Here is a 55425-nt window from a genome sequence, read left to right on the forward strand (position 1 = left end):
TTGCATAATGTTGAGCCCTGGCATAGATAGGATGACATCAACCAATCCATCCAGTGGAAAGCCCTCCATGTCCGAAGCCGACGCAACCGTGGGATCAGCCTGGCGATTTGACAGGCCGGAGGACAATCCGCCGAGCCTGCGCGAGGTGAATTCCACGATCGCGGTGCCGCAGACCGGCGTCTGGTTCCGCCGCCTGTTCGCCTTCATGGGACCGGGCTACATGGTTTCGGTCGGCTATATGGATCCGGGCAACTGGGCGACCGACCTCGCCGGCGGCGCGCAGTTCGGCTACACGCTTTTGTTCATCATCATGCTGTCCAACCTGATGGCGATCCTGCTGCAGGCGCTTGCCGCCCGACTTGGCATCGCCACCGGCCGTGACCTCGCCCAGGCCTGCCGCGCCTACTATCCCCGCCCGGTCAGTTTCGTGCTGTGGATCGCCTGCGAGCTCGCCATCATCGCCTGCGACCTCGCCGAGGTCATTGGCACGGCGATTGCGCTGCAGCTTCTGTTCGGCATTCCGCTGATCGGCGGCGCCATGCTGACGGCGCTCGACGCCTTCATCGTGCTGTTGTTGATGAACAAGGGCTTCCGCTATCTCGAAGCTTTCGTCATCGCGCTTCTGATCATCATCTTCGGCTGTTTCGCCATCCAGATCTTTGCCGCGGCGCCGCCGGTCGGCTCGATCCTGCATTCGATGTTCGTGCCGTCGACGGAGATCATCACCAACCCGGCCATGCTCTACATCGCCATCGGCATCATCGGCGCCACCGTGATGCCGCACAATCTCTACCTGCACTCCTCGATCGTGCAGACACGCGCCTACGAGCGGACCGAAAAGGGCAAGCGCGACGCCATCAAATGGGCGACGACCGACTCCACCATCGCGCTCATCCTGGCGTTGTTCGTCAACGCTTCCATCCTGATCGTCTCGGCTGTCGCCTTCCACGGCACCGGCCACCAGGACGTCGCCGAGATCGGCCAGGCCTTCGAACTCCTGTCGCCACTGCTTGGCCTCGGCATCGCCTCGATCCTGTTTGCAGTGGCGTTGCTCGCCTCCGGCCTCAACTCGACCGTCACCGCAACACTTGCCGGCCAGATCGTCATGGAAGGCTTTCTGCGCCTGCGCATTCCGCAATGGGCACGCCGGCTGCTGACGCGCGGCATCGCCATCGTCCCGGTGGTGATCGTCACCGCGCTCTATGGCGAAAAGGGCACCGGCCAGTTGCTGGTCTTCAGCCAGGTGATCCTGTCGATGCAGTTGCCCTTCGCGGTCATCCCGCTGGTGCAGTTCGTCTCCGACAAGAAGAAGATGGGCAACCTTGCCATTCCGCGCGGCGTCGCCGCGCTTGCCTGGGTGGTCGCGGCGATCATCCTGGTGCTCAACTTCAAGCTGCTCTACGACACCATCTTCGGCGTCGGTTGATTTTTCTGCTTCTTCCGAGCGAGACAAACCGGCGCTTCGCGCTATTTTGTAGCGCATCATGACAAGTGTCGAAGACGCAAGAAAATTCTATGCGCAGCTGATGGCGGCCAGTGCCGGCTCGGCCGATCCGCGCCTCGAAGAGGCTTTCGCCGCAGTGCCGCGCGAGGCCTTTCTTGGTCCCGGCCCGTGGACGGTGGTCGCCGGCCGGGCGCTCATCACCGGCAACGGCAAGATCATGACGCCGAGCGCCGATCCGGTTCACATCTATCAGGATGTGCTGGTGGCGCTCGATGCCGACAAAGGCATCAACAATGGCGAACCCTCCCTGCACGCCATGTGGATCGGCAGGATCGCCCCCAGACCGGGCGAGGCCGTCACCCATGTCGGCGCCGGCACCGGCTACTACACCGCCTTGCTGGCCCGGCTGGTTTCGCCTGGCGCGGTCACCGCCTTCGAACTGGAGGCCGACCTTGCCGCCAAAGCGACAAAGAACCTCGAAACCTATGACAATGTCATCGTCATTCACGGTGATGCCGTCACGAGCGATCTGCCGCCATCCGACATCATCTATGTCAACGCTGGCGTCGTCGCCCCACCGGTTAGATGGCTACGGGCGCTGAAGTCTGGCGGCCGTATGATCTTTCCCTGGCGCCCGGCCCAGAGCGTCGGCCTTGCGGTGATGGTGACCCGCACCGACAAGGGCTTTACCTGCGACCCGTTCATGCGCTCATGGTTCATCCCCTGCGTAGGCGCCTCGGTCGCCGGCTCAGCGGCTAAAATCCCCGACCTCCAGCAAGCGGCGCGAAGCCGCTCCATCTGGCTGACATCAGACAGGGCGCCGGACCGGACCGCCACTGCTGTCATCGGCGACGTCTGGTTTTCGTCGCAGGCGCTTGGCGGCAGGCGACAGCGGCAATAGGTATCGTTTTTTGCCGTTACCTGTCGGATGGCCGCTGACTTGTGCGTCCTTGGATCGAAGTCCGGCCCTGACGGCGCGGACCAAAGAGAAGGAAAAATCCAATGCGAAAGATCATCGCCGCCACCTTCGTCACCCTGGACGGCGTCATGCAAGCACCAGGTGGTCCCGAGGAAGATCCGGTCGGCGGCTTCGAGTTCGGCGGCTGGACCTTCCATTATTTTGACGAAGTGGCGGGTGTGGCGATGGATGAACTGTTCTCCAAACCTTTCGCCCTGCTGCTCGGCCGCAGAACCTACGACATCTTCGCGGCATACTGGCCTTACCAGAAAGATCCGATCGGAGATGCCTTCAATCCTGCGACCAAATATGTGGCGACGAATCGGCCTGACACACTCACCTGGGAGAACACGCAATGGCTTGGCGACGATATCGTCGCGGCGTTGCGCCGCCTCAAAAAGGAGGATGGACCTGACCTGCTCATCCAGGGTTCGGGCGAGCTTATCCAGACCTTGCTCGCCAACGGGCTGATCGACGAGATCCGGCTGATGATCTTCCCGCTGCTGCTGGGCAAGGGCAAGCGGCTGTTCGATGGTGGCGCGATGCCGGCCGCCTTCAAGCTCGTCAAGTCGCAGGCCACGACCACTGGCGTCATCATGGCGACCTACGAACGATCAGGCGAGGTCAAGGTTGGGTCGTTTGTCACGCAGGAGCCGTCCGACGCCGAGCTCGAGCGACGTAGGAACTGGAAGTAAGATCACCGATCATAGCGCCAAGCTGGAACACCCCTCATCCGACCTCGCTTCGCGAGGCCACCTTCTCCCACAGGGGGAGAAGGGGGAGCCTGGCGTATACGGCTCTGCCTATCTCCAGCATTTGCAATTAGTGGTAACCTGCGTGCGCCTTGCCTTCTCCCCTTGTGGGAGAAGGTGGATCGGCGCGTAGCGCCGAGACGGATGAGGGGTGCTCCAGCGAAGTGCGACGCCTAAGCCGCCACCGCCCGCCGCGCCAGTCCATCCCTGATATACCGCGCAAACTCCTGCGCCGCCGGGGCCGCGCCAAATCTCGGCAGATGCAAATTGATAGAGAAATTCGGCAGCGGCGGCAGGCCGGCATCGACAGGCAGGATGTCGAGGTCGGCCGGCACGGTGGAGGCGAGCCAGGTGGTGACGGCGAGGTCGGAGCGCACCGTGGCCGTCGTGGCATCGATGTTGCCGTTCTCGAACACGGTGCGCCATTCCAGCCCGTGTTCGTTGAGTGCGGCCAGCACCACCGGGCGGAAGGCGCAGGTGTCGGCGACGATCGACACCGGCAGCGGCCGTTTGGCGCGGGCAACGCCGCCCTTGGCCCCGACCCAGACCAGCCGGTCGATGGCAAGGCACTCGCCGGCCGTCGGGCCAACCCGTTCCTCAATGACGGCAAGATCGATCGTGCCGGCCGCAAGGGCAGCGGTAAGGTCCGGCGAGGCAGCGCAGAGCAGCGATATCTCGACCCGTGGATAGGCTTCCGAATAGGCCTTCAGCACCGGCGCCAGCAAGGTGCCGACGAGGTCGTAGGGCACGCCGAGCCGCACCTGGCCGGCAACCTCCGTGCCCGCCATCTCGGCCCAGATCTCGTCATTGAGGCCGAGCAGCCGCTTTGCCTTGCCGAACAGCCGCTCGCCAGGCCGCGTCAGCCGCAAGCCGCGCCGGTCGCGCTCGAACAGGCTGCAGCCGAGCGCCTCTTCAAGCCGCTTGACCTGCTGGCTGACGGCGCCTTGTGTCAGATGCAGCGCATTCGCCGCCGCCGTCATGCTGGCCTTGTCGGCGACGGTGACGAAGGTGCGGATCAGCGCCGTGTCGAGGTTTCGGATCATGGCTTGCATTATATCTGCTAATGCCAACCATCGCAAACATTGCATTTACTGAAGGTGGTACGCGGCTACGATGGGCAGCCCACCGAGGAAGCCCGTATGTTCGAGCCCATCATTCCCCTTGTCGTTTTCGCAATCATCGCAACCGGCACGCCTGGCATTGCGACCACGCTGTCGACGGCCTCCGGCGCGCAATTCGGCTTCCGTCGTTCCGTCCCGCTTATGACGGGCAGCGCCACCGGTCTTGCCACAGTAACGGGAGCCGCGGCCGCCGGGCTCGCCGGACTGCTGCTCGCCGTGCCATCGCTACAGCTGGCGATGAAACTTGTCGGCTCGCTCTATCTCGTCTGGCTGGCGATCAAGATCGGCCGCGCCGGGCCGCCCAATCTCGATGTCACGATGGCCAAGCCCACCAGTTTCCTCAGCGGCGCCGGCATCCAATGGTTGAACCCAAAGGGCTGGGCGATGGGTCTGGGCGCCGCGGCTTCGTTCGCAGCACTTGCCGACGGACCGGGACAACTCGCACTGCTGCTCGGCTCGACCTTTGGCCTGGCGGCCGCGGTGATGTTGTCCATCTGGTGCGTGGCCGGCATGGTGCTGGCACGGCTGCTCAGGACCGAATGGCAATGGCGCGCGCTCAACATCGTGCTGGCGCTGGTGCTGGCGGCGTCGATCATTCCGATGTGGCGGGGGGCTTAGACGCTCCAGTTCCTCGCCCCCACGAATGTGGGGGAGAGGTGGCTCGGCGAAGCCGAGACGGAGAGGGGGACTGGCGCGACGACGGCGGCCAGGCTCCCGCAAGACATCCGCCCTACGAAGGCCCCTCTCCGGCCGCTTCGCGGCCACCTCTCCCCCGCTTTGCGGGGCGAGGAACCCAAGTCCTGTCAGCTCAAGCCGCGTAGCGGGCAGCCGGCTTGTCGGCGTGCAGGCTGCCGTAGAAGGCCTGCCTTGCGCCAAGGAAGGTGTCGAGCTTCTCCGCATCGGCAAGCGCTGGCACGGTGACGGCTTCGCCCCGGGACAGACCAACGAGCGCGGCATCGACCATGTCGTCGGCGCTCATGATGATTTCCTTCGGCAGCTGGTCGATATCGCTGCCGGCAAGCTCCCAGAAATCGGTGCGGGTCGCACCCGGCAGCACTGCCTGCACCTTCACATTGGTGCCGGCAACTTCGCGGTGCAGCCCCTCGGTGAAGTTGACGACATAGGCCTTGGTGCCGCTGTAGATGCCGCCGAACGAGGTCTCATAGGCGAGCACCGAGGCGATGTTGATGATGGCGCCGCGGTTGCGCGCCAAAAGCCCCGGCAGCACAGCGCGGGTCAGGCGGGTCAAGGCAATGACGTTGACCTTGATCATGCGCTCGGCCTCGTCGGCGTCGGCGGTTGCCACCACGGCCTGGCCGCCGATGCCGGCATTGTTGACCAGCAGCGTCACGCTGTCGTCGGCTGCGATCGCCTGCTCGACGCGGCGCACATCATTGTCGTCGGCGAGATCGGCGGCAATCACGCTGACCTTGCGCTGGTAGGCATAACGAAGCTTTTCAGCCAGTTCCTCGAGCCGGTCGGCGCGCCGCGCCACCAGCACCAGATCGTAGCCCTGCCCTGCCAGCCGGTCGGCATAGACCGCGCCGATTCCCGCCGATGCGCCGGTGATGACTGCCGTGCCCTTGTTGTCCTGTCCACTCATTGTCCTGTTCCTTTTGGTGCTGCCCGGCGAGACGGAAATCTCTCATCCCGCCGCCTGATTTCCGATTAGTGGCATATACCACTATCGGGGAAATAGGCATATGCCACTATCTTGTCAACGGAGGCGACAGAAACTATTTCTGCGGCAGGCCGGCAGACGCTTTTGTCGGCGAGGAGCCGTGATGACCAAGACTGCGATGCCGGGATTCAGCCCTTGCAACAACGCCACGCTGCGGCGCGCGGCGCGCAAGCTCAGCCGCTTCTATGACGATGTGATCGCGCCTTCGGGCCTGAAGGGCACGCAATACGGCCTGCTCTACCAGATCTATGTCGGCAGCGAGCCGGCGATGGGCACCATTGCAGAAGAGATGGTCATGGATCTGTCGGCGCTCGGCCACACGCTGAAGCCGCTGATCCGCGACGGCTATATCGAGACCTTCGCCGACAAGGACGATCGCCGCATCAAGCGTGTGCGGTTGACAAGCCAGGGCCTCGCCAAGCTCGAAGAGGCGACGAAATTGTGGAGCCTTGCCCAGCAGCGTTTTGAGGACATGGTCGGCAAGGACCGGGCGGCAGAGCTGCGCGCCATGCTGGATGAAGTCGCGGCGCTGGATTACGAAATGCCGGCGGCCGCCCTTCAGGACTGAAAGAGCGGCCGCCAGTAAGGTTCTACAAGCAGGTTACTCCGCCGGCACGGCGACCGGGCGGGCCGCCCAGCGGCCAGCCAGCACCACGCCAAGCCCGATCAGCGGGAAGATTGCGGCGATGAGGCCGAGATCGGCCGGCACGCCGTAGCGCAGCACGGCACCGCCGACCACCGCGCCCAACGCAACGCCGAGATAGAGCGCCGAGGCGTTGAGCGACAGCACGATGGGTGCTGCGTCGGGCGCCAGCTTGATGATGCGGCTGGCCTGCGCCGGCGGGAACGCCCAGCCGACCATGCCCCACGGCACCATCATGGCCATCAGCACCGGCCCGGCGATGTGCTGCGGCAGGAAGGTCGGGATGACCGAGAGCATGACCAGCATCGCCGCACTCAGCGCCAGCGACCAGCCGACGGTGCGCGTCGCACCGAACCGGTCGGCAGCCTGACCGCCGGCAATGTTGCCGATGACGGCGCCGACACCGAAGGCGAGTAGCATGCCGGGCAGCGCCAGCGGGCTCAAACCGCCGCTCTGGATGGCCAGCGGTGCGATGTAGGAAAAGACCGAGAAGGCGCCGATCAGGGCCAGAGCCGTCGTCAGAAGGATCGGCATGACGCCGGGGCGCAGCGCCGCGGCCAGCCGGCGCCGCAGCGGCAGCCTGGTGCCGACGATGCCGTGCGGCAGCCGGTACCACAGGATTGCGCCAACCAGCGCGCCGAGCCCGGCAATGGCAAAGAAGGTACCGCGCCAGCCGGCAATCGTGGCGACCAGCGCACCGAGCGGCGCGCCGAGCGCAACCGCCACGGTGGTGCCGCCGACAACGACGGCAATGGCGCGCGCCCGGTGATGGTCATCGACCAGCGCCACCGCCGTGCCCTGCGCGGTCGCCGCAAACAGGCCCGACGACAGCGCCATGATGATACGGGCTATGAGCAGCAGTTCGAAGGAGGAGCTTAGTGCTGCCACCAGATTGCCGATGACAAAGAACACCAGCGTCCACAGGATGACGCGGCGCCGGTCCCATTCGCCGGTCAGCGTCGCCAGGATCGGCGTGCCGATCGCATAGGCGAGCGCGAAGGCGGTGATCAGCGTGCCGGCGAGCGGAATGGAGATGCCGGCGTCGCCGGCGATATCGGGCAAAAGGCTGGAAATGACGAAGCCTTCGGTCGAGATCGTGAACGATCCGAGCGCAAGCCAGAAGAGGCGCTTGTCCATTGGGGGTGTCCTTAGTTCAAAAGTTATTGAACAATTGGACATAACAGGGCATGATGTCAATGAAGCCAGGCGAAAATAGCTGAAGCCTGCTGACAGCCCTGTGTCAGGACAGCCATTGGGCCAATCGCGAAACGGAGAAACAGTGTGTACGGGCACCGAAAGAGCCACGCGTTGAAATCGCCACCGACTGTGCTTAGTTTCGGGCCATGACCTTGCCGCACCCCAACACAGACCAGATCAGCCTGCCGATCGTGCTCGCCGTGCTTGGCGACCCGACCCGGCTCGCCATTGTGCGCTATCTCGCCAGCAAGGAAGGCCTGGCGCTGAACTGCAGCCAGTTCCTCGACTTCGGCTCGAAGACCAACCTCAGCTATCACCTCGCCAAATTGCGCGAAGCCGGCGTCACACGCGCCGAAGTGGTCGGCACCAATCGGATGATTACGCTGCGCCGCACCGATCTCGACGCCCGCTTCCCCGGCCTGCTCGACAGCGTCATTGCCGCGGCCGGAGACGATCCCGCCCTGCCCGCGGTTGGCGGTCACGACATCGAACTGCCGGCCTAACCGGTTCCGAAGTCAAGTTCCTAGCGCTGCCAAAAACCGATATGCGGCGCGAGAAGTTCCTCGTCCATCTCGGGGAAGGGCCCGTGGACCTCGACCGGCTTCTGCCCGGAGGCGAGGACCGTGCGCGACGAGAGGTTCATCGTAGGATTCGCGGCGTGGTCGCCAGTCAGCGCGAGAAGCTTGGTCTCCTCGTAGCCATAAACCAGCCGGCCGATATTGGCCCAGTAGAGCGTTCCGGTGCACATCGCACAGGGCTCGCCGGTTGTGACCAGCGTGCACGACCAGAGGAATTCCGGCGGATAGGCGTCCGCGGCACGCCGGGAGAGCTCTGTTTCGGCGTGGCGCACGGTGTTGATGTTGCCTTGCCGCATCAGGATGCGATCGTCGGGGCCGACGAGCACACAGCCGAAAGGATGATGCCCGTGCGCGGCAGTCTCGCGCGCGACGTCATTGGCGGCGCGCAGGTGGGCAACCATCTGGTCGCGGGTCATCGCCTGGTCCCTCCAAGGCTGTCTTGAGCAGATCTTCCCCCAGATGAACTCTGGAACGGCGTGGACGCTAGCAGATGGAGTGCTTCCACAAAAGCCACGGGTCGTGGCTGCCGGCTGTCCCGAACAATCTCAAGGGCTTGATACCGAAGGCAGGGGCTTGATAACGAAGACTGCCGCAAAGCCTCTAACGCGGCTGCACCAGGGAGCCCGCCGCATGCGCATTGCCGTTCTCGCCGACATCCATGGCAATGTGCTGGCACTGGATGCCGTGCTCGCCGATCTCGAGCGGCGCGGCGGCGCCGATCTCACCATCAATCTCGGCGATTGCGTCTCCGGGCCGCTGTGGCCGCGTGAGACGTTTGAGCGGCTCGAAGCGCTCGACCTGCCGACCGTGCGCGGCAACCATGACCGACGCGTCGCCGTCGATCCGGCCGACGACACGATGTGGGCTTCCGACCGCTATGCACAGGAGCGGCTGACATCAGCGCAGCGCGAGGCGCTGTTCGCTTTGCCTTTCATGCTGGAGATCATTCCCGGCGTGGTCGCTTTCCATGCCCGGCCCGACCATGACGAGAACTATCTGCTCGATGCGATCGTCGGTGGCCAATTGGTGCGGGCGCCGCTTGCGGCTATTCAGCGACGGCTGGAGCCGCTCGACCCCACCTGCCGCATCGTGCTGTGCGGACACAGCCACCGCCCGGAGCTGATCCGCATTCCCGGCGGCCCCGTCCTATTCAACCCCGGCAGTGTCGGCGCCCCCGCCTATGACGACGACACCCCGCCGGCGCATGTTTCGGAGCAAGGCAGCCCGCATGCGCGCTACGGCTTCGTTACGCTTGGCGACGGACCGGACCGTTTCGAGACCATCGCCGTCGACTACGACCACGAAGCGGCGGCCAGGCAGGCCGAACAGGCGGGACGGCCGGAATGGGCGCATGCGCTGAGAACCGGCTTCATGCCGAAATCCTCCTGGCAAGGCTCCGTGTGACCGCGCAGCTGTGCCCTGCCTCCGCCTCCAGGCACCAAAGATCGGACGCATTTTCGGACTTACATGGCGCCGTATCGTCCCTTATAAACCGCCCTCGGCATGCAGCAGACATGTCGCGGCAAAGGTACAGAGTATCCGTGCACGGCCAATGATGAGGCGCATCGTTACGCTCCGAACAAGTTTGCATGCGCTGATTGCCGCTCCGCTGCTGACGGTGGCGTGGCCGGCAGTTGTCCCGGCCCATGCCGAAGAGGCGCCCTTCATCTCCATCGTCACCGGCCTTGCCCCCGACGACCTGCTCAACATCCGCGCCAAGCCATCGCCGATCGGCAAGACCGAGGCGCGGGTGGCTGCTGGCGCGAGCGTGCGCAACCTCGGCTGCAACGACATTGACGGACATCCCTGGTGCAAGGTTGTTTCAGACAATCCCAGCGCCACCGGCTGGGCGCCGGCGCGCTATCTCGTTCCGGTCAATCCGGCGACCGTGCCTGAATCCGACCAGCCGGCGGATGCGCCCACTGTCGCCACGGCCACCGATGCCAACCCGGACGCCACGACGCCTTCCCCACCGCCCGCACCTGCGCCGCCGCCTGACCTGACGCAGCGTCTCGGCGGCACGGATCCAGGCGCGCCAAAGTCCGCCGCCGAGATCGGCCAGACCGCGATGGACGATGCCTATGGCATGGCGTTCGCGGCGATCGAGCCCTCCCCTGCTCCGCCCGCGCCCGGCATCCCCTGCGCGCGCCATGTCGGCGAGCCGATGACCCAGTGCCAGATAAGCGTCGCCCATACCGGCGGCGACAGCGCCGTGACCGTGACCTGGCCGGACGGCGGCGCGCGCATCATCAGCTTCCATGGCGGCTTGCCAGCCAGCTCCGACTCTGCTGACGAACTCCGCTTCACCCGCGAAGGCAGCTTGAACATGATCCGCATCGGCATCTCCGAGCGCTTCGAGATCACCGATACGCTGGCGCTCGGGGATTAGGTGTTAGGCAGTAGGGAATAGGCAGTAGGCACTTCAACTTCGCCTAATCCCTACTGCCCAATCCCGACTGCCTTCCTTGCATTTTCGGGGTTACATCTCCCAAAACTCTTCCCTATAAGGCCCTCCTAGCCTGATACCAGAATCGCAAGCACAACCGGCCGGGTCTTCCCGTCCCGGTTTTTCGTGCAAGCCGCTCGCCGAACGGAACTCATAACGATGCCAAGACGCACCGACATCAAGTCGATCCTGATCATCGGGGCCGGCCCCATCGTCATCGGCCAGGCCTGCGAGTTCGACTATTCAGGCACCCAGGCCTGCAAGGCGCTCAAGGAGGAAGGCTTCAGGGTCATCCTGGTCAATTCCAACCCGGCCACCATCATGACCGACCCGGAATTGGCCGACGCCACCTATATCGAACCGATCACGCCGGAAGTGGTCGCCAAGATCATCGCCAAGGAGCGCCCCGACGCGCTGCTGCCGACCATGGGCGGCCAGACCGCACTCAACACCGCTCTGTCGCTGCGCCGCATGGGCGTGCTCGAACGCTACAATGTCGAGATGATCGGCGCCGACGCCACGGCAATCGACAAGGCCGAGGACCGAGCGCTGTTTCGCGAGGCGATGAAGAAGATCGGCCTGGAAACGCCAAAGTCGATGCTGGCCAACGCCACCGACGTCAAGAACACCGACCGCAAGATGCATGAGGCCGAGCGCGCCGCGCTCAAGGCCGAGGCGCCTGCCGATCTCGATGCCGCGCTCGACGCGCTGGAAACCCGCTGGAACCTCGGCGAAGGCGACCGCAAGCAGCGCTATATCAGCCACGGCATGGCGATCGCCGCCCAGGCGCTCGACCATGTCGGCCTGCCCGCCATCATCCGCCCGTCCTTCACCATGGGCGGCACCGGCGGCGGCATCGCCTACAACCGCGCTGAATTCTACGACATCGTCCAGTCCGGCCTCGACGCCTCGCCGACCACCGAAGTGCTGATCGAGGAGAGCGTGCTCGGCTGGAAGGAGTACGAGATGGAGGTTGTCCGCGACAAGGCGGACAATTGCATCATCGTCTGCTCGATCGAGAACATCGACCCGATGGGCGTGCATACCGGCGACTCCATCACCGTCGCCCCTGCCCTGACCTTGACCGACAAAGAATACCAGATGATGCGCAACGCCTCGATCGCGGTGCTGCGCGAGATCGGCGTCGAGACCGGCGGCTCCAACGTGCAGTTCGCCGTCAACCCGGCTGACGGCCGCCTCGTCGTCATCGAGATGAACCCACGCGTCTCGCGCTCGTCCGCCCTGGCCTCCAAAGCGACCGGCTTCCCCATCGCCAAGATCGCGGCCAAGCTCGCCGTCGGCTACACGCTGGACGAGCTGGAGAACGACATCACCGGCGGCGCGACGCCCGCCTCGTTCGAGCCGTCGATCGACTACGTCGTCACCAAGATCCCGCGCTTTGCCTTCGAGAAATTCCCCGGCGCTGAACCAGTGCTGACCACCGCCATGAAGTCAGTCGGCGAAGTGATGGCCATCGGTCGCACTTTCCAGGAGTCTTTGCAGAAGGCGCTGCGTGGTCTTGAGACTGGCCTGACCGGTCTCGACGAGATCGAAATCCCCGGCCTTGGTCATGGCACCGCGCCCGCCAGCCACGTCGACGACCGCAACGCCATCCGCGCTGCGCTCGGCACCCCGACCCCCGACCGGCTGCGCATGGTGGCGCAGGCGATCCGCATGGGCACCTCGCTCGAAGACGTGCACGCCATGTGCAAGATCGACCCGTGGTTCCTCGAACAGATCGCCGGCATTCTCGCCATGGAAGCCCGCATCCGCGAGCACGGCATTCCGCAAGACGCCGTCAATCTGCGCATGCTGAAGGCCATGGGCTTCTCCGACGCCCGCCTCGCGTCGCTGACGAAGACCGACACCGAAGTGATTCAGAAGATTCGTGAAAAGCTCGACGTTCATCCGGTTTATAAGCGCATCGACACCTGCGCTGCCGAGTTCGCCTCGCCGACCGCCTATATGTATTCGACCTACGAAGTGCCCTTCGCCGGCGCGCTCGCCAACGAGGCGCAGGTCTCATCGCGCAAGAAGGTTGTCATCCTCGGCGGCGGTCCCAACCGCATCGGCCAGGGCATCGAGTTCGACTATTGCTGCTGCCATGCCGCCTTCGCGCTGCGCGACGCCGGCTACGAAGCGATCATGATCAACTGCAACCCTGAGACCGTGTCGACCGACTACGACACCTCCGACCGGCTTTACTTCGAGCCGCTCACGGCGGAGGACGTGCTGGAGATCCTGCGCGCCGAACAGGCCTCGGGCGAACTGGTCGGCGTCATCGTCCAGTTCGGCGGCCAGACGCCGCTGAAGCTCGCCGATGCGCTGGAGAAGGCCGGCATCCCGATCCTCGGCACGTCACCCGACATGATCGATCTCGCCGAAGACCGCGACCGCTTCCAGAAGCTGCTGCACAAGCTCAACCTGACCCAGCCGAAGAACGGCATTGCCTATTCGGTCGAGCAGGCCCGCCTCGTCGCTGGCGAGCTCGGCTTCCCGCTGGTGGTGCGCCCGTCCTATGTGCTCGGCGGCCGCGCCATGCAGATCATCCATGACGAGGGCATGCTACAGTCCTATTTGCTCGACACCGTTCCCGGCCTGGTGCCGGAGGACATCAAGCAGAAATACCCCAACGACAAGACCGGCCAGATCAACACGCTGCTGGGCAAGAACCCGCTTTTGTTCGACACCTATCTCTCGGGTGCCATCGAGGTCGATGTCGACTGCCTCTGCGACGGCACGGCGACCTTCGTCTCAGGCATTCTGGAACACATCGAAGAGGCCGGCATCCATTCGGGCGACAGCGCCTGCTCGCTCCCTGTTCACTCGCTGCCTTCGGACCTCGTCGACGAGCTGGAGCGCCAGACGGCGGCTCTCGCCCGTGCGCTCAATGTCGGCGGGTTGATGAACGTGCAATATGCGATCAAGGACGGCACGGTCTATGTGCTGGAGGTCAACCCGCGCGCGTCCCGCACCGTGCCCTTCGTCGCCAAGACCATCGGCCGTCCCATCGCCAAGATCGCCGCCCGCATCATGGCCGGCGAAAAGCTGGAAGACGCCTTCGCCCACTACGGCGCCATGCCCGACCCCCGCAATCCCGGCCACATCGCGGTCAAGGAAGCTGTCTTCCCCTTCGCCCGCTTCCCCGGCGTCGACATATTGCTCGGCCCGGAAATGCGCTCGACCGGCGAGGTCATGGGCCTCGACCGCGATTTTGCGCTCGCCTTCGCCAAGAGCCAGTTAGGGGCCGGTGTCGACCTGCCACGCTCCGGCACGCTGTTCGTCTCGGTGCGCGACGAGGACAAGGCCGGCATTCTGCCGGCGGTGAAACGCCTTGCCGGCCAGGGCTTCAAAGTGCTCGCGACATCCGGCACCCAGCGCTTCCTCGCCGAAAACGGCGTCGACGCCCAGAAGATCAACAAGGTGCTCGAGGGACGCCCCCACATCGAAGACGCCATCCGCAACCGCCAGGTGCAGATCGTCTTCAACACCACGGACGGCCAGAAGGCGGTGTCGGACTCCAAGTCGCTGCGCCGCGCGACGCTGATGCAGAAGGTGCCGTATTACACGACGCTGTCGGGTGCTGCGGCGGTCGCCGAGGCGATTGCGGCGCTGAAGGCAGGGAGCCTCGAGGTCAGGCCGCTGCAGGAGTATTTTGCCTGAGGTGATTGGCTCCCTTGTCCCTGTTCTACGGGGAGAAGATGCTGGCAGGCAGATGAGGGGCAGCGATGCACCTGATATGTAGCTTTGCCGTAACCTGCTGGCATCCGTCAATTTGGAAGTTTCAATTTCCCTTGCTTCCAGAGGACCCGCAGTCGGTTTCTAATGTTCATAGCAACCTGACCAGCATTCAATTGATCGTATCTGGAACGAGTATCCATCAGTCCGTTGAGGCGAGCGATCTCATGAAGCGCTTCAATATCTGCCACGCCCTCAGATTGTTTGTAGTGAGGAGCAATCGTCGCTTCCCATTGACGATTCTCTGGTCGCTTTGACCATGCATCGCGTTGATCGGTTGTAATATCCATTGCCTACCCTCCCTATCGTTGGCTCAGATTAGGTTGAACAACAAGCTCTCGTCTGGCGCCATATGACCATCTCATATCGATTGGTCTCGATCCTCCTCCAAAAATTTAGCGTAGATGCCAGTCCCAAAACCTGGCTTACCATCCTTTGACTCAAGGGATTTCGACAAAAGAGCACAGACATGCTGCAGACAAATTATCGGGATTCTTGAAGTGTCATTCTCATCTCGCCAAATATGTGTTCCTCCATATATTGGGCGAACATCTTCTTTATCATCATAACAATATTCGATCGAGCCTCTATTCACTCCAAGTATCGGAAGAGTCCAAACTACCGCCACATCAATTTCTCTTGGGTTCTTCTTCTTACTTTCGAAATCGTCAATCAGAGAGGAGAATGCGTATTTGAATTCGAGTACCTTCCCAATACCGTCGACGGTATTTTCTGCATCTCTTCGTGAAAGGGGATCACTATAAAGATCAGTACCCTCGCCGTGATTGATGTCCAGCAAGCCATCGTATCGCGCCGACCCAGATAGCGCCCTAACCCGATAGCCTTTTAAAAACTGCTTAGCTATCATGGCGCCGAACAAATATATCACATCGTTTTCACTGTCAGGATCCACCTCTAGCGGAGATGGCGATTCAGCAAGTTTGAACAGGTGCCGTACAATGGACTGCTTAGACCGGGTCTCAACACTCGATAGCCATGCGGACAGGTCTGTCGCAATGTCTGGGCGGTCTTTTATCCGCATAGCCCATCGAAACTCACCTACGACAGTCATCATGCGAACTCCAATCTTTCTAACTACTTCAGCTACCGCTTCATTAGCCGGTATCTTTCTGCCGACATCGAGCTCCAATCTAGAGAACCCGATAACACAATGAGCCTGACGCCCTAGACCTTGATTGGACGTGAGGTCAAAATCCAGGGAACGTCCTTGTGGAACGCCATCCACTGAGAGCTTAATGCCATATCGGATAGGCGCGGCGCGGCAACCACTTCGATTATTTATTTCCTTCAGAACATCCGTCGAATAGGCAAAGAATATTTCGACAAAATCAAGGTGGTCTTCTATAAATTCCACCTCTTCGTCGGTAAAATCGATCTTCGGTTCGATGCTCAAAATTTGATCTTTTGTGAAAAATTCTCTTACGGCCTGATACTTTCGATTGTGGCGGGTTTTCGAATGATCCGGGGTATTTTCTATATCCTTGATTGAATGCGCGACCTTCAGAACTTTATGCGGAAACGGATATCCCAACTTCTTCTCTTGCGGACTCCACTCCCCCATCCGCCAAGTTGAGGATTGAACATCTCCATCTCCCCGATCCAGCACAAACTCAACTTCGATCTCGATCCCACCAACGGTTTGGGTACGCCCCAGAGAGGTACGGCAGCAAAGGAAGAAGGCCCAATGCTCAATTTCTAGATTTGCGTCATCCTCTTTCCGAACAACATAAGTTAGACTTGAAGGTTTCCATGCCGTGTCAAAATAGTAGACGACGGCAGTGCCATGTTCAGCTGAATTACGGTCGATGACAGCCTGAGGGGCGTCGAAACTTCCATTCACTATGGGCAACGGAGACGTGTCATTTAGGACCCACTGAAGCGAGCCTACAATACCAGCCGAGCTCACGATCCCCGTTGGATCTACGGTGCGGAAGCTTATTCGATTGGACGCAGCGAAGAAAAAGGATGCCCCAACTCCCTTGTAACCAACGGTCTTGCCCATCTTCTTCAAAGAAGAAAAGCCAGGAGCAGTGAATTTTGCTGCAGTCTCGGGACTCATCCCGATGCCATTGTCTTGGACGGCAAAATAGTGAGACTCGTTGCTTCTTCGGCCGAGAAATATCGTAAGCTTTGGAGATTTTCCTTGATAGAGGCCTGTATCAAAGGCAGTACGTATCGCGTCTAAGGCATTTTGAACTATTTCGGTGAAAACGTCAGCTTCGTCAGCGTACGAAGTAAGCAGGTTTCTAAGATCTCGTTTTTTAACAATCCTGTTCTCATCTGGGGTCATTTGAGAATTTAGACCAAAAACATCAAGATTCACTATCCACCCCCGTTTGCCTTACGGCTCCACATCTTCCCCAATCGACCATAGCGAGAGCGTCTGGCGATCGCAACGTCGGTGACAACCAACGAAGGGGTTTAGGCCACCCTTCACTCCACCGCCACACACTCAATCTCGATATCAAACTCCATCGGCCATGACGCCACGGGGACAAAACTGCGCGCCGGCGGATTGACGCTGAAGTACTTCGCATAGACCCGGTTGATGGCGTTGTAGAAGCCGGAATTGACGGCGTAGATACGCACCATCACCACGTTTTCCAGCGAGGTGCCGGCCGCTTCCAGGCAATGTTTCAGCGCCTTCAGCGACGCCTCTGTCTGGGTCTCGATGTCGCCGCGCACCATCTCGCCGGTCACCATGTCCACCGGCGGCGTCGCCGAGATGAACACGAAGCCGTTGGCCCTTACCGCCGTCGAGCACGGTAGCCCGAGCGCCCGCACCTTGGCCGACATGACGGGCACTTCGATGACTTCTTTCTTCACTGTGATCTCCCTTTGTTTGCAGGGAGCTTATCCCGGCGCGGGCGGAACGCCAGCGCCGAGCCATGGTCCAGAGCTCACCCCACCGCCACACACTCGATCTCGATATCGAACTCCATCGGCCATGACGCCACCGGCACGAAGGTCCGCGAGGGCGGGTTCTCTGGGAAGTGCCTGGCGTAGACGCGGTTGATGGCGTTGTAGAAGCCGGCATTGGCGGCGTAGATGCGCACCATCAGCACGTTTTCCAGCGAGCTTCCCGCTGCTTCCAGGCAGTGTTTCAGCGCCTTTAGCGATGCCTCCGTCTGCACCTCGATGTCGCCCTTGACCAGTTTGCCGGTCAAGAGATCGAGCGGCGGCGTGCCGGAGACGAAGACCAGCCCCGCCCCTTTGGTCACCAGCGACAGCGGCACGCCAAGCGCCCGCACTGCAGCCGACAGCACCGGCACTTCGATGATTTCCTTGGGCATGATGGATCTCCTTTGGTTGGGAGCGAGCCTATCGCGGCGGCGGAGGAACGCCAGCGGCGTTCTTCCCTTCTCCCTTGTGGGAGAAGGTGGATCGGCGCGATAGCGCCGAGACGGATGAGGGGTGTTCCAGGAAACACCAACGCCTCACTCCGCTGGAACACCCCTCATCCGTCGCCTTCGGCGACACCTTCTCCCACAAGGGGAGAAGGAAAGGCCGGCGCCTCGCTCACCCCTGCCCTGGATACGGCATGCCGTCCTTGTGCAGGAACCGCCCATCCGAACTCGGGCTCATCATGTCGATGTCAGAGCAGGTGATGACATCGTCGGGGTTCCGCGAGCCGACTTCGAGATAGCGCGCGGTCGTCGAGGAGCGGTTGATCATGTGATGGCCGTTGCCGCTGTTCTTGGCGAAGGTCGCGCAGTCGCCTGCCTTGAGCAGCGTCTCGCCGCCATCCTCGACCAGCACCAGTTCGCCTTCCAGCACATAGACGAGCTCGTCCTCATGGCTGTGCCAGTGGCGCTGGCTCGACCATCCACCGGGCGGGAGTGTCATCAGGTTGACGCCGAAATCGCCGAGGCCGCCCGCATCGCCCAGGCGCTGGCGCGTGCGGTTGGCGCATGGGGCGTCGAAGGGCGCGGGGTAGCCCGAGCCTTTGCGCACGGGCACGGTAGACAGGTCGATCTTGGGCATGGCTGCCTCCAAAGTTCTGCATCGCATTGTAAATTATAGCTGCCGCCGAAGCGCGCTTTACCTTCTCCCCCTGTGAGAGAAGGTGGCCTCGCGAAGCGAGGTCGGATGAGGGGTGTTCCAGCTTGGCGATACGCCCGTGTTACAACCGCCTCATCCGCACAGAGAAGGCGACAATCGCCACCGTCTCATTCCTTCCAGCACCCCTCATCCGTCTCGGCGCTGCGCGCCGATCCACCTTCTCCCACAAGGGGAGAAGGTGAAGCCGCCACCCTCAATGACAACACCCATATTGCAGCTGCTCGTGCCAATCCGGCCGCCCTTCCGGCGTGAAATCCATCAAATTCCACAGGATCTCGCAGGGACCGAGGGCGCGGGGGTCCTGGCCGGGATCCGTTGGCGCGAAGCCGAGCTCGGACGACCAGAAATGCCTGATGCCGTCTCCATCGCGGTGAAACACCGACATCAGCGGCAGCTGCGCACCGTCATCGGCCTCGGCGTGGTAGTCGCGCTTGAAGGTATTGCCGGCGGACGAAACGAACCGGATGTTCCTCCAGCCGCGGTCGCGGCCGAGCGCAACCATGTTTTCCAGCGCGGTCTTGGCCACCACGGCGAAATTGAAGCCTGCGCCTTCGAGATGGCCGATGGCGCCGTCGAGCTGGTCGAGCAGCGCCGTGCAGGACGGGCAAGGCTGGTCCTTCCTTGCCAGCTTCGCGGTTTCGCCGCTTGCCGCCACATCACGCGTTTCCTGCGGATGGCGCGGAAACATCATGTTGTAGAGGAGAAGCGAATCCTTGCCCGGTTCAAACAACTCCGACAGTTTTATCCGCGCCGGCCTGCCGTCCGCATCCAGCCCATCGAAGACATAATCCTGCGGAACCAGCCCGCCCGGCGGCAAAGCGCGCCTGGCGACAGCCACGGCCTCCATGGCGCGGCGCAATTCTAGTTCCTTCTGCAGGAGTTTTTCGCGGGCGGTGCGATATCTGGCGGATTCGTTGGGGAAGGTGATCATGATCGTCTCCTTGGCGTCGCGCGGCGTCCCGGCGCGGATTGCTCTACGGCCCAAGGACGTTTCACTGCGATCGGCTCCGACATTTTTGATCCGGGAAACGAGCCCGCCTTGCCGTATTCTTTCGGTCAGCTAGATCTCTGGGGATCAGGGGAGCACACATGCACGAGCAGAACGCCGAAGAGATCGACCTGCGTTGCCCGCAGATCGTCGCCGACAACGCAGCCAGGGGTCTCAGGCTGCGCAAGCAGTTCGGCCGCGGCGGCACCGAGATCGGCGTGGCCCGTGCCACCGAATTGAAGAACCGCGAAAAACTGGCGCCCTCCACCATCCGCCGCATGGTCAGCTATTTCGCCCGCCACGAGGTCGACAAGCGCGGCAAGAACTATGGCAATGAAGACAATCCGTCGGCCGGCCATATCGCCTGGCTGTTGTGGGGCGGCGACGAGGGCCGCGCCTGGGCGCTCGATCTCAAAAAGAAGATCGGCAATGCGCCTGATATCTAAGGGGCGCCTGATATTTGAAGGCTGGCTGTAAACGACTGGCGGGCCCCAAACCCCCGCCTGGGACCCGCCAAGGAGTGGCTGAACACATGCCGGTGCAGCCCCTCCACATCAGCCAGTCGTCGATCCGCCATCGGTCGAAAGGCATGGATGGTGAAGTAGCATCCGGTTGCAGCGGCCTATGTGAAGCAGTTCACAAACCGAAGGATTTCAACAGCCGCTTTTAGCCTTCCCAAGGGACTTGAATCATTCCCAGCCGCTCGTAGAGCCTGAGCGCGGCGGCGTTCTCGACCGTGTTGGTCTTCAGGTCGACATGGGCAGCGCCTCGATCGCGAAAGGCGTTGAAGGCCTGCCACATCAGCGCTTCGCCAATGCCTTTGCCGCGCGCCTCGGGGTGAACGGCGAGGTCCTTCACGAAGGCCCTTGTCCAGCACAGTGCCGCCGCCGCCAGCCTTCCCTTGGCGTCGATGACCAGGAAACACAGCGCCGGGTCGAATTCGGCATCACTGGATATACGCGGCCACCATTCGTCGAACGGGCCATCGGTGCCGTCGTCGAACACCTCGGTCAGCAGCGCATACAAGGGTTGCGCGTCACCATGTTCGAAGCGGCGCATGGCAAAGCCGTCCGGCCAGTGCGGTGCAACGAGTGTCTCGTCGAGGATCTTGCGCAGCCGGATGTCGTTTGGAGCCGGCGGGCGCGGTTCAGGCATGACACTCAGGCGTCGGGCTGCAGCCGGCGGCGCTTGCGGTCGACGCCGAGGCCGGTGGCCTCGAGCAGGCCCTTGCGCTTGGCGTCGAAATAATAACCGGTCTGGTAGAGCCAGTCGGCCTTCCTGGCGTTGCCGTCGGCACACAGCCAGGCGCCGCGCAGATATTTGACCGCGTATTTCAGATTGGTCTCGGCATCGAACAGGCCCTTGGCCGGCCCGACATAGCCCATGCCGCGCGCCGTCGCGTGCTTGATCTGCATCAGGCCCCAATGGCCGTTATTGTAGGCCTTGGGATTGTAGGTGCTTTCGCGGTTGACGACATGGCGCACCAGATCCACCGGCACCTCGTAGAGTGCGGCATATTTCTGGATCAGCTGGTCGATGTCGCCGCGAGCACCGGTGGCATGCTGTTCTGCCGGCGCCGGGTTGAGCGGCGCGGTGGGGAACTGCACCAGGGCAGCCGGGTTCTGCGGCCCGACATAGGCCACCTGCTGCACGCCGGGCAAGGTTTTCTGGCCGCCTGCGGCAGTCGCCGGCATGACAAGCCCGGCGGTCGTGTATGTCTCAGCAGTGACTGGCTGCCCGGCTTTGGCAGGTGCCGGCGCCTGCCAGGCATTGGCGGTCATTGCGGCGGGCATGGCTGCCACCGCCGGCGTCGCGCCGGCAAAGGCGGCGGTCGCGGCAGCCGGTTGCGCGGCGGCATCGAGTGCCGGCGTGGCGGGTGTCGCTTCGGCTGCCTGGACGGGTGTAACCCCTGAGGATTCCGGCAGCACCGAAACCGTGTCGGGCAGCGGCACCGTGAAGCCGGCATCGCTGCCGGCGGCAGTCGCGGTTTCGGTCAGCGCAGGCGTAGCCTTCATCTGCGAAGTCGATTGGCAGCCGCTGAGTGCGGCGGCACCGACGATCACGCAGATCGCAATAAGGTTGAATTTTGCTGGCAAGCCGCGCGGGTCCGGTTTGTCGGGGTGTTAAGAATTTCCTTACACCAGCGATTCCTGGTGAGCAATCGCGGCCGTCAGGTGGTTTTCGGGTGGCGAGAGCTGGGCCCAGATGCCATATTGTTCTGCATATGTACCGGTCGGTATGCCGGTTTTCGCCACTTTGCGGAAAGGAGCGCATCATGGAAACGACATCTTCGATCACAGCCGGCCACGCAGTGTTAGAAACAGTGATCGGCTTCATGGGCATCGCCTGGAGCGAAAAGGGCCTGATCCGGCTCTGCCTGCCCGAAAAGAGCCGCGAAGTGGTGGAGCGTCGGCTGATGCGTCACGCCGGCGTCGCAGCCAATACGACCGCCAACATTGGGCAGCCGCAATGGGTCGTCGAACTGATCGCCTCGATCAAGGCTTATGCCGCAGGTGAAGACGTCGATTTCTCCGACGTGCCGGTCGATCTGGATGGCGTCGACGACTTCCGCCTCGCCATCTACGACGCGGCGCGAAAACTCGGCTATGGCGAAACAACCACTTATGGCGAACTGGCCAAGCGCGCCGGCCAACCAGGCCTGCCGCGCGAAACCGGGGCAGCGCTTGGCGCCAACCCGGTGCCGCTGGTCATCCCGTGCCATCGCATCCTGGCCGCGGGCGGCAAGATCGGCGGCTTCTCCGCGCCCGGCGGCTCGGCCACCAAGGAAAAGATGCTGGCCATGGAAGGCGTGCGCGTCGGCCCGCCACCCCCGGCGCAGGTCTCGTTCGGGTTCTGAAAAATCAGAACCCGAAGCGGTCTAATGACGGCGCAGGAAGCGCCGATGAAAATGGTCGTTCTCGATCCGCTTGCAGAGATAGACCGGGCAGGATCTCGTATCGGCGCTCGGCACATAGGCGCGCTTCCTGACCTCGCCGAAATTGCAGAACGCCTGGCTCTGCACATAGCGGTCGAAGAGCGGCAGGCCCGGCACCCGCGTCGACTGGTAGCGCAGAATCACCGCACCCTGGCGGGCGATTGTGCCTTGCACCCTGTCGCAGCTCATATGGGTGGGGTCGTAGCGCGAAATCGCATGCGCTTCGGCGGCCGCCAGCGTCAGGCAGGCGGCAAGCAGAATGGTTTTCACTATCGCTTTCATGGTCGTCTCCCAAAACCGGACTAACGCCGCGGAGCGTGCCGATCTTCCCGATTGCTCAACGCTTTCATGCGATTGGGGCGGCCTTTGGGCGGCGCCACGGCGGCGCCTTTTTTCGAGCCATCTTGTTTTTGGTGCAAAACCCGCCTATATCAGGTCCATTGATATTTCGGCCGATCGATCCGGGCCTCGCGATCTTCGCGTTTGCTGACGTCTATCTCCAAAATCTCGATACACACCGGCTGAACCTCGGTTCGGTCAAACCAAAGCAAATGCGAGGACTATTCATATGGCAACTGGTACGGTCAAGTGGTTCAATGCCACCAAGGGCTTCGGCTTCATTCAGCCTGATTCGGGCGGCGCGGACGTTTTCGTCCACATCTCCGCTGTCGAGCGCGCTGGGCTGTCGACCCTGGTCGAAGGCCAGAAAATCAACTTCGAGATCGAGCAGGACCGCCGCACTGGCAAGTCGTCCGCTGGTTCTCTGAGCAAGGCAGCCTGATTTAGCAAACAGCGCGCGCCGGACGAGAGTTCGGGGCGCGCGGCAAGTCACGGATGTACTGACAGTCGCGCGAGAAGCGCGCTGGAGTGGAGAGACCCGACCAGCTGGATCAGCAGATAGCTGCCAGCCCGGACTTAAAGCTCCCGATCAGGCTACCGAAAATGGGAAGGCGGGATTTATCCCGCCTTTTTGTTTGTCTGGGGTTCAGCTAGCGGCCGAAGGCCGCAAGCGCGACCGGGCGTCGCGCCCGTTGGCGCGCCCCGTCCGGAGCGAGCCGCGAAGCGGCGGCAAGCGTGAGGACAAAATTAACGCCGCAGATGCAGCGGCACCACCTTGTTGTCAGCGCCCAGCAGCGCCTCGATCGACAGCGGCTGCCGGTTGAAGAGCGTACCTGCGAGCGCCGGGCGCCCGAGGTGATACCCCTGCAGCAGGTCGACACCACCATCCAGCGCGACGCGCAGATGCACGGATTGCTCGATGCCTTCGACCAGCACCTTGGCGCCGCGATCGTGCAGCGACGAGACAAGCGGCCGGAAGAAGCGCTCGGCGGCAGTGTGGCGGCAGAATTCGGCGAACCAGCCGCCGTCGATCTTGACGATATCCGGTTGAAGCAGGTTCATCCGCTCCGCGGTCGAATGGCCGGTGCCGAAATCGTCGATGGCGATGCGAACGCCGTGGCGCCGCATCTCGCGCACCAGCGAGGCGAGCACATGATCGTCGGCGGCCTGCTCGGTGATTTCGCAGACAAGCATGCCGGTGTGCAGGTCGAGATCGCCGAGATGCCGGGTCATCAGCCGGATCTCGGCCAGCGCACGCCCGAGATGATCGTTGATCATCGGGTTGTAGTTGAAGAACAGGTCGAGCCCATCGATGCCGATGTTGCGGAAATTTCTCAGATGCAGCATCCGGCACATCGTTTCGACAAACAGCCGGTCGCCCGCCGCGACGCTGTCGAAGAACACGGCCGGCGCAACCGGCATGGCCGCGCGGTGCGGTTCGATCAGAGCCTCGACGGCGACCGCGGCCAGCGCTCCACCGCGTGGCGCAAAGATCGGCTGGTAGGCGCTCTTCAGCCGAAACGCGCCATGGACGCCATATTCGATGCCCACCTCGTCGGCAAAGATCGCTTCTGCGACGTCACGCCGCCGCTCGCGGTGCCCGGTCATGGCCCGATCCTGCGCCCGAACACCCTGCCCGGCCGCGCTGCAGCGGTCCGCCCGACAGGCGCCTTGACTGGCTCGGCCGCCGCGCCAGGTGCCTGTGCATCCTTGCCGAAAACGCGAAAGCTGGTCGGCGCCAGTTCCGGCTTCGCCAGCACGAAACCCTGTACCATCGAGGCGCCCGATTTCTCCGCCAGCTCAAGCTGCCAGCCCTCCTCGATGCCTTCGAACACGGTGCGGATGCCTTGCTTCTCGAAGTTCGTCACCATGGTGGTCAACAGGGCAAAGCCGGCGCCGGACTCCATCAGCTGCGTGATCCAGTAGGCATCGAATTTGACGATGTCCGGCTTGAGTTCCTTGATGCGGTTGATGTCGGATTCATCGGCGCCGTAATCGTCGACAGCGATGCGGAAGCCATTGGCCCGCAGCGCCTCGACGAAGCTGTAGAGCGTTTCCTGCGACGCCGACTTCTGCTCGGTCACCTCGCACACGATGCGGCGCGGATCGATCCCGGCCTCGTGCAGCACCAGGCGCATGTCGCGCAGCGCGTTGTCGGCGATGGAGCGCTCGGTGAACACCGACGGGTCGAAATTGATGAAGATCGCGGCCTCTTGCGGCAGGCAGGCGCCGGCGTTGAGCAAATGCAGCGTGCGCGTCAGCGCCTCGATATGCAGACGGTCGCCGGCTGGACAGGTCGAGAAGAAATTCATCGGCGATTGCGGCTCGCCGTCACGAAACGGCCGGATCAACCCTTCGAACGCCACCACCGACAATTTGCCCTCCTTGAAGGCGAAGATCGGCTGGAAGGCGCTCTGCAGCGTATAGATGCCCCAGACACCTGAAGAGGTGCCGTCATCGTTGCGGATAATGTGGGCAAGCCCGATGCTGCGCGACAAGGGTCCCTCGCTCCGCGAGACAGGCGAAATGGCTGGCGATCCTGCCGTCAAAGGTTTTAACGGCCGTTGATGAATTTATTCTTGCCGCGGAAGCGCTCTATGGATTGCTTCACACGAACTGGGTGTAAACCCGACGCAGGCGGTGCCCCAAAGCCGATCTTCACAGGCCCTTGATCCCTGGCTCATCCGACAATGCTTGCACTTGGCGGGTTGATGCGACATGAGAAGCGCCGCAGCTGTTCCCGCTGCGTCGACCCTCTGGAGATATCTGGTCATGGCCTTTCTTGCCGACGCCCTTTCCCGCGTGAAGCCTTCCGCCACCATCGCGGTGACGCAGAAAGCCCGCGAGCTGAAAAATGCCGGCCGTGACATTATCGGCCTCGGCGCCGGCGAACCGGATTTCGATACGCCAGACAACATCAAGAATGCGGCGATCGAGGCGATCCGCCGCGGCGAGACCAAATACCCGCCGGTTTCGGGCATCGTGCCGCTGCGCGAGGCGATCGCCAAAAAGTTCAAGCGCGAGAACAATCTCGACTACAAGCCCGAGCAGACCATCGTCGGCACTGGCGGCAAGCAGATCCTGTTCAATGCTTTCATGGCGACGCTGAACCCGGGCGACGAGGTCATCATCCCCCGCCCCTACTGGGTCAGCTACCCCGAAATGGTGGCGATCTGCGGCGGCACCTCGGTGTTTGCCGACACCTCGATCGAGAATGGTTTCAAATTGACTCCCTCAGTGCTGGAAAAGGCGATCACGCCGAAGACCAAATGGCTGCTGATGAACTCGCCGTCCAACCCGTCGGGCGCCGCCTATACGGAGGCCGAGTTGCGCGCTCTGGCCGATGTGCTTTTGAAGCATCCGCACGTCTGGACGCTGACCGACGACATGTACGAGCACCTGACCTATGGCGACTTCGTCTTCAGGACCATCGCCGAGGTCGAGCCGAAACTTTATGAGCGCACACTGACGATGAACGGCGTGTCGAAAGCCTATGCCATGACCGGCTGGCGCATCGGCTATGCCGCGGGTCCGGTGCAGCTGATCAAGGCCATGGACATGATCCAGGGCCAGCAGACCTCCGGCGCCTGCACCATCGCGCAGTGGGCCTCGGTCGAGGCACTCAACGGTCCGCAGGATTTCGTCGCCAGGAACAAGGCGATCTTTCAAGGGCGGCGCGATCTCGTCGTGTCGATGCTCAACCAGGCGCGCGGCATTACATGCCCGTCGCCGGAAGGCGCCTTCTATGTCTATCCGTCCTGCGCGCAGCTGATCGGCAAGAAGACCAAGGCCGGCAAGGTCATCGACACCGACGAAGCCTTCTGCTCGGAACTGCTCGAGGCCGAGGGCGTCGCGGTGGTGTTCGGCTCGGCCTTCGGCCTCGGTCCCAACTTCCGCATCTCCTACGCCACGTCGGAGACGCTGCTGGAGGAAGCCTGCACGCGCATCCAGCGCTTTACCGCGTCGCTGACCTGATCAGGCCGGCCTGAAACAGAAAACCCGGCGTCATCGCCGGGTTTTTTGTTGGCGCCTCATGCTCCGGTATAGGCGGTGCATCCCGCTTTCGCCCGCGATGCGCTCAGCCGCCATACTGTTCAGGCGTAACCGCTTCCATCCAATCGGCATGGACGCCGTCCAGCGCTTCCTGCATGGCGACATGGGTCATCGTCGTCTTCGGACCCGCGCCGTGCCAGTGCTTTTCGCCGGGTTCGAACGAGATGACGTCACCGGCCCTGATCTCCTGGATCGGCCCGCCCCATGTCTGCGCAAGGCCGGCGCCCGCGGTGACATAGAGCGTCTGTCCCAGCGGATGCGTGTGCCAGTGGGTGCGTGCGCCGGGCTCGAAGCTGACCAGCGTGGCCCGCAGCCGCGCCGGCGCTTCCTTCTCGATGATCGGCGTCTGCAGCACTCGGCCGGTGAAATACTTGTCCGGCGCGATGATGGTCGGCACGCTGCCGCAGGCAATGATCTTCATCTGGCGATCCTCAATCCGGCAAAACCTTACCCCTGCCTACCACCCCAGCCGCGGCCAGAACAGGCCGGCTCGGCCGCGATAGGCCTGATAGTCGCCGGCCAGCGGCGTGCGCGAAAACTTTTTCTCTTCGTCGAGCGCGGCAAACACATAGAGGATGGCGATCCCGGCGACCGGCACCACCGCCCAGATCGACCAGGTCGCGATCCCCCATCCGATCCAGAAGACGATGTAGGAGGTGTAGAAGGGGTGGCGGACATAGCCGTAGGGGCCGTCGGTCAGAAGGCTGTGTGGATCGTCGGGTGCGAAGGCGAAGCGCAGCCGCGCCTTGCGCGACGTGGCAATCGCCCACCAGAACAGGGCAGAACTCGCCAGTTCGATGACAAGTCCGGTGAGTTTTGCCGAAACCGGCTGCGACTGGATCCACAGTATGGCGAGAAAGAACAGCGCCGTGGCGACGACCGCCGCCGATATCGCCATGGCACCCGGAGACATGGCCTGCGGTTGGAAATGCGCCCGCATCGACCAGACATACTGGCCAAGCGTCGCGATGCTGCAGATCGAGACAAGAAGATCGAGGACTGGTTCCATTGTCGGGATTCCGCAGTGTCATGCAGCCGGTTGTCGCGCCGGCGGTCGATTTCCAGAAACCCTTTCTTAACCACATGTTTAAAGAACATATAGAGCCCCCGATGCGATGTTGGCCTTCAGGCAAATCTGAAGGTCTAATCCAGCATGAGCGTCACTGATCGCACCATCCGCACGCCGCAGGCCGATTTGCGCCTCAGCCAGTCGTCCGGTTCCGGCATGCCCATCGTCATGATCCATGGCTCGGGCGCCTCGCGCGCCGTGTTTGCCCGCCAGTTCGACAGTCCGCTCGCCGATGCCCATCGGCTGATCGCCTTCGACCTTCCAGGCCATGGCGATTCCTCCGATGCCCGCGACCCGGCAGCCGCCTATACGATTACCGGTCTCGCGCAGACGACGGCCCGCCTTCTCGACGCGCTGGGCATCGACCGCGCCATCATCTTCGGCTGGTCGCTCGGCGGCCATGTGGCGATCGAACTTGCCAGCTTCCACCATGCGGTGAACGGTCTGGTGCTGACCGGGGCGCCGCCGGTGTCGCGAGGACCGCTCGGAATGCTGCGCGGCTTTCACGCCAACTGGGACATGCTGCTCGCCTCCAAGAAGGTTTACTCCGAACGCGACGTCGAGCGCTTTGAGGCGCTTTGCTTCGGCGACACCGCAAGTCCGTCTTTCCGCGAAGCCATAAGGCGCACCGACGGCAGGCTGCGTGCGGGCGTGGCGCGCAGCATGTTTGCCGGCAAGGGCGCCGACCAGAAACAGGTGGTGGAACACGCCCCGTTCCCGGTTGCGGTGATCAACGGAGAGCATGACCCGCTGGTGCGGCTGAGCTACTTCGAGACGGTGGCCTACGCCTCGCTATGGGAGCAGTGCCATATAATACCAGGCGCCGGCCATGCGCCGTTCTGGGAACGCCCGGACCTGTTCAACCCGTTATTGTCGCGCTACGCCGAGGCGGTGGTGAGGCAGACTGTGGCCACGCCGGCGCGCCGCACCCAGGCTCGCTGAAAATCTCCCGACGGTTTCTGGCTCTGGCCCTGTCCGCCTGAGGGCGGCGCGTTTCTATTTTCCTTGCCCTGCCGCCTAACCCGTGGGACGATGGGTTTGGGCAGGTGGCTAAATGAAAACAACCCCGCCCCCGCGACGGTCGAACAGGCCGGCCGCCGCTCACGACAGGGTGCGATCGGCGCAAAACCGTTTCCACTTTTGCTGATCGTACTCCAAGGCCAACGCCTGAGTGGAGGTCAGCCATGGGTACTCGCGCCGGAGGACGACGCACGGGACCGAAATGCATTGCCATAGTCGGTCCCTTTGCAAGCGGTAAGACGACACTTCTCGAAGCCATCCTCGCCCGTACGGGCGCCATCCCCCGCCAAAATCCCGTTTCATCGGGAAGCACAGTTTCGGATCACTCGCCCGAGGCGCGGGCGCACGCCATGAGCGTCGAGGCGACCTTTGCCACCACCGAATTCATGGGCGAGCAGATCACCTTCGTCGACTGTCCCGGCTCGATCGAATTCTCCTTCGAGGCCGAGCCGGTGCTGGCCGCTTGCGACCTCGCCGTGGTCGTCGCCGAGGCCGACGAGAAGAAGATCCCCGCCTTGCAGCTCATTATGCGCAAGCTCGACGATCTCGGCGTGCCGCGCATCCTGTTCCTCAACAAGGTCGACAAGGCAATCGCCGGCGTGCGCGATACGCTGAAGATGCTGCAGCCGACGAGCGCGGCGCCGCTGCTGCTGCGCCAGATTCCGCTGCGCAAGGACAATGTGGTGATCGGTTCGATCGACCTGGCGCTGGAGCGCGCCTACATCTACCGCGAATATGCCGAAAGCCAGGTCGCCGAGATTCCGGGCGACGAAAAGGCGCGCGAGCTGGAGGCCCGCTTCTCGATGCTGGAGACGCTCGCCGATCATGACGACCAGTTGATGGAACAGTTGCTGGAGGAGATCGAGCCGCCGAAGGACGCGGTGTTCGACGATCTGTCCGCCGACCTGCGGGCCGGCGCGATAACCCCGGTGCTGATCGGCACCGCCGAAAAGGGCAATGGCGTGCTGCGCCTGCTGAAGGCGATCCGCCATGACGCGCCGGATGTGGAGGCGACGCGCAAGCGGCTCGGCGTCCCGGACGGCAACCAGACCGTGGTCCAAGTGATGAAGACCATCCACACCGCGCATGGCGGCAAACTGTCGGTGTCGCGCGTGCTCTCCGGCCAGGTCGCCGATGCCGCCGAGCTTTATTTGTCGAACGGCGAGACAGCGAAGGTCTCGGGCATCTACAAGATGCTCGGCAAGGACCAGTCCAAGCTCACTGCCGCCAAGGCCGGCGACACGGTGGCGCTGGGCAAGCTGGACGAGGTCAAGACCGGTGAGACGTTGAGCTCCACCAAGGGCGGCATCAAGCCGCTGCTGACGCTCACGCCGCCGCAGCCGGTCTTTGCCTTTGCCTTGCGGCCAAAGGAGCGCAAGGACGAGGTCAAGATGTCGGCCGCCATCCAGCGCCTGGCCGAGGAAGATCCCTCGCTCAGCCTGCGCCACAACCAGGACTCGGCAGAGACCGTTCTGTCTGGCCATGGCGAGATGCATCTGCGGGTCGTGCGCGAGCGGCTGGAAGGCAAGAACCAGATCCCGGTCGAAGGCCATGCCCCTGCGGTTCCTTATCGCGAGACCATCCGCAAGACGGTGCAGCAGCGCGGCCGCCACAAGAAGCAGTCGGGCGGCCATGGCCAGTTCGGCGATGTGGTGATCGAGATCAAGCCGCTGCCGCGTGGCTCCGGCTTCCAGTTCTCGGACACCATCACCGGCGGCGTCGTGCCCAAGACTTACATCCAGTCGGTCGAGACCGGCGTTCGCGACTATCTGAAATCCGGCCCGCTCGGGTTCCCTGTGGTCGATGTCGCCGTCAACCTCTCCGACGGCTCCTACCATGCCGTCGATTCCTCCGACATGGCCTTCCAGATGGCGGCCAAGCTGGCGATGAAGGAAGGCATGGCGGCGTGCTCGCCGGTGCTGCTCGAACCGGTGATGAAGGTCGAGATCGTCACGCCATCCGAAGCCACCTCGAAGATCATCGCGCTGATCCCGCAAAGGCGCGGCCAGATCCTCGGCTACGACGCGCGGCCAGACTGGCCGGGATGGGATGTCGTCGAGGCGACCATGCCGCAGGCCGAGATCGGCGATCTGATCATCGAACTGCGCTCGGCGACCGCCGGCGTCGCCAGCTACCGCTGCGCCTTCGATCATATGGCCGAGCTTACCGGACGGTTGGCCGACGAGGCGATGAACTCCAACGGCAAGGCTGCCTGACAGGAGCAGTTGATCCGCACAAAAAACGGCGCCCGGATGATCCGGACGCCGCTCCTATTGCGGACCGTCTTCTTGGGAGGAAAACGGCAGGTCCGCCGCATGTATCCGCCGCGCCTGGCGGCACTGGCAGACGAATAGGTTCGGACGCGGTAGCCGCCTGAGCCCGGATCTTCCGAGTGATGCCCCCATCTCCCGGACGAACCACACCGCGTCCTATGGTCTGCTTAAACGATGAATCGCGCTTGCGACATGTTACCTGAGGTTACATGTCACTGTTACGCGGCAATTCTGATCAGTTTTTTCGCCGGCTGCGGCAGGCCTGAAAACAAAAAAGCCGGATCAACGAAGATCCGGCTGAGTTTGATTGGAAGTGCCTGTTAGGGCTAACCTCCAGAGGGGAACACTCGAGGGCGCTAATGGGAGGAGAACGCGCCCAGGAGATGATCTATATATGTGCTCATCATGCCTAAGAAACAAGCATCTATTTTGCAACACACGCATGCAAAAAGGCATAGGCTGTGGTCTAACCCATTTTAGAGCCCGATAGGACCAGAAAGAACCTTCAAACGGCCTGTGCGGCCAGCCCATTGCTGTCACAGAACCGTAACACGACCCGATTTTGCGCCGAAGCGCGAAAACGCCAAATGACACGGAATCAGGCAGAGCGCGTTTATTTTTGCGGCACCGGCCAGAATCGGAACGCTGGCCGCTGGCAAGGGAGACCTGAAATGCGAACACCGCAGGCGATCGCCGGCAGCGCGGTCTTCTTCATTGCAGCGCCTTGCGTCGTCGCCGGTGTGGTACCCTGGCTGCTGACGGACCATTACCGCGCGCCGCTGTCGACTGTGCCCGGTTTCGTTCCGCTCGGCTGGCTTCTGATCGTCGCGGCCATCGCCCTGCTCGTTCACTCCTTCGCCCGCTTTGCGCTCGAAGGCCTCGGCACGCCGGCGCCTGTCGCGCCCACCGAGAGATTGGTGATCGGCGGCGTCTACCGCCATGTCCGCAACCCGATGTATGTCGCCGTGCTGTCGATCATCCTCGGCCAGGCGCTGCTGTTTTCGAGCTGGACCGTCGTCGCATATGCCGTCATCGGCGGGGTCGTCATGGGCTCCTTCGTCAGGTTCTACGAAGAGCCGACGCTGGCCAGCCGCTACGGCGCCGAGTACGAGACCTACCGCCGCAACGTCCCCGGGTGGCTGCCACGGCTGACGCCGTGGCAGGGATAGTCAGCCCTAAGGATATGCTGAGATTCAGGTCAGGCCGAGCCGAGAATGGCTGAGGCCGAGAACCGGAGCGGAGCGTACTTAAAGTACGTGAGCACCGGAAGCGCAGGTATCAGCCGGTCGCAGGCCGGCCTCACCTGAATATCGGCGTATCCCTAGAACGACCAGCTTCTGGCCTTCGCGATGATGAAATCGCGGAACACGTGCAGCTTGGCTTGGTTCTTCATCGCGTCGGGATAGGCGAAATAGGTGTCGAAGGACGGCACCTCGGTCTCCGGCAGCAACTGCACCAGATCCGACTCCTTGGAGATCACATAGTCGGGCAGCATGGCGATGCCGGCGCCGCCCTGAACGGCGCGCTTGATCGACAAGATATCGTTGATCTGCAGCGTCGGCACCCTTTGCCCGCCTTCGAAATCGCCGATCGTCTCCAGCCAGTTCAGCTCCGACAGATGCGACGGCACCGGCACGCCGAAGGTGACGATGCGATGGTTCTTCAGATCGGCGACCGAGGTCGGCTTGCCGTGTTTGCCGACATAGGCCGGCGAGGCGTAGAGGTGGAAATGCACGGTGAACAGGCGGCGCTGGATCAGGTCGGGCTGCTGCGGCTGGCGCAGCCGGATCGCGCAATCCGCCTGGCGCATGGTGAGGTCGAGTTCCTCATTGGCCAGGATCAGCTGCAGGCTGATTTCCGGATAGAGTTCGATGAACTCCTGCACCCGCTCGGTCAGCCAGCCGGCGCCCAAGCCCACCGTGGTCGTCACCCGGAGCACGCCGGACGGCCGGTCCTTGGCCTCGGTCAGCCGCGACTTGATGGTCTCCAGCTTCATCAGCACGTCATGCGCCGTGCGAAACAGCATCTCGCCCTGTTCGGTCAGCACCAGGCCGCGAGCATGGCGGTTGAACAGCGGCACGCCGACATCATGTTCAAGCGCGCTGACCTGGCGTGAAATCGCCGATTGCGACAGATGCAATGTCTCGGCGGCATGGGTGAACGACCCAGCCTCCGCCGCAGCGTGAAACACGCGAAGCTTGTCCCAGTCCAACGCCATTGAGTTCCCCTCGTTCTGTTTTTGGCGTCTGAATGAAAAATCAGGCTTTTGAACGGCTTGCTCTGCCGTCTTGATAGATTTTATTCCGCCGCTTCGCGGTGCACCTCAATGCCGGCCAGGTACTTTTCCGCCTCAAGCGCAGCCATGCAGCCGAGCCCGGCGGCGGTCACCGCCTGACGGTAGATGTCGTCGGTCACGTCACCGGCGGCGAACACGCCGGGCACGTCGGTGCGGGTCGAATTAGGCGCCGTCCACAGATAGCCGTTCGGCTTCTGCTTCAGCTTGCCGACAAACAGCTCCACCGCCGGCGCATGGCCGATCGCCACGAACACGCCGTCGACCTTGAGATGGCTGATCTCGCCGGTCACCGCATTTTTAAGCTTCAGCCCTTCGACCGAAGGCGGCAGCGGCGTCTTGCCAGGCCGGCCGGTGATCTCGTCGACGATCGTGTCCCAGATGACGCGGACATTATCCTTCTTCAGCAGCCGCTCACGCAGGATGCGCTCGGCGCGGAAGTCGTTGCGGCGATGAATGACGGTCACGCTCTTCGCCAGATTGGAGAGGTAAAGCGCCTCCTCCACCGCCGAATTGCCGCCGCCGATCACCGCTACATCCTTGCCGCGGTAGAAGAAGCCATCGCAGGTGGCGCAGGCCGACACGCCGAAGCCCATGAAGGTCTGCTCGGTCGGGATGCCCAGCCACTTCGCCTGCGCGCCGGTGGCGATGATCAGCGCGTCGGCCGTGTAGGTGGTGCCGGAATCGCCCTTGGCTCGGAACGGCCGCACGTTGAGATCGACCTCGGTGATGATGTCGTTGATGATGTCGGTGCCGACATGCTCGGCCTGCTTCAGCATCTGTTCCATCAGCCAGGGACCCTGGATCGGATCGGCGAAGCCCGGATAGTTTTCGACATCGGTGGTGATCATCAACTGGCCGCCCTGCTGCAGGCCGGCGACGAGCATCGGCTTCAGCATGGCGCGCGCGGCATAGACCGCGGCGGTATAACCGGCTGGACCGGAACCGATGATGAGGACTGGCGCGTGCTTGGTGGTCATCTAAAGCCTCTACGGGGCAGACAATCGAGTGTGCCGTGGAAAAAGACGTGAAATGTCGCCGGTAATGTAAGGGTTGCCAACCACGCCAGCAAGACGAACGGGCCGTCGTCCCCGGAAAGCTTCGGCCCACAGGCTTATTCGCACAATCGCCGCTTTCGTTACCGCCCTAAAATCACCTGACCAAGGGCTGGCATCGCCACAAAAGTCGTTTAATGACGAGATCGCGAAAGATTCTTGCGTTTAAGCCGAGACAGCCATGCCCCTGAAAGCCGACCTCGACGCCATCGACTGGAAGATTCTGCGCGAGCTTCAGGGCGATGGACGAATGACCAATGTCGAACTGTCGAGCCGTGTCGGCATTTCCGCCCCTCCCTGCCTGCGCCGTGTCCGGCGGCTGGAGGAAACCGGCATCATCCGTGGCTACCGCGCTCTGCTCAACGCCCCGGCGCTCGGCATGGACGTCGTCGCCTTTTGCCTGATCGGCCTGCACCACCAGGCCGATGCCGAGCTCAAGACCTTCGCCGAGCGCACACGCGGCTGGCCGATCGTGCGCGATGCCTGGATGGTATCGGGCGAATCCGACTTTCTGCTGCATTGCGTGGCAAGCGACCTCGGCACGTTCCAGACCTTCGTCATCGAGCAGTTGGCCTCGGCGCCCAATGTCGACACGGTGCGCACCGCGCTGACCATCCGCCGCGTCAAGGACGAAGGGCTGGTAGCGTTCAGCGCTTGACCAAATGTATCCACTTAAAATCGCTATAAGAACAGCAGGATAGCTCCGATACTTGAATCGATTGGCGATCAAGCCTGCAGGTCGTTGATCGCCGTCAGCAGTGCACTCAGGTCGCTACTATCCCGCAGCGGCAAAACCTCAAATCCCGGCTCTTCGCTTCCCTCGCCATCCACCAGCCAGCCGCGCGGCAGGCCGGCGCGTCGCCCGGCTTGCATGTCCGCCGGCTTGTCGCCGACGATCAGCGAGCGACTAAGATCGAGGTGGAGACGCTTCTGCGCCTCGATCAGCATGCCGGGGTTGGGCTTGCGCATCGGGTGGTCGGCGACCGCCAGTGGCCCGCTGCCCGCCTCGTGATAGGCGCAGGCCACGACCATGTCGACGAAGGCATTGCGCTCACTGAGCAGTTCAAGGACCCGGCCGTTGACGGCGGCAAATTCCTTCCAGCCGAAATAGCCGCGTGCGATGCCGGACTGGTTGGTGACGATCACCACCGGGATCTTGCCCCGGTTGGCTGCGGCGATGACCGGCACGACGCCGTCGCGCAGCGCCATTTTGGCGGGATCGTCGGGATAGCCGGTATCGACATTGATGGTGCCGTCGCGGTCGAGGAACAGTGCCGGTATGTTGGTTGGAAACACTCGCGAACCGACCCGCTCGACCCAGAGGCCGGGCTCGGCCAGCGGATACGAGCCGGTGGCGCCGGTGTCAGCCATCGCTGAGACGCGCTTCGACCACTTCGCACAGATAATGATAGAGGCACAGATGCCCCTGCTGGATGATCGGCGTCGAGGTCGAGGGCACGTTGAGCAGGATGTCTGTAAGCGGCGCAAGCTTGCCGCCGGTGTCGCCGGTCAGGCTGACCACCGTCATGTCCATCATCCGCGCCTGCTCGGCGGCGGCAAGGATGCTCGGCGAATTGCCGCTGGTCGAAATGGCGAGCAGCACGCCGCCGGCCGCGCCATGCGCCTCGACCTGGCGCGAAAACACGGTGTCGAAACCGTAGTCGTTGCCCCAGGCGGTCAGCATCCCGGCATTGGCCGGCAGCGCAATGACATTGTATGCCTTGCGCTCTTTGAGGAAGCGGCCGACCAGTTCGGTGGCGATGTGGATGGCGTCGCTGGCCGAACCGCCATTGCCGCAGACCAGCAGAGCCTTGCCCGACGAGAGCGCCGACACCACAGCGCTCACGGCGCGTTCCATCTTATCGGTCAGGTCGCGCTCGGCCGTGGCTGATATCGCGGCCGCCGAGCGGACCAGGTAATCGTTCAGTCCGGACATGAAATCCCTCAGTTGGTGGCGCCGCCGGCGCGCAATTTGCCGATGGTGCCGGTGGTGCTCTTGCCCGCGACGAGGTCGACCAGCACGACGCGACCGCCGGCCTTTTGCACCACATCGGCACCGACCACGGTTTCGACGGTGTAGTCGGCACCCTTGACCAGAATGTCGGGCAGCAGCGCCTCGATCAGCGCCAGCGGCGTATCCTCTTCGAAGACGACGACGGCATCGACGGAAGCAAGCGCCGCGAGCACACAGGCGCGGTCATGCTGGTCGTTGACCGGGCGCCCCGGCCCTTTCAGCCGGCGCACCGAGGCGTCGCTGTTGAGCCCGAGCACCAGCCGGTCGCACTGGCTGCGCGCAGCGTGCAGCAAGCTGACATGGCCGGCATGCAATATGTCGAAACAGCCATTGGTGAAGCCGACGGTCAAACCCTCATCCTTCCACGTCGCCACCATGCGCGCCGCCGATGCCGCATCGAGAATGGCGTCCTTGTGGGCGGTCGGGCCGTGCGAGCGGAACAGCGCGCCGGCGAGTTCCTCGACGGTGAGCCGCGCCGTGCCGCGCTTGCCGACCACCACGCCACCGGCAGCATTGGCGATGGACGCGGCCATGACGCGATCGGCGCCCGCGGCCAGAGCCAGCGCGAAGCTCGCGATCACCGTGTCGCCGGCGCCCGACACGTCGAACACTTCGCGCGCCTGGGTGGCGATGTGGCGCGCCTCATCAGGCCCGACGACGCTCATGCCCTTTTCGCTGCGGGTGGCAACGACAAAGTCGAAACCATGCGCTGAAATCAGCTGCCGTGCGGCTGTGACGATCTCCTCATCGGCGAAAACCGGATGACCGACCGCTTCGCCGAGTTCCTTGCGGTTGGGCGTGATGGCAGTCGCGCCGGCATAGCGGGCATAGTCGCGGCCCTTGGGGTCGATCAGCACCGGTTTTCCCGCCTCGCGGCAGATGGCGATCAGTTCGGCCGCCACACCGTCGAGCAATATGCCCTTGCCGTAATCGGACAGGATGACGATGTCCGCGTGCGCCAAAGCTGCGCGGAAATGCCGGATCAAGCCTGCCCGCTCCTTGTCGTCGAGTGGCTTGATCTCTTCCTCGTCGAAGCGCAGCACCTGCTGATTGAGCGCGCTGAAGCGGCTCTTCGACGAGGTCATGCGACCGCGCGCCTGCGCCAGGCCAGACGTGTCGGCGCCAAGCTCGCCAAGCATGCGCACCACATTGTCGCCGGCCACATCGGTGCCGATCACCGACACGGGAATAGCACTGGCGCCCAGCGAGACGATGTTGGCGACGACATTGCCGGCGCCGCCCATCGTCGATGTCTCGCCGCGCCCGTGCAGCACCGGAATCGGCGCTTCCGGCGATATCCGCTCGATGACGCCATTGACGAAACGGTCGAGGATGAAGTCACCGACCACCAGCACGGCGACGTCGCCAAAGCGGGCAATGGCGCGGTGCAAAGGTTCGGGCGAAGGCGGATTGTGCTTGATCATGTCACTGGCAATGCGAGGGAAAGGCCGATCTCAATCACCCTGAAAATTGTCAATTTACGGGCCGGATCGTTCATGGCGAAGCCGATATACCGCAAATCCACGCAGCGCAACGTCAGGCAGCCGTCAGCTCTTCTGCAGCGCAACGTGGACGCCCAGTCCAACCAGCACCGCCCCGCCCGCCCGCTGCATCATCCGCTGCGCCCGGCTGGAGCGCTTGAGCCGGCCGATCACCATGCCAGCCAGGAAGACACAGACAATGTCGGCCGAGGAAAACATCAGATTGACGATGGTGCCCAGCACCACGAATTGCAGCCAGACCGGCAACGCCGCCGAGGCATCGATGAACTGCGGCAGGAACGCCATGAAGAAGATCGCCGTCTTCGGATTGAGCACTTCGACCGTGATGCTCTCGAAAAAGGCGCGGCGTGCAGATTTGCGCTCGATGATGGGCAATGCCGGATCCCCCTCCCCGCGCTTGCGGAACAGGGAAACGCCCAGCCAGATCAGATAGAGCGCGCCGATGAGCTTGACCGCCACATAGAGCGGCGGCACGGCGTGGAACAACACCGACAGCCCGGCCGCAGCCGCAAAGACATGCACATAACCGCCAAGATGGATGCCAAGCGCCGCGGTCAGCCCCGACCAGCGCCCGCGCGCCATGGTCTGCGCGGCAGCGTAGAGCATGGCCGGGCCTGGGATGTACGCAAAGATCGCCGTGGTGGCGAAAAACGCAATGAGCAGTTCGGTCGACGGCATTTTGTCCCTCAACGTGCCGGGGCGGCACAGATCGACTGAAACGGAAGCTTTGCGGCCTCACTGTGGCACATGCGCCTGCTTCATCGACAGCCCGGCTGGCGTCCCTTATAAGGACCGGAATCGCAAGCAACCAGAGGCCTTCATGATCATCGTCACGGGCGGCGCCGGCATGATCGGCTCCAACATCGTCGCCGCACTCAATGCCGAGGGTCATGACGACATAATCGTCGTCGACGACCTCACCGATGGCCACAAGATCGCCAATCTGGCCGATTTGCAGATAGCCGACTATCTCGACAAGGACGAATTCCTGCCGCGCATTGAAGCCGGCGGGCTCGGCCGCATCGAGGCCGTGTTCCACCAGGGCGCCTGCTCGACCACCACCGAGTGGAACGGCAAGTACATGATGGACGTGAACTACGCCTATTCGAAGCGGCTGCTGCATGCGTGCCTGTCACTGCGCGTGCCCTTCCTCTACGCCTCATCAGCCTCCGTCTATGGCGGCGGTTCGGAGTTTCGCGAGGATCCGGCGCTGGAGCGGCCGCTCAACGTCTATGCCTATTCGAAGAAACTGTTCGACGATTATGTCCGGCGCACCGTCTTCGATACCGACCATTCGCCGGTAGCGGGCCTGCGCTATTTCAACGTCTATGGTCCGCGCGAGGCGCACAAGGGCGCCATGGCCTCGGTCGCCTTCCATTTGTTCAACCAGGTCGAACGCGGCGAGAACCCAAAATTGTTCGGCGCCTATGACGGTTTCGGGCCGGGCGAGCAGAGCCGCGACTTCATCCATGTCGGCGATGTCGCCGACGTCAATCTGTGGCTGTGGAAGCGGGGCTCGAGCGGCATCTTCAATTGCGGCACCGGCCGCGCCCAGCCGTTCCGTGCGATCGCCGAAACCGTCATCGACACGCTTGGCAAGGGCGAGATCGAGTTCATCGAATTCCCCGATCACCTCAAGGGCAGCTACCAGAGTTTTACCCAGGCTGATATGTCTCGCTTGCGCGCAGCCGGCTATAATGGGCAATTCCGCAGCGTGGAAACCGGCGTCAGAGACTATGTCGAATGGCTGAAAGCCCAACGATCCTCGTGATCGGCCCACGCTGGGTGGGCGACATGGTCATGGCGCAGTGCCTGTTCTCGGCGCTGAAGGAACTTCATCCCAACGCCGCCATCGACGTGCTGGCCCCGGCCTGGGCTGCACCTTTGGTCAAGCGCATGCCTGAACTGCGCCAGCAGATCGATTTCCCGCTGAAACCCGGCGCGCTCGAATTCACCATTCGCCGCCGCTTCGGCCGCCTGTTGCGCGGCCGCTACGACATGGCGTACGTCCTGCCGGGGAGCTGGAAATCGGCGCTGATCCCGTTCTTTGCCCGTATTCCGCGCCGCTTCGGCAATTTGCGCGAAATGCGCTATGGCCTGCTGACCGACATCGTGCCGCTGCCGGATGCCGTCAAGCGGCGCACCGCGCAGGCCTATTTCGGCCTAGCCCAGGGCGGTCATTTCCGGCCGCCACACCTCACCGTCGATGCCGGCAACCAGAAAGAGCTTCTGGCCCGCTTCGAGCTGAAGGCTGGAGAATTCGTCGCCATGATGCCCGGCGCCGAATACGGTCCGGCCAAGCGCTGGCCGAGCGAAAGCTATGCCGGCCTCGCCCGCGAGATGATGGCCAAGAGTTTCAAGGTCGCGCTGTTCGGCTCTAAGAACGATCGCGACGTCACCGCCGAGATCGCGGCGCTGGCGCCCGGTGTCGTCGATCTCGCCGGCAAAACGCGGCTGGAAGACGCCATCGACCTGATCGCCGCGGCCAGGCTGGCTGTGTCCAATGACAGCGGCCTGATGCATGTTGCGGCTGCCGTCGGCACGCCGGTCGTTGCCGTCTACGGCTCGACCTCGCCGGAAAACACGCCGCCTCTCGCTGAACAGCGCGAGCTGATCTGGCTGCATCTTTCCTGCTCGCCCTGCCATCAGAAGGTCTGCCCGCTCGGCCATCTCAACTGCCTGAAGACGCTCGATGTCGCCAAAGTAGCGGCGGCGGCCGATCGATTGCTGGAAGTCCCGGCCACGGCATGAAGGTGCTGATCGTCAAGACATCGTCGATGGGCGACGTCATCCACACCTTCCCCGCGCTCGAGGATGCGCGCCGCAACCGCCCCGATATTGCCTTCGACTGGTGCGTCGAGGAGGCCTTTGCCGGCATCGTGGCGCTGCATCCGGCGATCGGCAAGATTCACACGGTCGCCATCCGGCGCTGGCGCAAGCACTTGTTTGACGCCGGCACCTGGCGCGAGGCGTCAGGCTTGCGCCGCGCCTTGCGAGCAAGCCATTACGACCTCGTCATCGATGCGCAAGGGTTGTTGAAATCGGCCTTTGTCGCCATCCAGGCCGGCGCGCCGGTTGCCGGTTTCGACCGCCCAAGCGCGCGAGAACCCTCGGCAACGCTGTTTTACAAGCGCAAATACGCCGTGCCGCGTGTTCTGCACGCCATCGAACGCACGCGGCGGCTGTTCGGGCTGGCGCTCGGCTACGAGCCTGATCTTTCGGCGCTGGCATCGGGGATTGTGCCGCCGCCGGGCGGCCTAGCCGGCATCGACGGCAAAACGGCCTTCCTGCTGCATGGCACCAGCCGCGAGGACAAGAAATGGCCGGCGCAAGACTGGATCGGAACCGCCCGCCTGCTGGCTGAACGAGGGATGACGCCGGTCACCACCTGGTCGAACGAGCGCGAGAAGGCAGTGGCCGAGGCGATCGCCAGAGACGTGCCGTCAACAATCGTGGTGCCGAAATCGCCGCTGGCGGACATCGCCGCCATCCTCGGCCGCTCGACGCTGGTCATCGGCGCCGACACCGGCTTGACCCACCTCGCCAGCGCCTTCGGCCTGCCGACGGTCGCGGTGTTCCTGGCGACGGAGCCGGGTTTGACCGGCCCGCGCGGGCAATATGCGTCAACGCTGCTGGCCTCAGATGGAGAGCGTGTGACGCCTGCGCAGACGGTAGCGGAGGCTGAAAAGCTATCAGCCCTTAAGCTGCAAGCTCCAGCATAGGACCTTTTCAGAATTCGCTCTGGTGAGCCGAATAGCGTGGTTTTCGAGAACCGGAGCGGAGCGTACTTAAGTACGTGAGCACCGGAAGCGCAGAAAACCGCGCTAGTCGGCCGCCAGAGTAGAATTGTCAAAAGGTCCTAGATGAACTGCACCTGGACGATCTCGTAGCCCCGTGCACCGCCGGGCGCATTGACCTCGATGGCGTCGCCGACTTCCTTGCCGATGAGCGCGCGAGCGATCGGCGACGAGATCGAGATGCGGCCCGATTTCACATCCGCTTCCTGGTCGCCGACGATCTGGTAGGTCTTCTTTTCCTCGGTGTCCTCGTCGACCAGAACGACCGTGGCGCCGAACTTGACCTTGTCGCCGCTGAGCTTGGTGACGTCGATCACCTCGGCGCGCGCAATATAGTCTTCGAGCTCGTTGACGCGGCCCTCATTGAGGCTCTGCGACTCCTTGGCGGCATGATATTCGGCATTTTCGGACAGGTCGCCATGCGAGCGCGCTTCGGAGATCGCCTCGATGATGCGCGGCCGCTCTTCCTGCTGGCGCCAACGCAGTTCTTCCTTCAATGACGCGAAGCCCTCGCCTGTCATCGGGACCTTGTTCATGATGCCTGACCTTTCCTGCCGCCACCCCCGCGTTTCGGGGAAAGCCTTGTCGATGGGTACAAAAAGAAAACGGGTCCGGCAGCCTCGGGCTAACGGAACCGTTTCACCGCAATTTCCCCCAATATAGCGATCTTCGCGCGCTTTTCACGCTGAAAAAGCGGGCTTTTGAAAAATCATGAGCCGATTGTGCAGTTGCCGCCACGGCATGCGCGTTGTGTTGCGGCTGAGACGGCAAAAAGCCGGCTGCGATTGCTCGCAACCGGCCCAGAGAAGCCGTTGGGGTGGGGTCAGCTTCTCATGAAATGGTAGATCTGTTCGGCCAGCATGCCGTATTCGCGCGAGCCTTTGCCGGTGCGCTTCTCGATTTCGGCCAGTTGCTCCTGGGCGCCGGCCAGGTCGCCGATCTGCAGATGCGCCTCGCCGAGATATTCGCGCACCAGCGTGTAATCGGGATTGATGCGCAGCGCTTCCTCGTAATAGCCGAGCCCGACCGTGACGCGGCCGGAATGGCGATGCGAATAGCCGAGATAGTTGAGAATGCGCGGATCCTGCTTGTTCTCGGCCAGGCTGAGCACGGCGATCGCCTCATCATAACGCCCAGCCATCGCCAGATCGTGGCCCGCCTCATAGATGTTGTCGTCGTCGAGCATGCCGTACTTCGGCGCGACGCACTTCTTGAGCTTCTTGTCCCAGACCTCGCCCTTCTTGCATTTCGTGCTCCCGCCGTCGCTGCCGCCTCCGCCGCCCTCGCCGGCGGTAAATGCTGGCGCCGCAAACAGCGGCAGAGCGACAACAGCTAGAACTTGAATCAGCAAACGTCTGCGCATCGAAGCCTCCTTGAGGGATAATGATGAAATGCTAACGCCAGGCGAGCGCCGTTTCATCCCGGAAAAGCCGCGCCACCAAAACTATTTCGCAAAACCACTTCAAAAGACAGGCACGCGAGTCGGAATCCCGCCGGGCGGTGAGCCCAGCCGGCCGAACGGACGTGACGCGCGCTGCAAATCCGCTATCATCCGCGAAATGACCAGCGGAGTGCGCGAGAGTGCAACAGCGCCGTGAACGGGAATGGGAGCTATCGATCGGCCCGGACACCGTGCGCCTGTTCATTCTCAAGGCGAAGGCGCTGAGCGCGGCGGTCAACGAAGATTATGACGATGGCGCCGAGCACGAGGTCGAGTTCGACGGCGACAGGCACGACAACCACCACCATGACGGGCTTGCCGAGGAAAGCTCGGAAAACCTCACCGAAGAAGAGCTGCGCGAACTGATCAACGACCTCAATGTCGACGAAGCCGCCGAACTCATCGCGCTGGCCTGGGTCGGCCGCGGCGACTATGACGCGGCGGAATGGACTGATGCGGTCGCAGCCGCCCGCGAGCGCGCCAACAAGCGCACGGCGAAATATTTGCTTGGCATGCCGCTGCTGGCCGACTGGCTGGAGGAAGGGCTGGAGGCGATCGGCGCGTAACGCCGGGGTAACCGTTCGTGATGGGCCGCAGGCAACCTCCCGCCGCTTGCGCCGTTGAGGGCGATGGGGTCGTTTGTCTTTTCCAGAACATTCCGGATTGCACTGGTCATGGCCGTCACGGCCCTGCTGGTGACGTCCCTGCTGCTGACGCAAGCCGACGCCAAACAGCGTCGCAAGCATCACACGCCACTGTCACAACGGTTGGAACAGCTGTTTTCACCGCGGGCTGACCAGCCGGTGAAGCCTCGCAGCAAGCACCGCCAGAAGCCCAGGGCCAAGCGGCATATCACGCCAAACCAGGTGCAACAGACGAAGCCGGATCCAAAACCCTCACCCGCCGATATTCCGGTACAGCCCTCGCGCGTTGTTCCGGTGCCTGAGGCACGTCCCGCAGAGGTGCCGAAGACCAACGCCGCAACGACCGAAGAGCAAAAGACCGAAGGTCCGAAGACCATCGGCGCGCCCAACCGATCCAATGACGATCGATTCAATGAAGAAAAATCCCGTGAGAGAAAGCAGGCTCGGCCCGAACTGCCAGCTCCCGAACACTCAGGGCCGAAGCCGTCGACCGATACGGAAAGCGAGCCCGAGCCGCCGTCCGTGGTGCCGGTTCCGACCGAAAGGCCCGACGTCACGAAGCCGGAGGTAGAGCCGCCGGTCGTCGCTCCGCAGCCGCCTGACAAACCCGCGGATGCCGACGACGAGAAAATGCTGCCCGACCCGCGCTCGGCCGATCTGCCCGACGCCAAAATGCCGGCGGAGGAAGTTGCCTGTCGTGAGCGGCTGACGGCGCTTGGCGTCGAGTTCGAAGAGCACAAGGCGGAAAGCAATCCCGATATCGGCTGCTCGATCCCCTATCCCATCATGTTGAAGTCGTTCGGAAAATCCATCGCCATCGGCCCCGCGACCGAGCTCAACTGCCCCATGGCCGAAGCCGCCGCCCGCTTTGCCGCCAATGTCATCCAGCCGGCAGCAAAAGCTGAATTCGGCGCCGACCTGAAATCGATCAACCAGGCATCGGCCTTCGTCTGCCGGCCGCGCCACGGTACGCGCAAACTGTCGGAACACGCCTTCGGCAACGCCCTCGATATCGCCAGCTTCACTTTGTCCGATGGCAGGAAGATCGAGGTCGGCCCGGCGCCGCCCGAAAAGGACGCGAAATTCCTCAACGCGGTGCGCAAGGCCGCCTGCGGGCCGTTCAAGACGGTGCTCGGACCGGGCGCCGATGCCGACCATTCCCTGCATTTCCATCTCGATCTCGAACCGCGCCGGCACGGCGGGACATTCTGCCAGTAGGCCGGCAGGGTGACCCATGTGCCGCATTTCGGCCGCAGGCATGAACGCGTGCGCTGAGTTTTCCTTTACCCTTGATCGTTAAAATGCCGGATATCCGTCAAAGGGATTCCGTCAATGGCCGGCAGATTTCGCGCGGTTTTTCTCGTCACCTTGCGCCAATCGAAACGCGCAGCGATGGTGGCCGCCTGCCTTGCGCTCGCCGCCGTTTCGGCTTGCAACACCGGCAGCGTGCTAAATTTGGAGCCGGCCGTCGATGTGGGCTCACAGACCGCGGCTGTGCCGCAAGCCGAACCGCAATATGAAGGCATGCAGAAGCTCGTCCCGTCCAACCCCTACATGACCGCAGCCTATCCGCGCATGGACGAGCCGATGTCCGAGCCCGAACAGATGCCGGCCAGCGAAACCGACTGCCGTGGCGAATTGCGGCGCCTCGGCGTCGAATACACCGACGTCCAGCCGATCCATGAAGGACAATGCGGCATCGATTATCCGGTCAAGGTCTCGGCCATTGGCGGCATCCAGATGAAGCCGGCGGCGACATTGACCTGCGACATGGCCGCCAGCTTTGCCGCCTGGACCAGGAACGAGCTGGTCCCCTCCGCCCGCTGGCGCTATTTCTCGGGCGTCAAGACCATCCACCAGGGCTCGAGCTATTCCTGCCGCAACATCGCCGGCGAAGGTGTTTTGTCCGAGCACGGCAAGGGCAACGCGCTCGACGTCATGAGCATCGAGCTCAACAATGGCGACGACATCGACGTGCGCAAGCCCGGGCTGTTTGCCTTCCGCACCCGTGGTTTCCTCAACAATGTGCGCGCCGACGGCTGCCAGTATTTCACCACCGTGCTCGGCCCCGGCTACAACTACGACCACCGCAACCATTTCCATTTCGACATCAAGAACCGCAAGAGCGGCTACCGCGCCTGCCGGTAGCCGGCTCTTTGCCAAAGCCCGCTTACCCCGCATAAAGTGACGCCTCGCAAGCAGGCGGCGACAGGTGGGACAGAAAAGCCTCAGACGACGCGCAACGATCTGGCTTGCGGCTTTCGTGGCCGCCTGGCTGGCGCTCGCCTATGTCGCCGCACCTGAGTTCTGGACGTTTCGCGATCGCGGCTTTCGCAAGCAGACCTTCGAAATGGTGACGCATACGCCGCAAGGCATTCCTGGCGACCCGATCAATGTCGGCCTTGTCGGCAGCGAAAAGGAGCTTGTGCATGCCTTCGCCGTTGCCGGATGGGACACTGCCGATGGCGTGACGCTGAAGACCGCGATCGAAATCGGGGAAAGCGTGCTGTTCGATCGTCCCTATCCCGACGCACCGGTCAGCCGGCTGCTGTTCGAAGGCCGCGCCCAGGACCTCGCCTTTGAAAAACCGGTCGGCGGCAGCGCCGACCGGCGTCATCATGTCCGCTTCTGGCACACCGATGCGACCGGCGACGATGGCCGCCCGCTCTGGCTGGGCTCGGCCAGCTTCGATCGCGGCGTTGGGCTCAGCCACGACACCGGCGCCATCACCCACCACATCGGTCCCGACATCGACGCCGAGCGCGATCTCGTGATCCACGACCTGACTGCGGCCGGCATGGTGATCTCGGTGAGTGATATCCCCGGCATCGGCGCCACCAAAACCGGACGCAATGGCGGCGGCGATCCCTATTTCACCGATGGCAAGGCCATTGTCGGCGCCCTGAAGCGGCTGCCATAGCAAAAGATTGCAAAGGGTCAGGTCATGGTGATCACGATCTTGCCGAACGGCCCTTTCTCAAGATGCTTCAACGCCAGCGGCACCTCTTCGAAGCCAAACACCTTGTCGATGACCGGCTTGAGCGCCAACGCTTCGATCGCCTGGTTCATCCGCTCGAAAGCACGGCGATGGCCGACCGACAGGCCCTGCACGGTGATGCGGTTGCGCATGAACGGCAGGATCGGAAAGCTGAGCTCGGTGCCGCCGAGGACGCCGATGATCGACAGGCGGCCATCCGCGGCCAGCGCACTGAGCGAACGCCGCGCATTGTCGCCGCCGACCATTTCCAGCACATGGTTGACGCCAATGCCCGCCGTCAGGTCGCGCGCGGCTTTGTCCCATGCCGGCTGGGTCCGGTAGTTGATCACCTGCCAGGCGCCGAGTTGCCTCGCCCGCTCGAGCTTCTCGTCGCTGCTCGACGTAACGATGGAGCGCAGACCGAATACGTTGGCAAACTGCAACGCAAACAGCGACACACCACCGGTGCCCTGGATGAGAAGAGTCTGGCCTGGCACCGGCTTGGTCGCCTCGACCAATGCGAACCACGCTGTCAGCGCCGCGATCGGCAGCGTCGCGGCCTCGACATCGCTGAGCGATGGTGGCGCCGACACTGCGGCTTCCTCGCCAAGGACGACGTGATCGGAAAGCATGCCCGAGAGCGACGACCCCAGCGTGTGCTTGTGCAGCACCGGTGGAGCCTCGCCATCCGGCCAGTCGGCGATCACCTGCCCGAGCACGCGCTGCCCGACTCGAAAACGGCTGACCTCCTTGCCGACGGCTACCACCTCGCCCAGTGCGTCGGATGTCGGCACGAAGGGAAAGACAAGGTCAGGGATCAGCGTGCCGTCGATGATCATCCTGTCCTTGTAGTTCAGGGATACCGCTTTGGTTCGCACCAGAAGCTCGCGCGGGCCTGGCTCGGGAACCTTGCCTTCAACCCTCTTCAGCCTGGACAGGCCAAAGCCGGTCATCTGCCAGGATCTGTTGCCTTGGGTGCTCATCTTGTTTCGCGCTCCCTGATTGACGTCACGCGAGACATCTATGCCATTTCTCTATGGAAAATAGCGCTTCTATGCGGCATATTCGGCAACAGATTGAATACCTGACCTCTACAATAGAGCGACCAATGGAATCAGCCAACCTGCAAGGCATCGTCGCCTTCGTCCACGTGGTGGAGGCCGGCAGCTTCACCGGTGCCGGCGAACGTATGCATGTGACGAAATCGGCGGTCGGCAAGACGATTGCGCAGTTGGAGCAGCGCCTCGGCGTTCGCCTGCTCAACCGCACCACTCGCAGCCTCAGCCCAACCAGCGAAGGCGTCAGCTACTATGAAGCCTCTGTCAGGGCGCTGGCTGAGATCGAGGCTGCCCACGCGTTGATTGCCTTGCGTCGCCAGGTGCCTTCCGGCCGGCTTCGTGTCGACGTGCCTCTGGCCTTCGGCCGCCGCTGCGTCGCCCCTGTTCTGTTCGATCTTTCCAGGCAGTTCCCGGATCTGACGGTAGAAATCTCCTTCAATGACCGGCGGGTCGAGTTGATAGAGGAAGGCATCGATCTCGCCATCCGGATGGGCGATCTCGACGACAGCCTGTCGCTCGCCGCGCGTCGCATCTATGCCCAGCGCTCGGCGATCTGCGCCGCCCCTGCCTATCTCGAAAACCACGGCAGGCCGCGATCGATCGAGGATCTTGCCGCCCATAGCGTCATCGGTTACGGCCGCGACGGCGTCGTCAGGCCCTGGACCGTAAGGCATAGCGACGGACATCTCGGAAAATTCGTGCCCAAAGCGCGGCTCGTCCTCGGTCATGGCGAACCGATGCTGGATGCAGCGCTTGCCGGCTGCGGCATTGCTTTTCTGCCAACCTGGCTGGCGGCCGACTGCCTCAAAAGCGGCGAACTTGAGATGGTTCTGTCGGATTGTCTGGTCGAAAACGTCGTCGTGCATGCCATCTGGCCGGTGACACGCAACCTGGCGCCGAAGGTTCGCGTCGTCGTCGATGCCCTGGTCGAGCGTTTTTCGTCGCCGCCTTGGGATGTCGCTTGAAAGATCCGCGCCCGTCATCTTGAAAAATCGCGGCCATCTATTTTCGAAAACCGCGCGGCAATGCTATTGACCCCTGATGCTATACGTCGAAATCGCTACCGTGGTCGTCCTCATCTGTGTGAACGGCCTTCTATCGATGTCCGAGCTCGCCATCGTTTCGTCGCGCCCGGCACGGCTCAAGGCGATGATCGACCGCGGCGTCAACGGCGCCGGGCGCGCGCTGGCGCTCGGCTCCAACCCCGGCAAGTTCCTGTCGTCGGTGCAGATCGGCATCACCTTGGTCGGCGTGCTGTCAGGCGCCTTCTCCGGCGCCACGCTGGGCGACAGGCTGTCGGTGTACCTGGCCTCGACCGGCATCCGCGAAAACATCGCCGATCCGCTCGGCGTCGGCATCGTCGTCGCCATCATCACCTATTTCTCGCTGATCGTCGGCGAACTGGTGCCCAAGCAGATCGCGCTGCGCGATCCCGAACGCGTCGCCGCCCGCGCGGCGCCGGCGATGACCATCCTTGCCACCGTCTCGGCGCCGCTCGTCTTCCTGCTCGACATTTCCGGCCGCGCCATATTGTGGCTGCTCGGCCAGCGCGGCGAAAGCGACGAGAAGGTCACTGACGAGGAGATCAAGATGCTGGTCGCCGAGGCCGAGCATCACGGCACCATCGAATCCGACGAACGGCGCATGATTGCCGGCGTCATGCGACTTGGCGACCGCGCGGTGCGCGCGGTGATGACGCCACGCACCGAGGTCGACTGGATCAATCTGCAGGCGGATGAGAGCGCCATCCGCAAGCTGTTGATGGACACCCAGCATTCGCGCCTGCCGGCGGGCGATGGCGGCGTCGATGTCATGGTCGGCGTCGTCCAGACCCGCGACGTGCTGGCCGCCCTGCTGGCCGGCCGCGCGCTCGACCCGCGCAAGCACGTACGCGCCGCCCCCATCGTCTATGACCAGGCCGACGCGCTGGACGTGCTGCAGAAGCTGAAGGATTCCGACGTGCCGATGGCGCTGGTGCATGACGAATACGGCCATTTCGAAGGCATCGTCACCCCCGCAGACATTCTCGAAGCCATCACCGGCGTCTTCCGCGCCGATCTCGATGCCGGCGAGGAGGAAAACGCCGTCAAGCGCGAGGACGGCTCATGGCTGCTCGCCGGCTACATGCAGGCCGATGAGATGGCCGAGGTTCTCGGCATCGACCTGCCGGAAAACCGCGACTACGAAACCGTCGCCGGCTATGTGCTGTCGCACATGCATCATCTGCCGGCGACGGGCGAATGCGTCGACGCGCAGGGATGGCGCTTCGAGGTCGTCGACCTCGACGGCCGCCGCATCGACAAGCTGATCGCCACCCGCCTGCCCAGCGGCCATCGCGAAGTGGTGCGCTGACAACAGTGTCCCTTCACACCGCGGCTTCGATCGGTTCGGCAAGTCTGGGATTGGACCGCGAGGCGATCAGGCAACTGGCCACGATCAGGGCGGCACCCGCCAACGTGGTCCAGGTCGCCGCCTCATCGAAGAACAGCCAGCCGAACACGATCGCCCAGATGAAGGCCGAATATTCCGTCGGGATCAGATATTGCGCTTCGGCGCGCGCATAGGACCAGCTCATCAGGAACTGGCCGGAGAGCGACAAAGCCGTCACACCCGCAAGGGGAAGCCAGAGATTGCCCGGCAGGGCAACCGCCAGCCAGGGCGCGGCGGGGAGAAGGACGGTGGCGACGCACAGGTTCTGGAACATCATGATCTCGCCTGGCTTGGCCACCAGCGCCTGTCGCCGCGAGAGGATCAGGTTGTAGGCATAGAACACTGTCGACGCGAGCACCGCCACCGTGCCAAGCAGAGCATCCCCGGTGTAACTGCCTTGCCCGAACTGTCCGGCCATGATGATGACGACGCCGGCAATGCCGGCCAGCGACGCCCAGATCGCCTGGCGCTGGATGCGTTCGCCCAACAGCAGCGCGGCCAGCAGAAGAGCAAACAGCGGTGCTACGAAACTAAGCCCGATCCCATCCGCCAGCGGCAGCCTGGCAAGCCCCCAGAAGAATGACAGCAGGACGATGCAGACAACGACGGCACGCAGCGCATGCAGCTTGAGCACGGAAGGCGCGGGAAGCACGCGCCGCCCTGCCGCCCAGGCCGTGCCCGCGACGACGGTTGCAAGCATGCTTCGCCACAGCACCGTGTTGTAGACACCGACGGCGATGACCAGAACCTTCATTGCCGCATCCATGGCGGACAGAAGGAAGATCGCCAGCGCGCAGACCAGCACCGGGATCATGGGGGAAACGACGCCTGTCAGGCTGGGTGACTTCACGGGGACTGCTCATGTGATGGATCGCAGCCGGATATATCAGGGCAAAAAAGCAGGGCCAGATGGCAGCCCTGTCCATATGGCGGTCCAAGGCAAGTTTGCCCTCAATGCGCGTCCGGCGGCAGCGCCTTTGGCGTAACGTTGCGCAGGAATGGGACCAGCGCAGTCGCAATGACGAAGGCGACCATGATGACCAGGAAAGCATCGGCATAGGCCATGGTCGAGGCCTCGCGATAGGCCAACTGCCAGAGCTGCTTCAGCGCCGCGGTATGGCCATCATCGACGGCGCCCGGCAACTGCCCATAGCGTGCGCCCACATTGTCGAGCAGCCGCATCGCCGCCTCGTTTTGCGGCGTCAGATGCGAGGCGATGGTCAGGAAATGGAAGTTGGTGCGATCATTCAGGATCGCGCCGCAAATGGCGATGCCGACCGCGCCGCCGAGATTGCGCATGGTGTTGAACAGGCCGCTGGCATATTTCAGCCGCTCCGGCGGCAGGCTGCCAAGGCCGAGATTGACGCTCGGCGCCACGGCAAACACCTGCGGAAAGCCACGGAAGATTTGCGGCAGCAGCAGCTGTGCGGCGCCCCACTGGCTGGTGATGGCGGAAAAACTCCACATCGAGGCGCCGAAGGAGGCCAGGCCGAACATCATCAGCCAGCGCGTATCGAAGCGCTTGGCGAGGAAGATGTAGACGGGCACGCCGACCATCGACGCGACGCCGGTGGAAAACACCGCGAGCCCCGTCTGATAGGCGTCGTAGCCGCGGACATAACCGAGGAACAAAGGCGTCAGATAGATCGTGGCAAAGATGCCGATGCCGGTGACGAAGGAGAGAAAGCAGCCAATGGCGAAGTTGCGGTTGCCGAAGGCGCGAAAGTCGACCACCGGCTGCGCATAGGTCAGGCTGCGGATGACGAACAGGACCAGGGTAACGCTGGCCAAGATGGCGCCATTGCGGATCGTTGCGTCGTCGAACCAGTTCCAGCGCGTGCCCTCTTCCAGCACATATTCGGCCGTGCCGAGACTGACGGCCATCAGCACCATGCCGATATAGTCGGCGCCCTTCAGCAGCGACGGATCGGCCTTGTCGATCTTGACAAGCAGCGCGACGAGGATGGTGATGATGGTGCCGGGAACGACGTTGACATAAAACAGCCAGTGCCAGTTTAGCGTGTCGGTGATCCAGCCGCCGATGACAGGCCCGAGCGTTGGCGCGATCGACGCGATGCTGCCGACCACCGCTGCCGCATAGACGCGCCTCGGACCCTGGAAATAGTGGAATGACGAGGTGAACACCGTCGGGATCATCGACGCACCGAGCAGCCCCTGCAGCGCGCGGAACACGATCATGCTTTCGATGCTCCAGGCGAAGCCGCACAGCATGCTGGCCAGCGTGAAGCCGGCTGCCGAGAAGGTGAACAGCCAACGCGTCGAGAACACCCGGGTGAGCCAGCCCGACAGCGGGATGACGATGATTTCCGCCACGAGGTAGGAGGTCTGAACCCAGCCGATCTGGTCCTGCGCCGCCGACAGGCCGCCGCCAATATCCTGCAGCGAGGATGCAACGATCTGGATGTCGAGCAGCGCGATGAACATGCCAACGCACATCACCATGAACGGCAGGATGCTGGTGATGAAGGATTGCGGGCGCTCGGACATGACGCCCTCAGTGCGAAGCGGTATCGACGGTGACCGTGGTCGACAGGCCCGGCCGCAGCGCGACCTTTTGCGCCTGGTCCTGGTCGATCGCGATCCGGACGGGAACGCGCTGGACGATCTTGGTGAAATTGCCGGTCGCATTCTGCGGCGGGATGACGCTGAAAATTGCTCCCGTCGCCGGCCCCAGGCTGGTGACGTGGCCTTTCAGCGGCGCGTCGGGCGCGATGTCGGTGTAGACCGTCGCGGCCTGGCCGTTGGTCATTTCGCGCAGCTGGTCTTCCTTGAAATTGGCGTCGACCCACAGGCCCGATGCCGGAACGATCGTCAGCAGATAGCTGCCCGGCGAGACATAGCTGCCGACCTGCGCCAGCCTGTTGCCGACCACGCCGTCGATGGGTGAGCGTATCTCAGTGAAGCCAAGATCGAGCTCGGCCGTATCGACATCCGCCTTGGCCGCCGCTACTGCGGCGGTCGCTTCGGCGATCTGGGTGTTGAGCACGTCGAGCTGCTGCTTGGCGGCTGCCAGCCCCGCGCGCGAGGCGGCGACGGTAGCCTTGGCCTGACCGTCGGCGGCAAGGCTTCTCTGCGCATCCTGCTGCGTTCCGGCCCTGGTGGTGGCCAGCACCTCATAGCGCTTGGCATCCTGGGCGGTGAAGGTCGCGGCAGCGCTCTTGGCCTCGAGATCGGCCTCGGCCTGCTCGATCACCGAATTCTGCAGCGAGACCTGGGCGCGCAGATTGTCGAGGGCCGATTGCTGTTGTTGGACGGACGCCTGCGCGTGCTCCAGCGCCGCCTTGAACGGCCGATCGTCGATGCGGATGATGAGCTGTCCTGCGGCGACATGCCGGTTGTCCTCGACGAGGATCTGATCGATGTGGCCGGCGACCCGCGGCGCCAGCGGCGTCACGTTGCCGCCGACATAGGCGTCGTCTGTGGAGACAAGGAAACGGCCTGCCTGCCACCAGTCGACGCCGTACCATCCAGCGAGGCCGATCGCCACCAGCGCGCCCAGCATCAGCAACGGCTTGCGGCGCGATTTGGCATGCGTAGGGATTTGCACAGTCGACGGCTGCGCTGGCTGCAACTCGGCAGCGGATAAGACCTTGTTCATTTGCCCCGCGCCTCTTCGCGACTTTGGTCAAACAATGTGTTGTCGATGAGTGGAAGGCCTGAGCCTTCGCTGCTGAAGCGATAGCGCTGCCGCATGCGGTCGGTCGCCGTCGGCCCCGTCGCCAGGGTGAAGCCCTCGCTATCGAGTTCGCTGCCGGTTTGGCGGTCGACCAGAACCGGCTCGGCCCAGCGTCCATCCGCTCTGTCCACCACGACCAGGCTCGGGCCTTCAGGGGCCAGATGCTTGTTGCCCCAGGCGAGCAGCGAAAGCAGAACCGGGCGGAAATCGCGCGCCTTGGCGGTCAGAACATACTCATGGCGAAGTGGCCGTTCGCAGTAGACACGCTTCTCGAACAGGCCGCGCTCGACCAGGCTGTTCAGCCGCCGCGTCAAAATGTTGGGCGCAATGTCCAGGCTCTTCTGAAACTGGTCGAAGCGCGTCAGGCCCTGGAACGCGTCCCTGAGCAAAAGAATGCTCCACCACTCGCCGACGGCGTCGAGGCTGCGCGCAATCGGGCACGGGCGGTTTTCGAAGCTTGTCTTTGCAACCATGACAGAGGTCTCTTTCAAAATGAAAGTGACACATAGTCATGTTAATTGCATTATGCAAGTCACTCAGCCGTGATCGCGGAGAGGAGCGCTCGGAACGAGGGCGCCTGCACGCCGATACGGCAGCTCAAAGTTGGCAGGCAAGCCCGCGATGTGGAGTCAGGACGATTTGGTCAGATGCTCGCGTGCCTGCGCATGCTCGCCGAACCGCGCAAGGCAGAGGCATGAGTGAAGGGGCTCGGGGCCGGTATAAATTCCGCCCCGCTCGCACAATAGGTTCGCTATCGGCCTGCGCCATCCTCACCCATGATTGATCCACGGGAAGATTGGGAAACGCGGCCAAAGCCTCTATATCGAAAGGCATGGATGCATCGAACGAACACGCCCGGAACGACGAGCTTCTCCAAGACATCCAGCGCCTGTCCTTCGAGTATTTTCTCAATGAGGCCAACCCTGCCAATGGCCTGGTCGCCGACCGCAACACGGCCGCGTCGCCTGCCAGCATAGCCGCCGTCGGGCTTGCCCTGTCGTCCTATCCCGTCGGTGTCGAGCGCGGTTTCATGACCCGCGCCGCTGCAATCGAGCGAACGCTCGCTACCCTTCGCTTCTTCTGGAACGCCCCGCACGGACCGGAGCCCGATGCCACCGGCTATAAGGGTTTCTACTATCATTTCCTCGACATGCAGACCGGCCGCCGCGTCTGGAAGTGCGAACTGTCGACGGTCGATA

57 protein-coding genes (1 of these 57 cut by a window edge) are annotated in these 55425 nt (G+C 63.0%); 27 read left to right on the plus strand and 30 right to left on the minus strand.

What is annotated here, in order from left to right:
• The first annotated feature begins 67 nt into the window (after positions 1–67).
• The 3 genes from AC1DYC_RS12425 (at position 68) to AC1DYC_RS12435 (ending at position 3097) form a co-directional block, all read left to right on the plus strand.
• The gene (locus tag AC1DYC_RS12425) at positions 68–1426 is read left to right on the plus strand and encodes an Nramp family divalent metal transporter (protein ID WP_477406661.1); all 1359 of its coding nucleotides are present in this window, start codon (positions 68–70) and stop codon (positions 1424–1426) included.
• 58 nt (positions 1427–1484) lie between these two features.
• Positions 1485–2345 (plus strand): protein-L-isoaspartate O-methyltransferase family protein, encoded by an 861-nt coding sequence (locus tag AC1DYC_RS12430; protein ID WP_477406663.1) that lies wholly within the window; start codon positions 1485–1487, stop codon positions 2343–2345.
• 101 nt (positions 2346–2446) lie between these two features.
• Positions 2447–3097, plus strand: a complete 651-nt coding sequence (locus AC1DYC_RS12435) for a dihydrofolate reductase family protein (RefSeq protein WP_477406665.1) — start codon at positions 2447–2449, stop codon at positions 3095–3097.
• Positions 3098–3327: 230 nt separating this feature from the next.
• Here AC1DYC_RS12435 and AC1DYC_RS12440 read toward each other — a convergent pair whose 3' ends face one another.
• Positions 3328–4206 (minus strand): LysR family transcriptional regulator, encoded by an 879-nt coding sequence (locus AC1DYC_RS12440; RefSeq protein WP_477406667.1) that lies wholly within the window; start codon positions 4204–4206, stop codon positions 3328–3330.
• 87 nt (positions 4207–4293) lie between these two features.
• On the opposite strand from AC1DYC_RS12440, the gene AC1DYC_RS12445 reads away from it, so the two are divergent.
• Positions 4294–4893, plus strand: a complete 600-nt coding sequence (locus AC1DYC_RS12445) for a LysE family translocator (protein WP_477406669.1) — start codon at positions 4294–4296, stop codon at positions 4891–4893.
• 190 nt (positions 4894–5083) lie between these two features.
• On the opposite strand, the gene AC1DYC_RS12450 is transcribed toward AC1DYC_RS12445, so the two are convergent.
• The gene (locus tag AC1DYC_RS12450) at positions 5084–5878 is read right to left on the minus strand and encodes an SDR family NAD(P)-dependent oxidoreductase (protein WP_477406671.1); all 795 of its coding nucleotides are present in this window, start codon (positions 5876–5878) and stop codon (positions 5084–5086) included.
• A 181-nt stretch (positions 5879–6059) separates the two neighbouring features.
• Here AC1DYC_RS12450 and AC1DYC_RS12455 point away from each other — a divergent pair, with 181 nt between their 5' ends.
• Complete coding sequence (locus tag AC1DYC_RS12455) at positions 6060–6524, plus strand: MarR family winged helix-turn-helix transcriptional regulator (RefSeq protein WP_477306152.1); 465 nt, start codon at positions 6060–6062, stop codon at positions 6522–6524.
• A gap of 33 nt (positions 6525–6557) precedes the next feature.
• Here the strand turns inward: AC1DYC_RS12455 and AC1DYC_RS12460 are convergent, their stop codons facing one another.
• The gene (locus AC1DYC_RS12460; RefSeq protein ID WP_477406673.1) at positions 6558–7736 is read right to left on the minus strand and encodes an MFS transporter; all 1179 of its coding nucleotides are present in this window, start codon (positions 7734–7736) and stop codon (positions 6558–6560) included.
• Positions 7737–7942: 206 nt separating this feature from the next.
• Between AC1DYC_RS12460 and AC1DYC_RS12465 the strand changes: the two genes are divergently transcribed.
• On the plus strand, positions 7943–8299 hold the full coding sequence (locus AC1DYC_RS12465) for an ArsR/SmtB family transcription factor (protein ID WP_477406675.1): 357 nt from the start codon (positions 7943–7945) through the stop codon (positions 8297–8299).
• Positions 8300–8319: 20 nt separating this feature from the next.
• Here AC1DYC_RS12465 and AC1DYC_RS12470 read toward each other — a convergent pair whose 3' ends face one another.
• Complete coding sequence (locus AC1DYC_RS12470; RefSeq protein WP_477406677.1) at positions 8320–8790, minus strand: nucleoside deaminase; 471 nt, start codon at positions 8788–8790, stop codon at positions 8320–8322.
• A gap of 214 nt (positions 8791–9004) precedes the next feature.
• On the opposite strand from AC1DYC_RS12470, the gene AC1DYC_RS12475 reads away from it, so the two are divergent.
• The 3 genes from AC1DYC_RS12475 (at position 9005) to carB (ending at position 14483) form a co-directional block, all read left to right on the plus strand.
• Entirely contained in the window at positions 9005–9778 is a 774-nt protein-coding gene (locus tag AC1DYC_RS12475; RefSeq protein ID WP_477406679.1) for a metallophosphoesterase family protein, read from the plus strand.
• A 148-nt stretch (positions 9779–9926) separates the two neighbouring features.
• On the plus strand, positions 9927–10763 hold the full coding sequence (locus tag AC1DYC_RS12480) for an SH3 domain-containing protein (protein WP_477406681.1): 837 nt from the start codon (positions 9927–9929) through the stop codon (positions 10761–10763).
• 216 nt (positions 10764–10979) lie between these two features.
• Positions 10980–14483: a carbamoyl-phosphate synthase large subunit gene (gene carB / locus AC1DYC_RS12485; protein WP_477406683.1), complete on the plus strand. Its 3504-nt coding sequence runs from the start codon at positions 10980–10982 to the stop codon at positions 14481–14483.
• A gap of 107 nt (positions 14484–14590) precedes the next feature.
• On the opposite strand, the gene AC1DYC_RS12490 is transcribed toward carB, so the two are convergent.
• The 6 genes from AC1DYC_RS12490 to AC1DYC_RS12515 all read right to left on the minus strand — a co-directional run bounded on the left by AC1DYC_RS12490 (position 14591) and on the right by AC1DYC_RS12515 (position 19572).
• Positions 14591–14848, minus strand: a complete 258-nt coding sequence (locus tag AC1DYC_RS12490) for a hypothetical protein (RefSeq protein ID WP_477406685.1) — start codon at positions 14846–14848, stop codon at positions 14591–14593.
• 71 nt (positions 14849–14919) lie between these two features.
• Entirely contained in the window at positions 14920–16902 is a 1983-nt protein-coding gene (locus AC1DYC_RS12495; protein ID WP_477406687.1) for a hypothetical protein, read from the minus strand.
• A 110-nt stretch (positions 16903–17012) separates the two neighbouring features.
• The gene (locus AC1DYC_RS12500) at positions 17013–17405 is read right to left on the minus strand and encodes a RidA family protein (RefSeq protein WP_477406689.1); all 393 of its coding nucleotides are present in this window, start codon (positions 17403–17405) and stop codon (positions 17013–17015) included.
• A 74-nt stretch (positions 17406–17479) separates the two neighbouring features.
• Complete coding sequence (locus tag AC1DYC_RS12505; protein WP_477310107.1) at positions 17480–17872, minus strand: RidA family protein; 393 nt, start codon at positions 17870–17872, stop codon at positions 17480–17482.
• Positions 17873–18098: 226 nt separating this feature from the next.
• Positions 18099–18563, minus strand: a complete 465-nt coding sequence (locus AC1DYC_RS12510; protein WP_477406691.1) for a cupin domain-containing protein — start codon at positions 18561–18563, stop codon at positions 18099–18101.
• A 271-nt stretch (positions 18564–18834) separates the two neighbouring features.
• Positions 18835–19572 (minus strand): DUF899 family protein, encoded by a 738-nt coding sequence (locus AC1DYC_RS12515; RefSeq protein WP_477310130.1) that lies wholly within the window; start codon positions 19570–19572, stop codon positions 18835–18837.
• A gap of 158 nt (positions 19573–19730) precedes the next feature.
• Here AC1DYC_RS12515 and AC1DYC_RS12520 point away from each other — a divergent pair, with 158 nt between their 5' ends.
• A complete protein-coding gene (locus AC1DYC_RS12520) occupies positions 19731–20075 on the plus strand; it encodes a hypothetical protein (RefSeq protein WP_477310109.1) in 345 nt (114 codons plus the stop codon).
• Positions 20076–20295: 220 nt separating this feature from the next.
• Here the strand turns inward: AC1DYC_RS12520 and AC1DYC_RS12525 are convergent, their stop codons facing one another.
• Together AC1DYC_RS12525 and AC1DYC_RS12530 are read right to left on the minus strand one after the other, a co-directional pair.
• Complete coding sequence (locus AC1DYC_RS12525) at positions 20296–20784, minus strand: GNAT family N-acetyltransferase (RefSeq protein ID WP_477406693.1); 489 nt, start codon at positions 20782–20784, stop codon at positions 20296–20298.
• A gap of 5 nt (positions 20785–20789) precedes the next feature.
• Positions 20790–21725, minus strand: a complete 936-nt coding sequence (locus AC1DYC_RS12530) for a transglycosylase SLT domain-containing protein (RefSeq protein ID WP_477406695.1) — start codon at positions 21723–21725, stop codon at positions 20790–20792.
• A gap of 179 nt (positions 21726–21904) precedes the next feature.
• Between AC1DYC_RS12530 and AC1DYC_RS12535 the strand changes: the two genes are divergently transcribed.
• Positions 21905–22486, plus strand: a complete 582-nt coding sequence (locus AC1DYC_RS12535) for a methylated-DNA--[protein]-cysteine S-methyltransferase (protein ID WP_477406697.1) — start codon at positions 21905–21907, stop codon at positions 22484–22486.
• A gap of 21 nt (positions 22487–22507) precedes the next feature.
• On the opposite strand, the gene AC1DYC_RS12540 is transcribed toward AC1DYC_RS12535, so the two are convergent.
• Positions 22508–22834 carry a hypothetical protein gene (locus AC1DYC_RS12540; RefSeq protein WP_477408273.1) on the minus strand — a complete coding sequence of 109 codons (327 nt, stop codon included), beginning with the start codon at positions 22832–22834 and terminating at the stop codon, positions 22508–22510.
• A 298-nt stretch (positions 22835–23132) separates the two neighbouring features.
• On the opposite strand from AC1DYC_RS12540, the gene AC1DYC_RS12545 reads away from it, so the two are divergent.
• Positions 23133–23345 (plus strand): cold-shock protein, encoded by a 213-nt coding sequence (locus AC1DYC_RS12545; protein WP_015316174.1) that lies wholly within the window; start codon positions 23133–23135, stop codon positions 23343–23345.
• A 305-nt stretch (positions 23346–23650) separates the two neighbouring features.
• Here the strand turns inward: AC1DYC_RS12545 and AC1DYC_RS12550 are convergent, their stop codons facing one another.
• Positions 23651–24511, minus strand: a complete 861-nt coding sequence (locus AC1DYC_RS12550) for an EAL domain-containing protein (protein WP_477406699.1) — start codon at positions 24509–24511, stop codon at positions 23651–23653.
• Positions 24508–25401: an EAL domain-containing protein gene (locus AC1DYC_RS12555; RefSeq protein ID WP_477406701.1), complete on the minus strand. Its 894-nt coding sequence runs from the start codon at positions 25399–25401 to the stop codon at positions 24508–24510. The genes AC1DYC_RS12550 and AC1DYC_RS12555 overlap by 4 nt, the downstream gene beginning before the upstream one ends.
• 274 nt (positions 25402–25675) lie before the next feature.
• Between AC1DYC_RS12555 and AC1DYC_RS12560 the strand changes: the two genes are divergently transcribed.
• Complete coding sequence (locus tag AC1DYC_RS12560) at positions 25676–26878, plus strand: pyridoxal phosphate-dependent aminotransferase (RefSeq protein ID WP_477406703.1); 1203 nt, start codon at positions 25676–25678, stop codon at positions 26876–26878.
• Positions 26879–26981: 103 nt separating this feature from the next.
• Here the strand turns inward: AC1DYC_RS12560 and AC1DYC_RS12565 are convergent, their stop codons facing one another.
• Both AC1DYC_RS12565 and AC1DYC_RS12570 read right to left on the minus strand, forming a co-directional pair.
• Positions 26982–27377: a (R)-mandelonitrile lyase gene (locus AC1DYC_RS12565; protein WP_477310124.1), complete on the minus strand. Its 396-nt coding sequence runs from the start codon at positions 27375–27377 to the stop codon at positions 26982–26984.
• A gap of 36 nt (positions 27378–27413) precedes the next feature.
• The gene (locus tag AC1DYC_RS12570; RefSeq protein ID WP_477406705.1) at positions 27414–27965 is read right to left on the minus strand and encodes a methyltransferase family protein; all 552 of its coding nucleotides are present in this window, start codon (positions 27963–27965) and stop codon (positions 27414–27416) included.
• Between the two features lie 144 nt (positions 27966–28109).
• Between AC1DYC_RS12570 and AC1DYC_RS12575 the strand changes: the two genes are divergently transcribed.
• From AC1DYC_RS12575 to AC1DYC_RS12585, 3 genes are all read left to right on the plus strand, one after another.
• Positions 28110–28967 carry an alpha/beta fold hydrolase gene (locus AC1DYC_RS12575; RefSeq protein WP_477406707.1) on the plus strand — a complete coding sequence of 286 codons (858 nt, stop codon included), beginning with the start codon at positions 28110–28112 and terminating at the stop codon, positions 28965–28967.
• Positions 28968–29209: 242 nt separating this feature from the next.
• Positions 29210–31261 (plus strand): elongation factor G, encoded by a 2052-nt coding sequence (locus AC1DYC_RS12580; protein ID WP_477406709.1) that lies wholly within the window; start codon positions 29210–29212, stop codon positions 31259–31261.
• Between the two features lie 728 nt (positions 31262–31989).
• Positions 31990–32487 (plus strand): methyltransferase family protein, encoded by a 498-nt coding sequence (locus AC1DYC_RS12585; RefSeq protein WP_477406711.1) that lies wholly within the window; start codon positions 31990–31992, stop codon positions 32485–32487.
• 152 nt (positions 32488–32639) lie between these two features.
• Here the strand turns inward: AC1DYC_RS12585 and AC1DYC_RS12590 are convergent, their stop codons facing one another.
• Both AC1DYC_RS12590 and trxB read right to left on the minus strand, forming a co-directional pair.
• On the minus strand, positions 32640–33536 hold the full coding sequence (locus AC1DYC_RS12590) for a LysR family transcriptional regulator (RefSeq protein WP_181058731.1): 897 nt from the start codon (positions 33534–33536) through the stop codon (positions 32640–32642).
• Positions 33537–33616: 80 nt separating this feature from the next.
• Positions 33617–34591 (minus strand): thioredoxin-disulfide reductase, encoded by a 975-nt coding sequence (gene trxB / locus AC1DYC_RS12595; protein ID WP_477406713.1) that lies wholly within the window; start codon positions 34589–34591, stop codon positions 33617–33619.
• A 256-nt stretch (positions 34592–34847) separates the two neighbouring features.
• Between trxB and AC1DYC_RS12600 the strand changes: the two genes are divergently transcribed.
• Positions 34848–35324 carry an Lrp/AsnC family transcriptional regulator gene (locus AC1DYC_RS12600; RefSeq protein ID WP_477406715.1) on the plus strand — a complete coding sequence of 159 codons (477 nt, stop codon included), beginning with the start codon at positions 34848–34850 and terminating at the stop codon, positions 35322–35324.
• A gap of 68 nt (positions 35325–35392) precedes the next feature.
• On the opposite strand, the gene AC1DYC_RS12605 is transcribed toward AC1DYC_RS12600, so the two are convergent.
• The 4 genes from AC1DYC_RS12605 to AC1DYC_RS12620 all read right to left on the minus strand — a co-directional run bounded on the left by AC1DYC_RS12605 (position 35393) and on the right by AC1DYC_RS12620 (position 38860).
• Positions 35393–36037 carry a D-glycero-alpha-D-manno-heptose-1,7-bisphosphate 7-phosphatase gene (locus tag AC1DYC_RS12605; RefSeq protein ID WP_477406717.1) on the minus strand — a complete coding sequence of 215 codons (645 nt, stop codon included), beginning with the start codon at positions 36035–36037 and terminating at the stop codon, positions 35393–35395.
• Positions 36030–36602 (minus strand): D-sedoheptulose-7-phosphate isomerase, encoded by a 573-nt coding sequence (locus tag AC1DYC_RS12610; protein ID WP_477406719.1) that lies wholly within the window; start codon positions 36600–36602, stop codon positions 36030–36032. Before AC1DYC_RS12610 ends, AC1DYC_RS12605 begins: the two co-directional genes overlap by 8 nt.
• 8 nt (positions 36603–36610) lie before the next feature.
• Positions 36611–38104, minus strand: a complete 1494-nt coding sequence (gene rfaE1 / locus AC1DYC_RS12615) for a D-glycero-beta-D-manno-heptose-7-phosphate kinase (RefSeq protein WP_477406721.1) — start codon at positions 38102–38104, stop codon at positions 36611–36613.
• Positions 38105–38227: 123 nt separating this feature from the next.
• The gene (locus tag AC1DYC_RS12620; RefSeq protein ID WP_477406723.1) at positions 38228–38860 is read right to left on the minus strand and encodes a LysE family translocator; all 633 of its coding nucleotides are present in this window, start codon (positions 38858–38860) and stop codon (positions 38228–38230) included.
• Positions 38861–39002: 142 nt separating this feature from the next.
• Here AC1DYC_RS12620 and rfaD point away from each other — a divergent pair, with 142 nt between their 5' ends.
• Genes rfaD through waaC form a run of 3 tightly spaced genes read left to right on the plus strand, consistent with a single transcriptional unit; the run spans position 39003 to position 41904 of the window.
• Positions 39003–39953, plus strand: a complete 951-nt coding sequence (gene rfaD / locus AC1DYC_RS12625; protein WP_477406725.1) for an ADP-glyceromanno-heptose 6-epimerase — start codon at positions 39003–39005, stop codon at positions 39951–39953.
• The gene (gene waaF / locus AC1DYC_RS12630) at positions 39926–40933 is read left to right on the plus strand and encodes a lipopolysaccharide heptosyltransferase II (RefSeq protein WP_477406727.1); all 1008 of its coding nucleotides are present in this window, start codon (positions 39926–39928) and stop codon (positions 40931–40933) included. The genes rfaD and waaF overlap by 28 nt, the downstream gene beginning before the upstream one ends.
• Positions 40930–41904 carry a lipopolysaccharide heptosyltransferase I gene (waaC, locus tag AC1DYC_RS12635; protein ID WP_477406729.1) on the plus strand — a complete coding sequence of 325 codons (975 nt, stop codon included), beginning with the start codon at positions 40930–40932 and terminating at the stop codon, positions 41902–41904. Before waaF ends, waaC begins: the two co-directional genes overlap by 4 nt.
• A 137-nt stretch (positions 41905–42041) precedes the next feature.
• On the opposite strand, the gene greA is transcribed toward waaC, so the two are convergent.
• Together greA and AC1DYC_RS12645 are read right to left on the minus strand one after the other, a co-directional pair.
• On the minus strand, positions 42042–42515 hold the full coding sequence (greA, locus tag AC1DYC_RS12640; protein ID WP_181058741.1) for a transcription elongation factor GreA: 474 nt from the start codon (positions 42513–42515) through the stop codon (positions 42042–42044).
• A 287-nt stretch (positions 42516–42802) separates the two neighbouring features.
• On the minus strand, positions 42803–43342 hold the full coding sequence (locus tag AC1DYC_RS12645; RefSeq protein ID WP_477285135.1) for a tetratricopeptide repeat protein: 540 nt from the start codon (positions 43340–43342) through the stop codon (positions 42803–42805).
• Between the two features lie 218 nt (positions 43343–43560).
• Here AC1DYC_RS12645 and AC1DYC_RS12650 point away from each other — a divergent pair, with 218 nt between their 5' ends.
• The 4 genes from AC1DYC_RS12650 to AC1DYC_RS12665 all read left to right on the plus strand — a co-directional run bounded on the left by AC1DYC_RS12650 (position 43561) and on the right by AC1DYC_RS12665 (position 46984).
• Entirely contained in the window at positions 43561–43986 is a 426-nt protein-coding gene (locus tag AC1DYC_RS12650; protein WP_477302988.1) for a DUF3775 domain-containing protein, read from the plus strand.
• 201 nt (positions 43987–44187) lie between these two features.
• The gene (locus AC1DYC_RS12655) at positions 44188–45282 is read left to right on the plus strand and encodes an extensin-like domain-containing protein (RefSeq protein ID WP_477408275.1); all 1095 of its coding nucleotides are present in this window, start codon (positions 44188–44190) and stop codon (positions 45280–45282) included.
• Between the two features lie 114 nt (positions 45283–45396).
• On the plus strand, positions 45397–46212 hold the full coding sequence (locus AC1DYC_RS12660; RefSeq protein WP_477406731.1) for an extensin-like domain-containing protein: 816 nt from the start codon (positions 45397–45399) through the stop codon (positions 46210–46212).
• A 64-nt stretch (positions 46213–46276) separates the two neighbouring features.
• On the plus strand, positions 46277–46984 hold the full coding sequence (locus AC1DYC_RS12665) for an LssY C-terminal domain-containing protein (RefSeq protein WP_477406733.1): 708 nt from the start codon (positions 46277–46279) through the stop codon (positions 46982–46984).
• Positions 46985–47001: 17 nt separating this feature from the next.
• On the opposite strand, the gene AC1DYC_RS12670 is transcribed toward AC1DYC_RS12665, so the two are convergent.
• The gene (locus AC1DYC_RS12670) at positions 47002–48024 is read right to left on the minus strand and encodes a zinc-dependent alcohol dehydrogenase family protein (RefSeq protein WP_477406735.1); all 1023 of its coding nucleotides are present in this window, start codon (positions 48022–48024) and stop codon (positions 47002–47004) included.
• Between the two features lie 125 nt (positions 48025–48149).
• Here AC1DYC_RS12670 and AC1DYC_RS12675 point away from each other — a divergent pair, with 125 nt between their 5' ends.
• Both AC1DYC_RS12675 and AC1DYC_RS12680 read left to right on the plus strand, forming a co-directional pair.
• Positions 48150–49064 (plus strand): LysR family transcriptional regulator, encoded by a 915-nt coding sequence (locus AC1DYC_RS12675; RefSeq protein WP_477406737.1) that lies wholly within the window; start codon positions 48150–48152, stop codon positions 49062–49064.
• 76 nt (positions 49065–49140) lie between these two features.
• Entirely contained in the window at positions 49141–50451 is a 1311-nt protein-coding gene (locus tag AC1DYC_RS12680; protein WP_477406739.1) for a hemolysin family protein, read from the plus strand.
• A 13-nt stretch (positions 50452–50464) separates the two neighbouring features.
• On the opposite strand, the gene AC1DYC_RS12685 is transcribed toward AC1DYC_RS12680, so the two are convergent.
• The 4 genes from AC1DYC_RS12685 to AC1DYC_RS12700 form a co-directional block, all read right to left on the minus strand.
• Positions 50465–51343, minus strand: a complete 879-nt coding sequence (locus AC1DYC_RS12685) for a DMT family transporter (RefSeq protein ID WP_477408276.1) — start codon at positions 51341–51343, stop codon at positions 50465–50467.
• A gap of 137 nt (positions 51344–51480) precedes the next feature.
• Complete coding sequence (locus AC1DYC_RS12690; RefSeq protein ID WP_477406741.1) at positions 51481–53037, minus strand: DHA2 family efflux MFS transporter permease subunit; 1557 nt, start codon at positions 53035–53037, stop codon at positions 51481–51483.
• A gap of 7 nt (positions 53038–53044) precedes the next feature.
• Complete coding sequence (locus AC1DYC_RS12695; RefSeq protein ID WP_477406743.1) at positions 53045–54148, minus strand: HlyD family secretion protein; 1104 nt, start codon at positions 54146–54148, stop codon at positions 53045–53047.
• On the minus strand, positions 54145–54699 hold the full coding sequence (locus tag AC1DYC_RS12700; RefSeq protein ID WP_477406745.1) for a winged helix-turn-helix transcriptional regulator: 555 nt from the start codon (positions 54697–54699) through the stop codon (positions 54145–54147). Before AC1DYC_RS12700 ends, AC1DYC_RS12695 begins: the two co-directional genes overlap by 4 nt.
• A gap of 359 nt (positions 54700–55058) precedes the next feature.
• On the opposite strand from AC1DYC_RS12700, the gene AC1DYC_RS12705 reads away from it, so the two are divergent.
• On the plus strand, positions 55059–55425 hold the 5' end (the start) of the coding sequence (locus tag AC1DYC_RS12705; protein ID WP_477406747.1) for a glucoamylase family protein. It continues 935 nt past the right edge of the window; the window shows 367 of its 1302 coding nt (coding positions 1–367); the start codon lies at positions 55059–55061; its stop codon lies off the right edge, out of view.

The sequence above is a fragment of the Mesorhizobium sp. P2_E7 genome, from assembly GCF_056403855.1.

Coding starts and splice junctions, on each gene's coding strand:
- AC1DYC_RS12425 (WP_477406661.1), top strand. CDS start 68: ATGTCCGAAGCCGACGCAACCGTGGGATCAGCCTGGCGATTTGACAGG.
- AC1DYC_RS12430 (WP_477406663.1), top strand. CDS start 1,485: ATGACAAGTGTCGAAGACGCAAGAAAATTCTATGCGCAGCTGATGGCG.
- AC1DYC_RS12435 (WP_477406665.1), top strand. CDS start 2,447: ATGCGAAAGATCATCGCCGCCACCTTCGTCACCCTGGACGGCGTCATG.
- AC1DYC_RS12440 (WP_477406667.1), bottom strand. CDS start 4,206: ATGCAAGCCATGATCCGAAACCTCGACACGGCGCTGATCCGCACCTTC.
- AC1DYC_RS12445 (WP_477406669.1), top strand. CDS start 4,294: ATGTTCGAGCCCATCATTCCCCTTGTCGTTTTCGCAATCATCGCAACC.
- AC1DYC_RS12450 (WP_477406671.1), bottom strand. CDS start 5,878: ATGAGTGGACAGGACAACAAGGGCACGGCAGTCATCACCGGCGCATCG.
- AC1DYC_RS12455 (WP_477306152.1), top strand. CDS start 6,060: ATGACCAAGACTGCGATGCCGGGATTCAGCCCTTGCAACAACGCCACG.
- AC1DYC_RS12460 (WP_477406673.1), bottom strand. CDS start 7,736: ATGGACAAGCGCCTCTTCTGGCTTGCGCTCGGATCGTTCACGATCTCG.
- AC1DYC_RS12465 (WP_477406675.1), top strand. CDS start 7,943: ATGACCTTGCCGCACCCCAACACAGACCAGATCAGCCTGCCGATCGTG.
- AC1DYC_RS12470 (WP_477406677.1), bottom strand. CDS start 8,790: ATGACCCGCGACCAGATGGTTGCCCACCTGCGCGCCGCCAATGACGTC.
- AC1DYC_RS12475 (WP_477406679.1), top strand. CDS start 9,005: ATGCGCATTGCCGTTCTCGCCGACATCCATGGCAATGTGCTGGCACTG.
- AC1DYC_RS12480 (WP_477406681.1), top strand. CDS start 9,927: ATGATGAGGCGCATCGTTACGCTCCGAACAAGTTTGCATGCGCTGATT.
- carB (WP_477406683.1), top strand. CDS start 10,980: ATGCCAAGACGCACCGACATCAAGTCGATCCTGATCATCGGGGCCGGC.
- AC1DYC_RS12490 (WP_477406685.1), bottom strand. CDS start 14,848: ATGGATATTACAACCGATCAACGCGATGCATGGTCAAAGCGACCAGAG.
- AC1DYC_RS12505 (WP_477310107.1), bottom strand. CDS start 17,872: ATGCCCAAGGAAATCATCGAAGTGCCGGTGCTGTCGGCTGCAGTGCGG.
- AC1DYC_RS12510 (WP_477406691.1), bottom strand. CDS start 18,563: ATGCCCAAGATCGACCTGTCTACCGTGCCCGTGCGCAAAGGCTCGGGC.
- AC1DYC_RS12515 (WP_477310130.1), bottom strand. CDS start 19,572: ATGATCACCTTCCCCAACGAATCCGCCAGATATCGCACCGCCCGCGAA.
- AC1DYC_RS12520 (WP_477310109.1), top strand. CDS start 19,731: ATGCACGAGCAGAACGCCGAAGAGATCGACCTGCGTTGCCCGCAGATC.
- AC1DYC_RS12525 (WP_477406693.1), bottom strand. CDS start 20,784: ATGCCTGAACCGCGCCCGCCGGCTCCAAACGACATCCGGCTGCGCAAG.
- AC1DYC_RS12535 (WP_477406697.1), top strand. CDS start 21,905: ATGGAAACGACATCTTCGATCACAGCCGGCCACGCAGTGTTAGAAACA.
- AC1DYC_RS12545 (WP_015316174.1), top strand. CDS start 23,133: ATGGCAACTGGTACGGTCAAGTGGTTCAATGCCACCAAGGGCTTCGGC.
- AC1DYC_RS12550 (WP_477406699.1), bottom strand. CDS start 24,511: ATGACCGGGCACCGCGAGCGGCGGCGTGACGTCGCAGAAGCGATCTTT.
- AC1DYC_RS12560 (WP_477406703.1), top strand. CDS start 25,676: ATGGCCTTTCTTGCCGACGCCCTTTCCCGCGTGAAGCCTTCCGCCACC.
- AC1DYC_RS12565 (WP_477310124.1), bottom strand. CDS start 27,377: ATGAAGATCATTGCCTGCGGCAGCGTGCCGACCATCATCGCGCCGGAC.
- AC1DYC_RS12570 (WP_477406705.1), bottom strand. CDS start 27,965: ATGGAACCAGTCCTCGATCTTCTTGTCTCGATCTGCAGCATCGCGACG.
- AC1DYC_RS12575 (WP_477406707.1), top strand. CDS start 28,110: ATGAGCGTCACTGATCGCACCATCCGCACGCCGCAGGCCGATTTGCGC.
- AC1DYC_RS12580 (WP_477406709.1), top strand. CDS start 29,210: ATGGGTACTCGCGCCGGAGGACGACGCACGGGACCGAAATGCATTGCC.
- AC1DYC_RS12585 (WP_477406711.1), top strand. CDS start 31,990: ATGCGAACACCGCAGGCGATCGCCGGCAGCGCGGTCTTCTTCATTGCA.
- AC1DYC_RS12590 (WP_181058731.1), bottom strand. CDS start 33,536: ATGGCGTTGGACTGGGACAAGCTTCGCGTGTTTCACGCTGCGGCGGAG.
- trxB (WP_477406713.1), bottom strand. CDS start 34,591: ATGACCACCAAGCACGCGCCAGTCCTCATCATCGGTTCCGGTCCAGCC.
- AC1DYC_RS12600 (WP_477406715.1), top strand. CDS start 34,848: ATGCCCCTGAAAGCCGACCTCGACGCCATCGACTGGAAGATTCTGCGC.
- AC1DYC_RS12605 (WP_477406717.1), bottom strand. CDS start 36,037: ATGGCTGACACCGGCGCCACCGGCTCGTATCCGCTGGCCGAGCCCGGC.
- AC1DYC_RS12610 (WP_477406719.1), bottom strand. CDS start 36,602: ATGTCCGGACTGAACGATTACCTGGTCCGCTCGGCGGCCGCGATATCA.
- rfaE1 (WP_477406721.1), bottom strand. CDS start 38,104: ATGATCAAGCACAATCCGCCTTCGCCCGAACCTTTGCACCGCGCCATT.
- AC1DYC_RS12620 (WP_477406723.1), bottom strand. CDS start 38,860: ATGCCGTCGACCGAACTGCTCATTGCGTTTTTCGCCACCACGGCGATC.
- rfaD (WP_477406725.1), top strand. CDS start 39,003: ATGATCATCGTCACGGGCGGCGCCGGCATGATCGGCTCCAACATCGTC.
- waaF (WP_477406727.1), top strand. CDS start 39,926: ATGGCTGAAAGCCCAACGATCCTCGTGATCGGCCCACGCTGGGTGGGC.
- waaC (WP_477406729.1), top strand. CDS start 40,930: ATGAAGGTGCTGATCGTCAAGACATCGTCGATGGGCGACGTCATCCAC.
- greA (WP_181058741.1), bottom strand. CDS start 42,515: ATGAACAAGGTCCCGATGACAGGCGAGGGCTTCGCGTCATTGAAGGAA.
- AC1DYC_RS12645 (WP_477285135.1), bottom strand. CDS start 43,342: ATGCGCAGACGTTTGCTGATTCAAGTTCTAGCTGTTGTCGCTCTGCCG.
- AC1DYC_RS12660 (WP_477406731.1), top strand. CDS start 45,397: ATGGCCGGCAGATTTCGCGCGGTTTTTCTCGTCACCTTGCGCCAATCG.
- AC1DYC_RS12670 (WP_477406735.1), bottom strand. CDS start 48,024: ATGAGCACCCAAGGCAACAGATCCTGGCAGATGACCGGCTTTGGCCTG.
- AC1DYC_RS12675 (WP_477406737.1), top strand. CDS start 48,150: ATGGAATCAGCCAACCTGCAAGGCATCGTCGCCTTCGTCCACGTGGTG.
- AC1DYC_RS12680 (WP_477406739.1), top strand. CDS start 49,141: ATGCTATACGTCGAAATCGCTACCGTGGTCGTCCTCATCTGTGTGAAC.
- AC1DYC_RS12685 (WP_477408276.1), bottom strand. CDS start 51,343: ATGATCCCGGTGCTGGTCTGCGCGCTGGCGATCTTCCTTCTGTCCGCC.
- AC1DYC_RS12690 (WP_477406741.1), bottom strand. CDS start 53,037: ATGTCCGAGCGCCCGCAATCCTTCATCACCAGCATCCTGCCGTTCATG.
- AC1DYC_RS12695 (WP_477406743.1), bottom strand. CDS start 54,148: ATGAACAAGGTCTTATCCGCTGCCGAGTTGCAGCCAGCGCAGCCGTCG.
- AC1DYC_RS12700 (WP_477406745.1), bottom strand. CDS start 54,699: ATGGTTGCAAAGACAAGCTTCGAAAACCGCCCGTGCCCGATTGCGCGC.